At 70.8% G+C, this 57545-nt stretch carries 49 protein-coding genes and 4 pseudogenes (1 of these 53 running past the window's edge); 35 read left to right on the top strand and 18 right to left on the bottom strand.

What is annotated here, in order from left to right; genetic code table 11:
* From G3I54_RS00260 to G3I54_RS00195, 14 genes are all read left to right on the top strand, one after another.
* A protein-coding gene (locus G3I54_RS00260) for a branched-chain amino acid aminotransferase (RefSeq protein WP_164609845.1) crosses the window boundary here: on the top strand, positions 1-540 show its end. 564 nt of this gene lie to the left of the window's left edge; only the last 540 of its 1104 coding nucleotides appear in the window; the start codon falls outside the window, past its left edge; it ends in the stop codon at positions 538-540.
* Between the two features lie 188 nt (positions 541-728).
* Positions 729-1772 (top strand): agmatine deiminase family protein, encoded by a 1044-nt coding sequence (locus G3I54_RS00255; protein ID WP_164609843.1) that lies wholly within the window; start codon positions 729-731, stop codon positions 1770-1772.
* Positions 1769-2425, top strand: coding sequence for a TetR/AcrR family transcriptional regulator (locus G3I54_RS00250; RefSeq protein WP_164609841.1), 657 nt, complete (start codon positions 1769-1771; stop codon positions 2423-2425). Before G3I54_RS00255 ends, G3I54_RS00250 begins: the two co-directional genes overlap by 4 nt.
* Positions 2426-2702: 277 nt before the next feature.
* A complete protein-coding gene (gene cimA / locus G3I54_RS00245; protein WP_164609838.1) occupies positions 2703-4310 on the top strand; it encodes a citramalate synthase in 1608 nt (535 codons plus the stop codon).
* A 305-nt stretch (positions 4311-4615) separates the two neighbouring features.
* A complete protein-coding gene (locus G3I54_RS00240; RefSeq protein ID WP_164609836.1) occupies positions 4616-5590 on the top strand; it encodes a LacI family DNA-binding transcriptional regulator in 975 nt (324 codons plus the stop codon).
* A gap of 92 nt (positions 5591-5682) precedes the next feature.
* Positions 5683-7362, top strand: a complete 1680-nt coding sequence (locus tag G3I54_RS00235) for an ABC transporter substrate-binding protein (protein WP_164609834.1) — start codon at positions 5683-5685, stop codon at positions 7360-7362.
* A 28-nt stretch (positions 7363-7390) separates the two neighbouring features.
* A complete protein-coding gene (locus tag G3I54_RS00230; protein ID WP_164609832.1) occupies positions 7391-8482 on the top strand; it encodes an ABC transporter ATP-binding protein in 1092 nt (363 codons plus the stop codon).
* Entirely contained in the window at positions 8479-9459 is a 981-nt protein-coding gene (locus tag G3I54_RS00225) for an ABC transporter permease (protein ID WP_164609830.1), read from the top strand. The genes G3I54_RS00230 and G3I54_RS00225 overlap by 4 nt, the downstream gene beginning before the upstream one ends.
* 61 nt (positions 9460-9520) lie before the next feature.
* Entirely contained in the window at positions 9521-10537 is a 1017-nt protein-coding gene (locus G3I54_RS00220) for an ABC transporter permease (protein WP_164609828.1), read from the top strand.
* Entirely contained in the window at positions 10534-11589 is a 1056-nt protein-coding gene (locus G3I54_RS00215; RefSeq protein WP_239144160.1) for an ABC transporter ATP-binding protein, read from the top strand. Before G3I54_RS00220 ends, G3I54_RS00215 begins: the two co-directional genes overlap by 4 nt.
* 56 nt (positions 11590-11645) lie before the next feature.
* Positions 11646-13058, top strand: coding sequence for a GH1 family beta-glucosidase (locus G3I54_RS00210; RefSeq protein WP_164609826.1), 1413 nt, complete (start codon positions 11646-11648; stop codon positions 13056-13058).
* 138 nt (positions 13059-13196) lie between these two features.
* Complete coding sequence (locus G3I54_RS00205; RefSeq protein ID WP_164609824.1) at positions 13197-16298, top strand: glycoside hydrolase family 3 N-terminal domain-containing protein; 3102 nt, start codon at positions 13197-13199, stop codon at positions 16296-16298.
* Positions 16299-16356: 58 nt separating this feature from the next.
* Complete coding sequence (locus G3I54_RS00200; RefSeq protein ID WP_164609822.1) at positions 16357-17730, top strand: DUF4449 domain-containing protein; 1374 nt, start codon at positions 16357-16359, stop codon at positions 17728-17730.
* 321 nt (positions 17731-18051) lie between these two features.
* Positions 18052-19353: a hypothetical protein gene (locus G3I54_RS00195; protein ID WP_164609819.1), complete on the top strand. Its 1302-nt coding sequence runs from the start codon at positions 18052-18054 to the stop codon at positions 19351-19353.
* Here the strand turns inward: G3I54_RS00195 and G3I54_RS00190 are convergent.
* Positions 19350-20360 carry a YdcF family protein gene (locus G3I54_RS00190; RefSeq protein ID WP_164609817.1) on the bottom strand — a complete coding sequence of 337 codons (1011 nt, stop codon included), beginning with the start codon at positions 20358-20360 and terminating at the stop codon, positions 19350-19352. The two genes, G3I54_RS00195 and G3I54_RS00190, sit on opposite strands and share 4 nt — an antisense overlap.
* Positions 20361-20514: 154 nt before the next feature.
* On the opposite strand from G3I54_RS00190, the gene G3I54_RS00185 reads away from it, so the two are divergent.
* Positions 20515-20748, top strand: a complete 234-nt coding sequence (locus G3I54_RS00185; RefSeq protein WP_030078880.1) for a hypothetical protein — start codon at positions 20515-20517, stop codon at positions 20746-20748.
* Between the two features lie 88 nt (positions 20749-20836).
* On the opposite strand, the pseudogene G3I54_RS00180 reads toward G3I54_RS00185, so the two are convergent.
* Positions 20837-21609, bottom strand: a pseudogene (locus G3I54_RS00180) (ornithine cyclodeaminase family protein).
* Positions 21610-21689: 80 nt separating this feature from the next.
* On the bottom strand, positions 21690-22277 hold the full coding sequence (locus G3I54_RS00175) for a TetR/AcrR family transcriptional regulator (RefSeq protein WP_164609815.1): 588 nt from the start codon (positions 22275-22277) through the stop codon (positions 21690-21692).
* Positions 22278-22383: 106 nt separating this feature from the next.
* Between G3I54_RS00175 and G3I54_RS00170 the strand changes: the two genes are divergently transcribed.
* Together G3I54_RS00170 and G3I54_RS00165 are read left to right on the top strand one after the other, a co-directional pair.
* Complete coding sequence (locus tag G3I54_RS00170) at positions 22384-23268, top strand: NAD(P)-binding domain-containing protein (RefSeq protein ID WP_164609812.1); 885 nt, start codon at positions 22384-22386, stop codon at positions 23266-23268.
* A gap of 185 nt (positions 23269-23453) precedes the next feature.
* Positions 23454-23696, top strand: coding sequence for a hypothetical protein (locus G3I54_RS00165; RefSeq protein WP_030078876.1), 243 nt, complete (start codon positions 23454-23456; stop codon positions 23694-23696).
* Here G3I54_RS00165 and G3I54_RS00160 read toward each other — a convergent pair.
* Positions 23690-24309 (bottom strand): annotated as a pseudogene (locus tag G3I54_RS00160) (DUF5753 domain-containing protein). The gene G3I54_RS00165 and the pseudogene G3I54_RS00160 sit on opposite strands and share 7 nt — an antisense overlap.
* A gap of 212 nt (positions 24310-24521) precedes the next feature.
* On the opposite strand from G3I54_RS00160, the gene G3I54_RS00155 reads away from it, so the two are divergent.
* The gene (locus G3I54_RS00155; protein WP_164609810.1) at positions 24522-24935 is read left to right on the top strand and encodes an ATP-binding protein; all 414 of its coding nucleotides are present in this window, start codon (positions 24522-24524) and stop codon (positions 24933-24935) included.
* A 110-nt stretch (positions 24936-25045) separates the two neighbouring features.
* Positions 25046-26005 carry an NAD(P)/FAD-dependent oxidoreductase gene (locus G3I54_RS00150; protein WP_164609808.1) on the top strand — a complete coding sequence of 320 codons (960 nt, stop codon included), beginning with the start codon at positions 25046-25048 and terminating at the stop codon, positions 26003-26005.
* Between the two features lie 10 nt (positions 26006-26015).
* On the opposite strand, the gene G3I54_RS38800 is transcribed toward G3I54_RS00150, so the two are convergent.
* Entirely contained in the window at positions 26016-26186 is a 171-nt protein-coding gene (locus G3I54_RS38800; protein ID WP_203685357.1) for a hypothetical protein, read from the bottom strand.
* 326 nt (positions 26187-26512) lie between these two features.
* Between G3I54_RS38800 and G3I54_RS00145 the strand changes: the two genes are divergently transcribed.
* The 3 genes from G3I54_RS00145 (at position 26513) to G3I54_RS00135 (ending at position 29342) form a co-directional block, all read left to right on the top strand.
* Complete coding sequence (locus G3I54_RS00145) at positions 26513-26779, top strand: GlsB/YeaQ/YmgE family stress response membrane protein (RefSeq protein WP_164609806.1); 267 nt, start codon at positions 26513-26515, stop codon at positions 26777-26779.
* Between the two features lie 157 nt (positions 26780-26936).
* Entirely contained in the window at positions 26937-28460 is a 1524-nt protein-coding gene (locus tag G3I54_RS00140) for a catalase (protein ID WP_164609803.1), read from the top strand.
* 264 nt (positions 28461-28724) lie between these two features.
* Entirely contained in the window at positions 28725-29342 is a 618-nt protein-coding gene (locus G3I54_RS00135) for a GNAT family N-acetyltransferase (RefSeq protein ID WP_203685328.1), read from the top strand.
* 23 nt (positions 29343-29365) lie between these two features.
* Here G3I54_RS00135 and G3I54_RS00130 read toward each other — a convergent pair whose 3' ends face one another.
* Positions 29366-29710 (bottom strand): hypothetical protein, encoded by a 345-nt coding sequence (locus G3I54_RS00130; protein ID WP_164609799.1) that lies wholly within the window; start codon positions 29708-29710, stop codon positions 29366-29368.
* A gap of 211 nt (positions 29711-29921) precedes the next feature.
* Between G3I54_RS00130 and G3I54_RS00125 the strand changes: the two are divergent.
* Together G3I54_RS00125 and G3I54_RS00120 are read left to right on the top strand one after the other, a co-directional pair.
* A pseudogene (locus tag G3I54_RS00125) lies at positions 29922-30113 on the top strand (VOC family protein); the annotation flags it as partial.
* A gap of 343 nt (positions 30114-30456) precedes the next feature.
* On the top strand, positions 30457-31557 hold the full coding sequence (locus G3I54_RS00120; protein ID WP_164609797.1) for a hypothetical protein: 1101 nt from the start codon (positions 30457-30459) through the stop codon (positions 31555-31557).
* A 6-nt stretch (positions 31558-31563) separates the two neighbouring features.
* Here G3I54_RS00120 and G3I54_RS00115 read toward each other — a convergent pair whose 3' ends face one another.
* Positions 31564-32139: an MSMEG_1061 family FMN-dependent PPOX-type flavoprotein gene (locus G3I54_RS00115; protein ID WP_164609795.1), complete on the bottom strand. Its 576-nt coding sequence runs from the start codon at positions 32137-32139 to the stop codon at positions 31564-31566.
* Between the two features lie 214 nt (positions 32140-32353).
* On the opposite strand from G3I54_RS00115, the gene G3I54_RS00110 reads away from it, so the two are divergent.
* The 7 genes from G3I54_RS00110 (at position 32354) to G3I54_RS00080 (ending at position 39008) form a co-directional block, all read left to right on the top strand.
* Positions 32354-33421: an iron chelate uptake ABC transporter family permease subunit gene (locus G3I54_RS00110; RefSeq protein ID WP_164609793.1), complete on the top strand. Its 1068-nt coding sequence runs from the start codon at positions 32354-32356 to the stop codon at positions 33419-33421.
* Between the two features lie 38 nt (positions 33422-33459).
* Positions 33460-34539, top strand: coding sequence for an iron chelate uptake ABC transporter family permease subunit (locus G3I54_RS00105; RefSeq protein ID WP_164609983.1), 1080 nt, complete (start codon positions 33460-33462; stop codon positions 34537-34539).
* 19 nt (positions 34540-34558) lie between these two features.
* Entirely contained in the window at positions 34559-35410 is an 852-nt protein-coding gene (locus tag G3I54_RS00100; RefSeq protein ID WP_164609981.1) for an ABC transporter ATP-binding protein, read from the top strand.
* 70 nt (positions 35411-35480) lie between these two features.
* On the top strand, positions 35481-36512 hold the full coding sequence (locus tag G3I54_RS00095; RefSeq protein ID WP_203685327.1) for an iron-siderophore ABC transporter substrate-binding protein: 1032 nt from the start codon (positions 35481-35483) through the stop codon (positions 36510-36512).
* A 159-nt stretch (positions 36513-36671) separates the two neighbouring features.
* Positions 36672-37076, top strand: a complete 405-nt coding sequence (locus G3I54_RS00090; RefSeq protein ID WP_164609979.1) for a GntR family transcriptional regulator — start codon at positions 36672-36674, stop codon at positions 37074-37076.
* A gap of 7 nt (positions 37077-37083) precedes the next feature.
* Positions 37084-37977 (top strand): ABC transporter ATP-binding protein, encoded by an 894-nt coding sequence (locus tag G3I54_RS00085; protein WP_164609789.1) that lies wholly within the window; start codon positions 37084-37086, stop codon positions 37975-37977.
* Positions 37974-39008 (top strand): ABC transporter permease subunit, encoded by a 1035-nt coding sequence (locus tag G3I54_RS00080; RefSeq protein WP_164609787.1) that lies wholly within the window; start codon positions 37974-37976, stop codon positions 39006-39008. Before G3I54_RS00085 ends, G3I54_RS00080 begins: the two co-directional genes overlap by 4 nt.
* 228 nt (positions 39009-39236) lie before the next feature.
* On the opposite strand, the gene G3I54_RS00075 is transcribed toward G3I54_RS00080, so the two are convergent.
* Positions 39237-39857: a YceI family protein gene (locus tag G3I54_RS00075; protein WP_164609785.1), complete on the bottom strand. Its 621-nt coding sequence runs from the start codon at positions 39855-39857 to the stop codon at positions 39237-39239.
* A gap of 280 nt (positions 39858-40137) precedes the next feature.
* Here G3I54_RS00075 and G3I54_RS00070 point away from each other — a divergent pair, with 280 nt between their 5' ends.
* Positions 40138-40662 carry a hypothetical protein gene (locus G3I54_RS00070; RefSeq protein WP_164609783.1) on the top strand — a complete coding sequence of 175 codons (525 nt, stop codon included), beginning with the start codon at positions 40138-40140 and terminating at the stop codon, positions 40660-40662.
* A 50-nt stretch (positions 40663-40712) separates the two neighbouring features.
* Here G3I54_RS00070 and G3I54_RS00065 read toward each other — a convergent pair whose 3' ends face one another.
* The gene (locus tag G3I54_RS00065; RefSeq protein ID WP_164609781.1) at positions 40713-41390 is read right to left on the bottom strand and encodes a peptidoglycan-binding protein; all 678 of its coding nucleotides are present in this window, start codon (positions 41388-41390) and stop codon (positions 40713-40715) included.
* A gap of 149 nt (positions 41391-41539) precedes the next feature.
* Positions 41540-42751 carry a glycoside hydrolase family 64 protein gene (locus tag G3I54_RS00060; protein ID WP_203685332.1) on the bottom strand — a complete coding sequence of 404 codons (1212 nt, stop codon included), beginning with the start codon at positions 42749-42751 and terminating at the stop codon, positions 41540-41542.
* Between the two features lie 387 nt (positions 42752-43138).
* On the opposite strand from G3I54_RS00060, the gene G3I54_RS00055 reads away from it, so the two are divergent.
* The 3 genes from G3I54_RS00055 to G3I54_RS00045 all read left to right on the top strand — a co-directional run bounded on the left by G3I54_RS00055 (position 43139) and on the right by G3I54_RS00045 (position 49127).
* Entirely contained in the window at positions 43139-47005 is a 3867-nt protein-coding gene (locus G3I54_RS00055; RefSeq protein ID WP_164609776.1) for an endo-alpha-N-acetylgalactosaminidase family protein, read from the top strand.
* Between the two features lie 263 nt (positions 47006-47268).
* On the top strand, positions 47269-48852 hold the full coding sequence (locus tag G3I54_RS00050; RefSeq protein WP_164609774.1) for an acyl-CoA carboxylase subunit beta: 1584 nt from the start codon (positions 47269-47271) through the stop codon (positions 48850-48852).
* Between the two features lie 71 nt (positions 48853-48923).
* On the top strand, positions 48924-49127 hold the full coding sequence (locus G3I54_RS00045) for an acyl-CoA carboxylase subunit epsilon (protein WP_030076048.1): 204 nt from the start codon (positions 48924-48926) through the stop codon (positions 49125-49127).
* Between the two features lie 83 nt (positions 49128-49210).
* On the opposite strand, the gene G3I54_RS00040 is transcribed toward G3I54_RS00045, so the two are convergent.
* The 8 genes and pseudogenes from G3I54_RS00040 to G3I54_RS00005 all read right to left on the bottom strand — a co-directional run.
* A complete protein-coding gene (locus G3I54_RS00040) occupies positions 49211-49792 on the bottom strand; it encodes an ATP/GTP-binding protein (RefSeq protein ID WP_014048542.1) in 582 nt (193 codons plus the stop codon).
* A complete protein-coding gene (locus tag G3I54_RS00035) occupies positions 49773-50432 on the bottom strand; it encodes a DUF742 domain-containing protein (protein ID WP_164609772.1) in 660 nt (219 codons plus the stop codon). The genes G3I54_RS00040 and G3I54_RS00035 overlap by 20 nt, the downstream gene beginning before the upstream one ends.
* A gap of 90 nt (positions 50433-50522) precedes the next feature.
* On the bottom strand, positions 50523-50936 hold the full coding sequence (locus tag G3I54_RS00030) for a roadblock/LC7 domain-containing protein (protein ID WP_006127847.1): 414 nt from the start codon (positions 50934-50936) through the stop codon (positions 50523-50525).
* Positions 50937-50946: 10 nt separating this feature from the next.
* Positions 50947-54207 carry a nitrate- and nitrite sensing domain-containing protein gene (locus G3I54_RS00025; protein WP_164609770.1) on the bottom strand — a complete coding sequence of 1087 codons (3261 nt, stop codon included), beginning with the start codon at positions 54205-54207 and terminating at the stop codon, positions 50947-50949.
* Between the two features lie 362 nt (positions 54208-54569).
* The gene (locus G3I54_RS00020) at positions 54570-55151 is read right to left on the bottom strand and encodes an ATP/GTP-binding protein (RefSeq protein WP_003966011.1); all 582 of its coding nucleotides are present in this window, start codon (positions 55149-55151) and stop codon (positions 54570-54572) included.
* Positions 55132-55539, bottom strand: a complete 408-nt coding sequence (locus tag G3I54_RS00015) for a DUF742 domain-containing protein (RefSeq protein ID WP_003966010.1) — start codon at positions 55537-55539, stop codon at positions 55132-55134. The genes G3I54_RS00020 and G3I54_RS00015 overlap by 20 nt, the downstream gene beginning before the upstream one ends.
* 135 nt (positions 55540-55674) lie before the next feature.
* Positions 55675-56097: a roadblock/LC7 domain-containing protein gene (locus G3I54_RS00010; protein ID WP_003966009.1), complete on the bottom strand. Its 423-nt coding sequence runs from the start codon at positions 56095-56097 to the stop codon at positions 55675-55677.
* A pseudogene (locus G3I54_RS00005) lies at positions 56098-57545 on the bottom strand (histidine kinase); the annotation flags it as partial.

The raw sequence follows: 57545 nt of genomic DNA, 5'->3' as shown, positions 1-57545 counted from the left end.
AACCGCGTCCGCGCCGTCCCCGGCGGCATGGGCGACGCCAAGACCGGCGGCAACTACGCCGCCTCCCTCCTCGCCCAGGCCGAGGCCGCCGCGCACGGCTGCGCCCAGGTCGCCTACCTCGACGCCGTCGAGCACAAGTGGGTCGAGGAGCTCGGCGGCATGAACCTCTACTTCGTGTACGCCCAGGAGGACGGCTCGAAGAAGATCATCACCCCGGCCCTCACCGGCTCCCTCCTCGCCGGAGTCACCCGTGACTCCCTCCTCAAGGTCGCCCGCGACCTCGGTTACGGCTCCGAGGAGGGCCGGGTCTCCATCGACCAGTGGCGCGACGACACCGCCAAGGGCACCCTCGTCGAGGTCTTCGCCTGCGGCACCGCCGCCGTCATCACCCCCGTCGGCCTGGTGAAGTCCGAGGGCGGCGAGTGGACCCAGAGCGGCGGCGAGCCCGGCGAGGTCACCATGAAGCTGCGGGAGCGCCTTCTCGACATCCAGCGCGGTGTCGTCGAGGACACCCACGGCTGGATGCACCCGCTCGGCTAGGGCTCCCCGGGGTTTCCCGACCCCTCCGACCCCTCCGACCCTGGACAAGGCCGCACCCGGCTGCTCGCCGGTGCGGCCTTTTCCGTACGAGAAGATTTGAGCGCCACTCGAAGTGATCCCGGAAATCTTTCGTACAGTGATGAGGCATGGTTAGAGTGGCACTCTAACCACCTCGACCTGGAGCCCCCATGCCATCCACCCCCGCCCCCTTCCGCATGCCCCCCGAGTGGGCCCCGCACGAGCGCACCTGGATGGCCTGGCCGGGGCCCAACCCCACCTTCGCCTCCGACGCCGAGCTGGCCGAGGCCCGCCGCGCCTGGGCGGACGTCGCCCGTGCCGTACGCCGCTTCGAGCCGGTCACCGTGGTCGTCGGGCCCGGTCAGGAGGAGGGGGCCGCCGCGCTGCTCGGGCCCGACGTGGAGCTGGCCGTGCGGCCGCTCGACGACGCCTGGATGCGGGACATCGGCCCCACCTTCGTCACCGACGGCCGCACGCTGGCCGCCGTCGACTGGACGTTCAACGGCTGGGGCGCCCAGGGCTGGGCCCGCTGGGAGCACGACCAGCACATCGCCCGGGCCGTCGCCGAGCTGACCGGCACCCCCGCCCACAGCTCCCCGCTCGTCAACGAGGGCGGCGCGATCCACGTCGACGGCGAAGGCACCGTCCTGCTCACCGAGACCGTCCAGCTCGGCGAGGAGCGCAACCCCGGCTGGAGCAAGGAGCGGGTCGAGGCGGAGATCCACGCCCGCCTCGGCACCGAGAAGGCCATCTGGCTGCCGCGCGGGCTGACCGGCGACTACGGGACGTACGGCACGCTCGGCCATGTCGACATCGTCGCCGCCTTCGCCCGCCCGGGCACCGTCCTCGCCCACGTCCAGCCCGACCCGGCCCACCCCGACCACGAGGTCACCCGGGAGCTGCTGGCCGTCCTGCGGGCCGCCACCGACGCCCGGGGCCGCGCCCTGGAGGTCGTCGAGGTGCCCGCGCCCACCGTGCTGCGCGACGAGGACGGCGAGTGGGTCGACTACTCCTACATCAACCACTACCTCTGCAACGACGGCGTGGTCCTCTGCGCCTTCGACGACCCGCGCGACGAGGAGGCCGCCGCGATCTTCCGGGGCCTGTTCCCGGACCGTACGGTGACACTCGTCGACGCCCGTACGATCTTCGCCGGCGGTGGAGGCATCCACTGCATCACCCAGCAGCAGCCGAAGGTACGAGCGAACCCATGACCCCCGCGCCCCGCCGCACCCACCACGCCGCCCCGCCCCGCGAGGACGTCCTCGCCGCCGCCATGGCCACCATCGCCGAGCGCGGGCTCGACGGGCTGACCATGGCCGGGCTCGGGCGCGAGGTGGGGATGAGCAGCGGGCACCTGCTCTACTACTTCCGCACCAAGGACGAGCTGCTGCTCCGGACCCTGGAGTGGAGCGAGGACCGCCTCGGGGCCGAGCGGCGTGCCCTCCTCGCCGGGCCCGGGTCCGGATCCGCCCGGGAGCGGCTGGACGCGTACATCGACCTCTACCTGCCCGCCGGGCACCGCGACCCGCACTGGACGCTCTGGCTGGAGGTCTGGGGCCGCTCGCAGAACGCCGACGACGACGACGCCCGCGCCCGGCAGGCCGCGATCGAGGGCGCCTGGCACCGCGACCTGGTGGCGCTGCTCGCCGAGGGGATGTCGCGCGGCGAGTTCCGGCCGGTGGACGCCGAGCGGTACGCCGCCCGGCTGCGGGCGCTGCTCGACGGGTTCAGCATCCATGTGACGGTCGGGATCCCGGGAACGGGCCGCGAACAGGTGCTGGCGCAGACGGCGGAGTTCCTTGACGAGACGCTGACGCCGGAGGGCCGAAAGGGCGATGCGACCAGCGTCACGACCGCATCCTGAGACACCGCCGTCACGAAGCGTTCGCTGTGCGAGACTTCTGCCGTGTCCTCGTTCGTCATGATTATTGGCAGCAGGCGCGCCGGTCCGCAGTGACCGTCCCGTACCACCCCGTACGGCACGGCCATCGTGCCCCAGACCCGCGCGCAGACCTCTCGCACCCGCGAGGGGTTTTTTCGTTTTCCGGCCCGTACCCGGGCCGGAACGGTGCGCGCGGGATGATGGGGGCAAGTGGAACCCGATCGTCCGGATCCACTCATCCGACAGGAGTCACACCAGCATGACCACCAAGGCCAACGCCACCGACGACAGTTTCCATGTCTTCGACACCACACTGCGCGACGGTGCTCAGCGTGAGGGCATCAACCTGACGGTCGCCGACAAGCTGACCATCGCCCGTCATCTGGACACCTTCGGTGTGGGGTACATCGAGGGCGGCTGGCCGGGGGCCAACCCGCGGGACACGGAGTTCTTCGCGCGCGCCCAGCAGGAGATCACGTTCGAGAACGCCCAGCTCGTGGCGTTCGGCGCGACCCGCAGAGCCGGTGGCAGCGCGGCCGAGGACCCCCAGGTCAAGGCGCTCCTGAACTCCGGCGCCCCGGTGATCACCCTGGTGGCCAAGGCGCACGACCGCCATGTCGAGCTCGCCCTGCGCACCACCCTGGACGAGAACCTGGAGATGGTCCGCGACACCGTCGCCCACCTGCGCGAACAGGGCCGCCGCGTCTTCGTGGACTGCGAGCACTTCTTCGACGGCTACCGCGCCAACGCCGAGTACGCGAAATCCGTGGTCCGTACCGCGTACGAGGCGGGCGCCGAGGTCGTCATCCTCTGCGACACCAACGGCGGCATGCTCCCCGCCCAGGTCCAGGCCGTCGTCTCCACCGTCCTCGCCGACACCGGCGCCCGGCTCGGCATCCACGCCCAGGACGACACCGGCTGCGCCGTCGCCAACACCCTGGCCGCCGTGGACGCCGGCGCCACCCACGTCCAGTGCACGGCCAACGGCTACGGCGAGCGGGTCGGCAACGCCAACCTCTTCCCCGTCGTCGCCGCCCTGGAACTCAAGTACGGCATGAAGGTGCTGCCCGAGGGCGCGCTCGCCGAGATGACCCGGATCTCGCACGCCATCGCCGAGGTCGTCAACCTCACCCCCTCCACCCACCAGCCGTACGTGGGCGTCTCCGCCTTCGCCCACAAGGCCGGGCTCCACGCCTCCGCGATCAAGGTCGACCCCGACCTCTACCAGCACATCGACCCGGAGCTGGTCGGTAACACCATGCGGATGCTGGTCTCCGACATGGCCGGCCGCGCCTCCATCGAGCTGAAGGGCAAGGAGCTGGGCGTCGACCTCGGCGACGACCGCGCCCTGGTCGGCCGGGTCGTGGAGCGGGTCAAGGAACGCGAACTGAAGGGCTACACCTACGAGGCAGCCGACGCCTCCTTCGAACTGCTGCTGCGCGGCGAGGTCGAGGGCCGGGCCCGGCGCTACTTCCGTACGGAGTCCTGGCGGGCGATCGTCGAGGACCGCCCCGACGGCACCCACGCCAACGAGGCCACCGTGAAGCTCTGGGCCAAGGGCGAGCGGATCGTCGCGACCGCCGAGGGCAACGGCCCGGTCAACGCGCTGGACCGGGCGCTGCGCGTCGCCCTGGAGCGGATCTACCCGCAGCTCGCCAAGCTGGAACTGGTCGACTACAAGGTCCGCATCCTGGAGGGCCGCACCGGCACCGAGTCCACCACCCGCGTCCTCATCACCACCGGCGACGGCACCGGCGACTGGGCGACCGTGGGGGTCGCCGAGAACGTCATCGCCGCCTCCTGGCAGGCACTGGAGGACGCGTACACCTACGGACTGCTGCGCGCGGGCGTCGAGCCCACGGAGTAGCTCGCCGGCGCATCCGCGAGAGCCGCCGCCCGACACCGGGCGGCGGCTCTCGCGCGTTCAAGAGATGAATGCACAACGCGTCCTGCCTGGTGGGCCGATGGGTCCGGACCAATCTCGACGTGAAGTATTGACGGCCCCGTATCGGCGCGGTTAACTCCAGCCGCAACGCCGGTACCGGTTCCGGAACCGGTACCGAACGCGTCGGCCGAGGTGACACCACGCTGCCCGCCGCGCCGCCCCACCCTGCTCGCACCCCGCTCCCACCTGCTTGTTCCTCGCCCTTGCCTGGTCCAACGGAGGCCCAGATGCGTGTCACCATCGCCGATGTCGCCCGCGAGGCCGGCGTCAGCAAGACGACCGTGTCACGGGTCATCAACACCAAGGGCGAGGTGGACCGTTCCACGGCCGCCCGTGTTCGTGAAGTGATCGCACAGCTCGGTTACGTACCCAGTTCCGGAGCCGTCGGTCTCGCCCGTGGCTCCAGCCGTACGGTCGGCATGCTCGTGCCCTCGCTGACCTGGCCGTGGATGGGCGAACTGCTCCAGGGCGTCGTCGACACCGTCGAGGCCGCCGACTACGGGCTGCTGCTCTTCACCTGCAACCGCGGGGCCGAATCCGTCCAGCGCTTCACCAGCCAGGTGTCCGCGCGCGCCTTCGACGGGCTCGTCGTCGTGGAGCCCGAGAACACCCTCGGCCACCTCACCGAACTGCACCGCGACGGCCTGCCGATCGTGCTCATCGACGATCGCGGCCACCACCCCGAATTCCCCTCCGTCGTGACCACCAACCACGAGGGAGGCGCGTCCGCGGCCCGCCACCTGCACGCCGCCGGACGCTCCCGGCCCCTGATCCTCACCGGCCCCCAGCACTTCGGCTGCGTACGGGACCGGACCGCCGGATTCCGTTCGGTCCTGCCCACCGAGCTGGTCGTCGAAGGAGACTTCACCGAACGCGGCGGACGGCTCGCCGTCGAGGAACTCCTCGCGCGCGGCGTCGCGTTCGACTCCGTCTTCGCGCACAACGACATCAGCGCGGCCGGCGTGCTCCGCACCCTGCGGGCCGCCGGACGCCGGGTCCCGGACGACATCGCCGTCGTCGGCTTCGACGACATCCCGATGGCCGAACACACCGAACCGCCCCTGACCACCGTGCGCCAGCCCACCCGTCGGATGGGCGAGACGGCGGCCCGGATGCTGCTCTCCCACCTCGGCGGCACGCCCGTACCGGACGGACCGGCCGTGCTGCCCACCGAACTGGTCGTGCGCCACTCGGCGCCCTGACGGACCCGGCCGCACGGCCGCGCCCCGCTCGCTTCGCACCCCTTCCGCCCGCCGGGCTCTCCCGACCCCGGCAGCCCCTTCCTGGAGTCGCCATGTCCGTACGCCGTCGCACCACCCTCAGAGCGGTCGCCGCAGCCACCGTCGTGGTGGCGCTCGCCGCCGGTTGCTCGAACGCCAACTCGGGCGCCAACAAGGGGGGCGGCGCCGCGAGCGGCGTGCTGACCCTGGGCAAGCCGGACGGACCGCAGACCAACAACAGCAACCCGTTCCTCAACACCTCGGCGGGCGCGGTCCTCGGCTACCGCTACATGATCTACGAGCCGCTGGCCATGACGAACATGATCAAGCCCACCGAGAAGGCCGACCCCTGGCTCGCCACCGAATGGGCCTGGGAGGACAACTTCACCAAGGTCACCTTCTCCCTGGACGACCGGGCGAAGTGGGCCGACGGCAAGCCCCTGACCGCCGCCGACGTGGAGTTCACCTTCAACCTCCTCAAGAAGCACCCGGCGCTCAACGGGAACGGCATCCCCTTCGACGGGATCGCCGTGGAGGGCAAGAAGGTCGTGCTGACCTTCAAGGAGTCCCAGTTCGTCAACCAGAACAAGATCATCCAGACCTTCATCGTGCCCAAGCACATCTGGGAGAAGGTCGACAACCCGGAGACCTGGCCCAACCGCACCCCGATCGGCTCCGGACCGTACAAGCTCAAGACGTTCACCCCGCAGACCACCACCCTGACCGCCACGCCGAGTTACTGGAACGGCACCACCAAGGTCAAGGAGCTGCGCTACACCGCGTACAACGACAACAGCGCCGCCACCACCGCGCTGGCCACCGGCAAGGTCGAGTGGTCCTTCGTCTTCATGCCGAACCACAAGCAGCTGTTCATCGACAAGGACCCCAAGAACCACCAGCTCTGGTTCCCCTCCGGCCTCGGCATCCACGGCCTCTGGTTCAACACCGCCCGCAAGCCCTTCGACAACCCGGCGCTGCGCAAGGCGATGGCGATGGTCGTCGACCGCAAGGCCATCCACATCCAGGCCCAGGCCACGCTCTACCCGGAGATCACCAACCCGACCGGCATCCCGCTGCCCGCCGGTGAGCCCTTCCTCGCGCCCGAATACCAGGACGCCACCACCAAGCCCGACGTCGCCGGAGCCAAGAAGCTGCTCAGCGAGGCCGGGTTCACCCTCAGCGGCGGTGTGCTCAAGGACCCGTCCGGCAAGCCGGTGAAGCTGACCTTCACCGACCCGGCCGGCTGGAACGACTACATCACCGGGCTCGCGATCATCAAGGACAACATCAAGGAACTCGGCATCGAGGCGAAGGTCAAGACGCAGACCGCCGAGGCCTGGGGCGCGGACGTCGCCAACGGCAACTTCGACGCCACCCTGCACTGGACCAACAGCGGCGCGACCCCCTACGACATGTACCAGAACATCATGGACGGGGCGATCCTCCAGCCCATCGGCAAGAGCTCCCAGACGGGCAACTTCGGGCGCTTCAAGAGCCCCGAGGCCACCGCCGCGCTCAAGGAGTACGCCAACGCCACCGGGGACGCGGCCCGCACCAAGGCCCTCAACACCATCCAGAAGATCTTCGTCGAGGAGGCCCCGGTCATCCCGACGGCCGCCGCGCCCATCGGAGCCGAGTACTCCACGAAGAACTGGATCGGCTGGCCCACCGAGGCCAACCCGTACGCCCCGCCGCAGCACACCCAGCCCACCGCCCTGGAGATCGTGCTCAACCTCAAGCCCGCCTCCAAGTAGGCACGGGGAAAGACGGGAAGAACCGGCCATGACAACCAGCGATCAGCCCGAGCACGCGCGGACCGGCACCGATGTGGTGCTCGAAGCGCGCGGAGTCACCAAACACTTTCCCCTGCGGCGCACCGCCCGCGACCTGTTCGCCCGCGAGCGCCGCAGCGTCCACGCCGTCGACGACGTCTCGCTCCGGCTGAGACGCGGCACCGTCACGGCCCTGGTGGGGGAGTCCGGCTCGGGCAAGTCCACCGTCGCCCGGCTGCTCGCCCAGCTCCATCCGCTCACCTCGGGCGAGATACGGCTGGGCGGCGAGCCGGTGGTCGCCGGTCGTGGCCGGTCCTTCCGCCGTTACGTACGCCGGGTCCAGCTGATCTTCCAGGACCCCTTCGCCTCGCTGAACCCGGTGCACACCGTGCGCTACCACCTCACCCGCGCCCTGAAGATCCACGGCCGGGCGGGCAGCGGCGACGCCGAGCTGGAGGAGAACCTGGCCGCCCTGCTGAACCGGGTCCAGCTGACCCCGCCCCAGCAGTTCCTGGACAAGTTCCCGCACGAGCTCTCCGGCGGGCAGCGCCAGCGCGTCGCCATCGCCCGGGCCCTCGGCGCGGACCCGCAGGTCCTCCTCGCCGACGAACCCGTCTCCATGCTCGACGTGTCGATCCGGCTCGGCGTCCTCAACCTGCTCCGCGACCTCAAGGAACGCCTCCATCTGGCGATCCTCTACATCACCCACGACATCGCCTCCGCCCGCTACTTCGCCGACACCACCCTCGTGATGTACGCGGGCCGGATCGTCGAGGGCGGCGACAGCGAGCGCGTCACCCAGCACCCCGCCCACCCCTACACCCAGCTCCTCATCGCCTCCGCACCCGACCCGGACCGCATCGTCGCCGAGGAGGAACAGGAGGAGACCGGCACCGGTGAGCCGCCCTCGCTGATCACCCCGCCCACCGGCTGCCGCTTCCACCCCCGCTGCCCCAAGGCGATGGAGCGCTGCCGCACCGAACTGCCACCACGCTTCGACCTGCCCGACGGGCAGTGGGCGGCCTGCTGGCTGTACGAGGGCACGGGCCCGCGGACGTACGCGGGCGTCGACGGCACGGCCGCGAAGGAGGCCACCCGGTGAAGTACCTCCTCCAGCGCCTCGCCTTCTACACCGTCACCGCGTGGGCCGCGATCACCATCAACTTCCTCATCCCCCGGCTTATGCCCGGCGACCCGGTCCAGGCCCTGCTCAGCCGCTACCAGGGGCAGCTCGACACCAAGGCCATCGACTCCCTCAAAGCCCTGTTCGGCCTCGACGAACAGCAGTCGATGTGGCAGCAGTACACCGACTACTGGGCCCACCTCCTCGACGGCGACCTCGGCCTCTCCTTCACCTTCTTCCCCACCCCGGTCAGCGAGGTCATCGGCCAGTCGCTGCCCTGGACGCTGGCCCTGGTCGGCACGACCACCCTGATCAGCTTCGTGCTCGGCACCGGCATCGGCGTCTACAGCGGCTGGAAGCGCGGCTCCTGGCTGGACGGGCTGCTGCCGGTCACCACCTTCATCTCCTCCATCCCGTACTTCTGGCTCGGCCTCGTCGCCATCGCCCTGTTCGCCGAGAAGTGGTCGCTGTTCCCGAACTCCGGCGGCTACGACAACGCGCTCGTCCCGGCCTTCGACTGGCCGTTCATCTCCAGCGCCCTCTACCACGCGGTCCTGCCCGGCGTGACGATCGTCCTCAGCGCGGTGGCCGGCTGGATCCTCGGCATGCGCAACATGATGGTCACCGTCTCCTCCGAGGACTACGTGATGGTCGCGCAGGCCAAGGGCCTGTCCGAGCGGCGCGTGATGTTCGGCTACGCGGCCCGCAACGCGGTCCTCCCCAACATCTCCGGCTTCGCCCTCTCCCTCGGCTTCATCGTCGGCGGCACCCTGCTCGTCGAGATGGTCTTCACCTACCCGGGCATCGGCTTCCAGCTGCTCCAGGCCGTCGGCGGCAAGGACTACCCCCTGATGCAGGGCGTCTTCCTGATCATCACGCTCTCCGTCCTCGCCGCGAACCTGCTCGCCGACCTCGTCTACGCCGCCCTCGACCCCCGCACCCGGAAGGAGGCGTAGCCCCGTGTCCAGCACCCGCGTCCGCGCCGCCCGCCCCCGTATCCGGAAGGCCTGAGGTCCCATGTCCATCACCGCCACCGACGTCGCCGTCCTCGACGGCGCACCCGCACCCGCGGCCCCCACCCGCCGGGCCCGGCTTCGGTTCCTGCGCGGCGGGAAGACCCGCACCGGCCTGATCCTGCTGGCGTTCTTCGTCCTGCTGGCCGTCGCCGGCCCGTGGCTCGCCCCGTACGACCCCGACGCCATGAGCGACCAGCTGCTCCAACCGCCCTCCGGCGACCACTGGTTCGGCACCACACACACCGGGCAGGACGTCTTCTCGCAGATCCTCGTCGGCACCCGGGGCGTCCTCGTCGTCGGACTGCTCGCCGCCGTCATCGCGACCGTCCTGTCCGTCCTGATCGGGGTCAGCGCCGGATTCCTCGGCGGGGCCGTCGACGAGATCCTCTCCGCGCTCTCCAACATCTTCCTGGTGCTGCCCGGGCTCCCACTGATCATCATCGTCGCGAGCTTCGTGCCCGACACCGGCGACATCGTCATCGCCGTCGCCATCGCCCTGACCTCCTGGGCCTGGGGATCGCGGATCCTGCGCGCCCAGACCCTGTCGCTGCGCCGCCGCGACTACGTGGAAGCCGCCCGCGCCACCGGCGAGTCGACCCCGCGGATCATCCTCTTCGAGATCCTGCCGAACCTCACCGCCGTCATCGCCTCCGGATTCGTCGGCACGGTCATCTTCGCGGTCCTCACCGAGATCACCCTCGCCTTCATCGGCGTCGCCGACATCTCCCACTGGAACTGGGGCACCGTGCTCTTCTGGGCCCAGTCCAACCAGGCCCTCGCCCAGGGCGCCTGGTGGTGGTTCGTCCCGGCCGGCCTCTGCATCGCCCTGCTGGGCACCGCGCTCGCCCTCATCAACTTCGGCATCGACGAGTTCGTCAACCCCCGCCTGCGCACCGCCACCGGATCCTCCCGGAAGGTCAAGATGCGCGTCGGCTTCACCCCCGTCGCCCGGAAGTCCACCGGCGACGGACACCGCGCGCAGAGCAGCCAGAACACCAGCAAGGAGCCGCGCACATGAGCGCCGAGCCGGTCCTGACCATCAGCGGACTCAACGTCGACTACGGCACCGACGCGAGCGCCGTCCACGCCCTGCGCGACATCGACCTCACCCTCCACCGCGGCGAAGTCCTCGGCCTCGCGGGCGAGTCGGGCTCCGGCAAGTCCACCCTCGCCTACGCGGTGACCCGGCTGCTGTCCCCGCCCGGCGTCATCACCGGGGGAGAGGTCCACTACCACCGGCCCGGCGGCGACCGGGTCGACATCCTCTCCCTCGAACCGCACCAGCTGCGTGCCTTCCGCTGGCAGGAGCTGTCCATCGTCTTCCAGGGGGCGATGAACTCCCTCAACCCGGTGCACACCGTCCACAGCCAGCTCACCGACGTCCTCGCCGCCCACCGCCCGGAGCTGAAGAAGCGCCAACGGACTGCGCGGGCCCAGGAGTTGCTGGGGCTCGTCGGTATCAGCGCCGACCGGCTCGCCGCCTACCCGCACCAGCTCTCCGGCGGGATGCGGCAGCGCGTGATGATCGCCATGGCGCTCGCCCTGGAACCCGAGATCGTCATCATGGACGAGCCGACCACCGCGCTCGACGTCGTCATGCAGCGGCAGATCCTGCGACGGCTCGTCCAGTTGAGGGAACAGCTGAACTTCTCGGTCGTGTTCATCACCCACGACATCTCGCTCCTGATCGAATTCTCGGACCGGATCGCGATCATGTACGGAGGCCGCATCGTGGAGGAGGCGGGTGCGGCGGAGATCTACCGCGACCCCCGCCACCCGTACAGCGGCGGGCTCCTGCACTCCTTCCCCGCGCTCCACGGCCCCCGCCGCGAACTGACCGGCATCCCCGGCTCCCCGCCCCACCTCTCCGCGATGCCCACCGGCTGCGCCTTCCACCCGCGCTGCGGCAAGGCCTTCGAACCGTGCGCCGCCGAGGTCCCGCTGCTGACCCCGCCCATCGACGGCCCCGGCCGCGCCGTCGCCTGCCACCTGCACGCACCCGGCCACGCAGCGCCCGGGCCCGGACAGCCGGGCGTCCCGGGCCGGGTGACGCCGGGGCCCGCCCGCTGACCATCCGCCCCGCCCACGCCCCGATCCCACGTACGCCTCTACGCCTACGGAGACCGATGAACCTCGCCCCCACCCCGCAGCGACTCCTCCGTCCCGCCCCGGTACGAGGACTCCCGGCCGACTTCCGCTGGGGCGTCGCCACCTCCTCGTACCAGATCGAGGGGGCCGCCGCCGAGGACGGCCGCACCCCGTCCATCTGGGACACCTTCTGCCGGGTGCCCGGGGCCGTCGAGGGCGGCGAGCACGGCGACGTGGCCTGCGACCACTACCACCGGATGCCTCAGGACGTGGAGCTGATCGCGGGCCTCGGCGTCGACACGTACCGCTTCTCGCTCGCCTGGCCGCGCATCCAGCCGGGCGGCCGGGGCCCGGCGAACGAGAAGGGGCTGGACTTCTACAAGCGGCTGGTCGACGAGCTCCAGGGGCGCGGCGTCACCCCGTGGATCACGCTCTACCACTGGGACCTGCCGCAGGAGCTGGAGGACGCGGGCGGCTGGCCCGCGCGGGACACCGCCCTGCGCTTCGCGGAGTACGCCGCCCTCGCCTACGAGGCCCTCGGCGACCGGGTCGAGCACTGGACCACCCTGAACGAGCCCTGGTGCTCGGCGATGCTCGGTTACGCCCACGGGGTGCACGCCCCCGGCCGGCGGAACCTCGGCGACGCCATGGCCGCCGTCCACCACCTGCTCCTGGGCCACGGTCTCGCCGCCGGTGCGCTGCGGGACGCGGCCGGGGGCGACCCGCTGGAGCTGGGCATCACCCTGAACCTCGGCACCGCCACCCCCGAGACCGCCGGCGAGGCCGACCGCGAGGCGTGCCGCCGCGCCGACGGCATGGGCACCCGGCTCTATCTCGACCCGCTCGTCCACGGCCGCTACCCCGAGGACGTCGTCGCCGACCTGGCCGCCCAGCACATCGAACTCCCGGTCAGGGAAGGCGATCTGGCCGCCATCGCCGCCCCGCTCGACGTCCTCGGCGTCAACTTCTACCGGGGCATGCAGTTCTCCGGCGTCACCGAGGACGGATCGCCCACCGACGCCGACGGTCTGCCCGTCACCCGCGTGGTGGAGCGTGATCTGCCCCGTACCGCGATGGACTGGGAGATCACCCCGACCGAACTCACGGACCTGCTCGTGCGGTTGCAGCGCGACTACGCCCTCCCGACCGTCGTCACCGAGAACGGCGCGGCCTTCGACGACACCGTCGCCGCCGACGGCTCCGTCCCCGACGCCGACCGCACGGCCTACCTCGCCGACCACATCGACGCCGTCGTCGCCGCCCGCGGCCAAGGGGCCGACGTCCGGGGCTACTTCGCCTGGTCGCTGATGGACAACTTCGAGTGGGCCTACGGCTACGACAAGCGGTTCGGCATCGTCCGCGTCGACTACGACACCCAGGTCCGCACGCTCAAGGACAGCGCCAAGTGGTACCGCGACACGATCCGCCTCACCCGCGACGACACCGCGTGACGCACCACCTGATGCGCCACGTGACGCACCACGAAATGCGCCATGTGACGCCAAGGCGTGACGGCACCGCGTGACGCGCCGACGCCCCCTGCCCCGCCCGTACATCCGCACCCGACCCCGAGACGAGAGCGCTCTCAGATGACTCGCACCCCGCACCTCCGCCCCCGTAGGGGCAGAAGCAGACCCGCGACGGCCGCCCTCGCCGCCGCCGCCGTGCTGGCCACCCTGCTCGCAGGCTCGGCCACCGGCCCCGCCGCGGCCGCCGACGAACCGGCCCCCGTGCTCGTCGACCGCTTCGAGGGCGAGGTGCCGCTCGGCAACAACCCGCCCGCCGACGCGATCTTCACCTGGGGCGGCGACGCGGACGACCATCCACAGCTGAAGCTGGCCGAGCGTGCCGACGCCCCCGAGGGCGAAAAGGTCCTCGAAGGCTCCTACGACATCAGCGCGTACGGCGGGTTCAGCCATGAGTTCGCCGTGGACACCCCGCCGCAGAACTGGACCGCCCACCAGGGCATCCGCTTCTGGTGGTACGGCCAGAACACCGCGCCGCTGCCGCCCGGCTCCGGCAAGAAGATCAACTTCGAGATCAAGGACGGCGGCGCGAACGGCGGCGCGTCCGAGCTGTGGACCACCTCCTTCACCGACGACTGGGAGGGCTGGCACCTGGTCGAGATCCCGTTCGCGGACTTCGTCTACCGGGCCGACTACCAGCCCGTCGGCGGCATCGACCAGGTCCTCGGCCTGAACGAGATGTGGGGCTACGCCCTCACTCTGCCCGGCGGCGGGCCGGGTGAATTCGCCCTGGACGCAGTCGATTTGTACGGCAAGGCGGACCCGGCGCTCACCGCGAGCGTGGTCACCGACACGGCCGTCCGCCCGGTGAAGAACGGCGAAACGGCCCAGCTGGCGCTCTCGGTCGCCACCACCGGCTCCGTCCCCATCGAGGAGCCCGTCACCGTCACGTACGCCACGAAGGGCGGCACAGCGACGGCCGGGAAGGACTACACCCCGGTCACCGGCAGCCACACCTTCCCCGCCGGCACCGCCTCCGGCACCACCCACCGGGTCACCGTCCGCACGGCGAAGGCGTCGAAGCCCGCCGAGGCGAGGACGATCCCGCTGGAGCTGACCGTCACCGGCGCGAAGGCCCCGCGGGAGAACCCGCAGGTCGTCATCGACGCCCATGGACTCCCGTACCAGAACGCCAAGTTGCCGGTGAAGCAGCGGGTGGCGGATCTGCTGTCCCGCCTCTCGCCCGCCGAGAAGGCCGGGCAGATGACCCAGGCCGAGCGCAACGCGCTCCGCACCCCGGGTGACATCGCCGCCTACGACCTCGGCTCGCTGCTCTCCGGCGGCGGCTCGGTCCCCACCCCCAACACCGCGGCCGCCTGGGCCAAGATGGTCGACGCCTACCAGCTGCGCGCCCAGGCCACCCGCTTCCAGATCCCGCTGATCTACGGCGTGGACGCGGTGCACGGCCACAACAACGTCGTCGGCGCGACGATCATGCCGCACAACATCGGCATCGGCGCGGGCCGCGACCCGAAGAGCGCCGAGAGGACGGGCGCGATCACCGCGAAGGAAGTCCGCTCCACCGGCGTTCCGTGGGACTTCGCCCCCTGCGTCTGCGTCACCCGCGACGAACGCTGGGGCCGCTCCTACGAGGCCTTCGGCGAGGACCCGGCCCTGGTCGAGGCCATGGAGACGGTCATCCAGGGCATGCAGGGCAGCCCCTCGGGCAAGGACCTGCACCGCAACGACAAGGTCCTCGGCAGCGCCAAGCACTTCGTCGGCGACGGCGGCACCGAGTACGGCTCCGCCACCACCGGCTCGTACACGATCGACCAGGGCGTCACCAAGGTCACCCGCGAGGAGCTGGAGGCCGTACACCTGTCGCCGTTCGCGGAGTCGGTGAAGCGGGGCGTCGGCACGGTCATGCCCTCGTACTCCTCGCTCGACGTCCTGGGCGACGACCAGGGCCCGGTGAAGATGCACGCCAACGCCGAGATGATCAACGGCGTCCTCAAGGACCGGATGGGCTTCGAGGGCTTCGTCATCAGCGACTGGCAGGCCATCGACCAGATTCCCGGCGACTACGCGAGCGACGTCCGTACGTCGGTCAACGCCGGACTCGACATGATCATGGTCCCGACCGCGTACCAGGAGTTCACGAAGACGCTGAAGGACGAGGTGACGGCGGGCCGGATCAGCGAGGCCCGGATCGACGACGCGGTCGCCCGCATCCTCACCCAGAAGTTCCGCCTGGGCCTCTTCGAGAAGCCGTACGCGGACACCACCCACCTCGACGAGGTCGGCTCGGCCGAGCACCGGGCGGTGGCCCGTGAGGCGGCTGCCAAGTCGCAGGTGCTGCTGAAGAACGACGGGGCCGTGCTGCCCCTCAAGCCGAACCAGAAGGTCTACGTCGCCGGGTCCAACGCCGACGACATCGGCAACCAGGCCGGCGGCTGGACCATCAGCTGGCAGGGCTCCTCCGGGAGGACCACCACCGGCACGACGATCCTGGAGGGCATGAAGAAGGCGGCGAAGAGCCCGGAGTCCGTGACGTTCTCGCGGGACGCCTCCGCCGCCACGGACGGCTACGACGTCGGTGTGGTGGTCGTCGGTGAGACCCCGTACGCCGAAGGCATCGGCGACGTCGGCAACGGCCACGACCTGGAGCTGACGGCCGCCGACAAGGCCGCGGTCGACAAGGTCTGCGCCGCCATGAAGTGCGCCGTCCTGATCGTCTCGGGCCGCCCGCAGCTCATCGGCGACCGGCTCGGCAAGATCAACGCGCTGGTGGCCTCCTGGCTGCCGGGCTCCGAGGGCGACGGCGTCGCCGACGTCCTCTACGGCAGGCGCGCCTTCACCGGGCAGCTCCCGGTGACCTGGCCGAAGTCGGAGGCCCAGCTTCCGATCAACGTCGGGGACGCGACGTACGACCCGCAGTTCCCGTACGGCTGGGGCCTGACCACACTGAAGAAGCCCTCGGCCGGCGGCGAGCTCACCCTCGCGGCCCTCGCCGTCGCCGCCCAGGTCGCGGAGAAGGCGAAGCTGGGGAAGACCCCGGCGGGCAAGGCGATCGTGGACCAGGCCCGGCTGCTGGTCCAGCAGAGGATCAACGGGAAGTTCACGCAGGCGGTCTCGAAGCCGTTCGCGGAGGCGGACCACCTGCTGCTCAAAGGTGACCTGACCGGAGCGGTGGCCAAGCTGCGCACGGCCTACCGAGCCGCCTAGGCACCTCGCTCTCCGGACGGGCGACGGCGTTCGTCGCCCGTCTGGAGTAGCGTTAAGTATGAGGAAAAGGCTCTTCCCCGCGCTGCTGGCGGGCCTGCTGCTCATCTTCGCAGCGGCGGCTCTCGCCCTGACCTCTCCCGCGTCGGCCGCGCCCGCCGCGACCATCCAGGACGCCGCCCAGGCCCTGCGCGACGACCCGGTGTACGTGGACCCGGGCGCCCGCGATCAGCTCTCCGTCGCTGACGAGAAGGCCCTGGAGAACAAGATCACGAACGCCGACAAGCCGGTCTTCGTCGCCGTCCTCCCCGACACCTCCGCCTTCCCTGAGGAAGGCCTCCTCAAGACCCTGCGCAGCGACACCGGTATCACCGGCGTCTACGCGATCCGCCTGGGCGACGGCTTCGACGCGGGCGCGGACCCGCAGGTCATGCCCACCCGGGCGGTCGAGAACCTCACCGCGTCCGTGGAGAACCCGGCCACCGCCACCGACGCGCCCTCCCAGCTCAACGCCTTCGTCGACCGTGCCGTGGAGCAGGCCCGGGGCACCGCCCCCGCCTCCTGGTCCGGCGGAGGCGCGGCGGACGAGCCCGGAGCACCGGTCGGCGGCCTGATCACGCTCGGCGCGCTGGTCGCGGCGGGCGGCGCGGGCGCGTACGCGATCTCCCGCCGCAACAAGCGCCGCAAGGAGGAAGAGGAGCGCATCGCGCTCGACAAGCTCCGGGTCGTCGTCGACGAGGACATCACCGCGTACGGCGAAACCCTGGAACGCCTGGACTTCCACCCCGCCGAGAAGGGCGCGGACGACACCATGCGCGCCGACTACGAACGGGCCCTGGACTCCTACGAGAGCGCCAAGTCGAGAATGGACAAGGCCACGCACCCCTCGGACGTCCGCGGAGTCACCCAGTCCCTGGAGGACGGCCGCTACTCCCTCGCGGTCCTGGAGGCCCGCCGCACCGGCGCGGAGATACCGGCCCGCCTCCCGCCGTGCTTCTTCGACCCGCGCCACGGCCCCGCGGTCACGGAGGTCCTGTGGACCCCGTCCGGCGGCGCGGCCCGCGAGGTCCCGGTCTGCGGCGCGGACGAGGCCCGGCTCGGCCGGGGCGAGGACCCGATGAGCCGTACGGTCGACGTGGGCGACGGCAACCGCCGCCCGTACTGGGAAGCGGGCCCGGCCTACGGCCCCTGGGCCGGCGGCTATTTCGGCGGCGGCCTGCTCCCCGGCCTCCTGGTCGGCACCATGCTCGGCTCGATGCTCGCCACCCCGGCGTACGCCTCCGAGTACGGCGGCGGTGACTTCGGCGGCGGCGCGGGCGGCGACTGGGGCGGCGGCGACTTCTCCGGCTCCGACTTCGACTCCTCCGGCTTCGGCGGCGGCTTCGGCGACGGCGGCGGCTTCGGGGGCGGCGGCTTCGACGGCGGCGGCTTCTGAGGACCCCGAGCCCTGAGGGCCCCGAGCCCTGAGGGCCCCGAGCGAGGGCCCCGAGCCCGGCCCGCACGGAGAGGCGTACGGCAGGCGTACGGCGAGGGGCGCGGAGAGACGTACGGAGAGGGAGCGCGGAGCGACGGCGGCCCAGGCCGCGCGCCCAGCAGAGAGCTGCGGCTCTGCCCGACGGCGGCCCCGGCCGCGCGCCCGCCGGAGGCCGCGGCTCTGCCCGCCCGTCCGGGAGAGGCAGCGGGCGTTGCCCCGGTCCGTCCGGATCCTGCCCTTCGGCCCCTGGGCGGCGTCCGCCCGCCCGCCTAGCGTGACTCCATGCACACCCACGAGACCCCGGCCCAGGACCACGACCGGCAGCGGCCCGCGCCCGTGGCCCGGACCGCCGACCGGCACGACGGCCGGGACCCGCGTACCCCCGGGGGCCTCCAGAGCACGCTGGGCAACGCGGCCGTGACGCGCCTGATCACGGTGTCCCGGATGGTGACCGAGGACGAGTTCAGGCAGATCTCCAAGGGCTCCGGAATGCGGAGCCGCTCGGAGATCGCCAAGGTCGACCAGGCTCTACGGGCCTTCTACGCCCTGCCCGACGCCCGGCCGGGGGCGCGACTGCTCGCCCTCAAGGACATCGTCACGGCGTGCGAGGCCTACGTCGCCCACAAGCCCGGGGGAGGGGAGCGCGTCGACGGAGTGAAGCAGCTCAAGGGCGAGGCGGAGGAGGCGCAGTCGGGGCTCGACGCCGAAGCGGTCTTCCGGGGGCTGCTGACCGAGGTCGACCGGATGGTGGCCGCGAAGGAGGACCCGGAGATGGACCTCCGCCTTCCCGCCGACGAGGCTCGCAAGGCGTCCCAGAAGATGCCGGGGCCGGTGTTCACCGCCGTGATGGACGGTTTCGTCGCGCAGCTCGGCGCACTCCGCGAGGACGCGGCGCTGCCCGAGGAGACCCGTGCGGTCATCGGCGAGCTGATGGCCGTGGTGGATCTGGTGACCGTGAAGCAGTACCCGCAGGGCGGCATGCCCGGGATGAAGCTCACCACCGGGCCCGACGAGGCCCCCGCGTTCACGTTCAACGTCGACACCCAGGCCCGGGGCGGTTCGTCCTTCATGCTCGGGCACGTCGCCCACGAGCTGACCCATGTCGCGGCCCATCAGGCGTTCGGGAGCAGCCCGGTGATGGAGCTGGTCCAGTCCGGGGCGACCGACGCCCAGGTCGCGGCGCTGGCCACGGAGCGCAGGAACACCCTCGCCGATCTGCGGCAAGCCCTCGGCGGGGACACCGAGTTCAGCCCGTTCCAGCAGCGGATGCTGGAGGAGAAGCTGGGGTATGGAGGCCAGGGCGGCAAGCTGAAGAAGTACGCGGACGCCTTCGCGTCGAAGGGGAAGATCACCCCCGAGCAGCATGCGCGTCTGAGCGCCTGGGACGAGGCGGCCGGCACCGCGTCCGGCACGCTGATCGAGTACGACACCGTGATCAACCAGATGCTGGTCTATCTCCACCAGTGGGAGATCCGCCGGGACCACCCGTTCTACGTACGGCTGCTCGCGGCGGCCCGGGCCGCGTTCGACCGCCGGAGCCAGGCCCGGGAAGCCGTCGCCCAGACGGCGGGAAACACCGCCTAGCCGATCAGCGACCACCAGACGGCCACTCCGGCGAGGACGATCAGCACGCACATCACCGCGTTGCTCCGCCGGTAGTCCGCGAGGATCGCGGCGAACTCGCGGAGCGTCGCGTTCGGCCAGAAGTACGCGGCGGTGGGCGAGCCCACCACCTGCCCCCGGATCCGCAGCCGCCGGGCGGTGAGGGCGGCGCGGAAGGCGTGGTAGTTGTTCGTGACGACCACGCAGCGGTAGTCGGGCTTCGCCTTCTCCATGATCGCCCTGCTGAACCGCAGGTTCTCCTCGGTCGTCGTCGACCGGTCCTCCCGCTCGATGAGATGCGCCGGAAAGCCCTGGGCCACCAGATGGTCGGCCATGGCGTGGGACTCCGGCAGATCCTCGTCGGGCCCCTGTCCGCCCGAGGTGATGAGCACGGGCGACCCGCCGCGCCGGGAGAGCCGCGCGTGGACCGCCTGCCCGCGCTTCAGCCGGCTCGCGAGCAGCGGCGGAACGGTGGAGCCGCCGACCAGCCCCGAGCCCAGCACCACCACGAAGTCGGCCTTGCGGCGCACCCGCAGCCGCCCGTAGAGGAAGGCGTAACAGACGAAGCACAGAAACAGGAACGAGAAGTAGAGCGCCAGCCCACCGGCCGCCGTCGCCGCCCCGATCAGCACCGGAGTCCGCAGGACGGCGGCGGTGACGAGCAGCGCGACGACGGCGAGGATCGCCGTGGCGGCCAGCAGCGACAGCAGGTTGGACGGGCTCCTGCCCTCCTTGCGCAGCATGCGTACGCCGTTGAGGAAGAGGAAGCACGTCAGCAGAAGGACGGCCACCGCGCCCAGGGCCAGCAGCGACCACACCACGACCGGGGCCGACGCGGAGTCGGAGTCGATCAGCCGGTACACCAGCCCCGCCAGCCCGCAGAGCACGGCGAGGCCGAGCAGCACGGCGTTGCTGAACTTCCGGCGCTCGCGCAGCGCGCTCACACAGAAGGCGAGGAAAAGGAGCGCCGCCGGGGCGTAGACCACCATGGGCACAGAGTAGGCAGCGGACCGGCGTCGGCCTACGGCGAGGTGGCGGGAGATGGGGGAGAGGTGGGGGAGGGGTCGGTTCCGTCCGAGGCTTGCCGAAGCCGCCGGAGAATCGATGCGTGCCCTTTGCCGGGTGCGGGCCGTTGAACCCGGCATGAAGAAGCGAAGCGTACTTGCCGTTGTCACTCTCGCCGCCGGAGCGGTCATCGCCGCGATCAGCCCGCCCCCGGGAGGCGGCGACGCGGCGCACGCCGCCGAACCGCCGGTCAGCCTCGGCGCGCTGGACGACGTCGGCGACCTGGGCAAGCTGGTCGACGGCGCGGCGGGGGCGACCACCTCCACCGCAGGCACGGTCACCAGCACGGTGGAGGACGCCCGGTTCAGCTGAGCCGACGCGCACAGGACCGGCCCACCGGGAACATCCGGTGGGCCGGTTCTGCGTGCGAACTCCGTGTGCGAACCGTCCGCCGCCGTGGTCAGGCCAGGAAGTCGACGCTCTGGCAGAAGCCCGCGTCGGCGGCGGCCCGGTAGACGGGCCAGGCCAGGGCCAGATCTTGCCAGGGCAGCCCGACGGGCGCGTAGACGGTGATCTGGTCGCTCGTTTCGCGGCCGGCCCGCTCACCGCCGAGCACCTGCCCGAGAGACGCGTGCGCGGCGTCTGCGCTCAGCCCGCTGTTGCCGAGCGCTCCCATGGAGACGGCGAGTTCACGATCGTCGACCACGGTGCGGGCGCGTCGCAGCGCGTCGGCGGCGAGTTCGACCTTGCCGGGCTCGTCCGCGTCGAGCGTGGTGACGTGCGTGCCCGGGCGCAGATCGGCGGCAGCCGGCCGAGGGCTGCGTGACCAGGTCGCGAGGACGACGATGTCCGCGCGCGCCGCGGCGCTCTGTGGCTCGCCGACCGTCTCGACCTCGATGCCCAGGAGCTTTTCCTGTTCCGCGGCGAACGCGGCCGCCCGCGCGGGGTCGGTGTCGCACACGGTCAGCCGGGACACCGTGCGCAGGCGGACGAGGCCTCGCAGCGCGGGAACGGCATCGGGAAGCTTCGCGTTGACCTTCACCGTGTAGGCCGGGATTCCGCCGATCACCCCGGGCAGAAGCGCTGTCGCCGTACCCGGACCGGCAGGTCCGTACGGATCCGCAACGGCCGGACGCCCGGAGCGGGCGCGGTGAAGCCCGCACGAAGCCCGGCCAGCACGGTGTCGGGGTCGAGCAGTTCGGTGATCCGGGAACGGGTCAGCGGCGACGTCACCGGGCCACCCTCGTTCGTGGGCTGTGGCCGGGGCAACCACGTACAGACAGCCCGGCGACCGGCGTCGTCCGGGTCGGACTTCAGCGACTCGGCGCGTCGATCCCGTACGACCTGATGAGGCGGGCCAGTTGGCGGCCCGCCGCCAGGAGAGGTTCCTCGCTCCGGTTGACCTGGGCGGTGACCTCGGCGCCCTCCACGGCGCTGATGACGGTGGTCGCCAGCTCGCGGGCGTCCTGCGCCGGGAATCCGCAGGCCAGCAACTTGTCGCGAACGAGCTGCTCCCAGCCGTTCAGCGCGTCGGCGCACGTCTGCTGGAGCTCCGACTCGCCGCCGAGCGTCTCCAGGGCCGCCGCCGTGACCGGGCAGCCGTCGACCCAGCCCGATTCCTTGAGCCCGGCGGCCAACTGGCGGGTGCAGGAGAGCACCGCGTCCGCCGGGTCGGGCTCGCTGTCCAGGGCTTCCGCGATGAGCGCCGCGAACTCCTGCGCGCTGTACCGGATCGCGGCGACGGCGACCGCTTCCTTGCCGCCCGGGAAGAAGTGGTAGATCGAGCCGAGCGTGGCCTGCGACTCCTTGGCGATCTGCTTGATGCCGGTGCCGACATAGCCCTGCCGCTGGAGAAGACGCGCGGTCGCCACGACGATCCGGTCCCGGGTGCTGGTCTGCATGCCGTCACTGTAGCGGGCACTGAGTAGAGCGTTCGTTCTAGAGCTGTGTTAGCTTCTCGGCAGGCTCTGGATAGAGCGTTCGTTCTAGCATTGTTGGGGGTACGTGATGAGCAGCGCACAGCATGCGGTCACCGTCATAGGACTGGGCCCCATGGGCCGGGCGATGGCCGCCGTCCTACTCGACCGTGGATACGCGGTCACCGTGTGGAACCGCACCGCGTCCCGCGCGGACGACCTGGTGGCCCGGGGCGCGGTCCTCGCACCGAGCCCCGCCGACGCCGTCGCGGCGAACGAGGCGGTCGTCATCAGCCTCACGGATTACGCGGCGTTCCACGCCGTACTGGAGCCCGCCGCGCAGGCACTGGACGGCCGGGTCCTGCTCAACCTCACCTCCGCCACGCCCGAGGAGGCGCGCGCCGGGGCCCGCTGGGCGGCCGGGCGAGGAGCTGAACTGCTCACCGGCGGTGTCAGCGCGTCGCCCACGGGCATCGGACAGCCCGAGTCGTACGCCTTCTACAGCGGCCCGCGCGAGGCGTTCGACCGGCACCGGCCGGTGCTGGAAGCGCTGACGGGCCGGGTCGAGCACCAGGGCGAGGACCCGGGGCTCGCCGCGCTTCACTACCAGATCGGCATGGTCATGTTCTGGACCTCGATGCTGGGTTGCTGGCAGGCGGTCGCCCTCGCCCGCGCCAACGGTCTGACGGCCGCCGACATCCTGCCGAGCGCCGCCGAAACGGCCGACTCGCTCGCCGAGACCTTCGCCTTCTACGCCGAACGCATCGATGCCGGAGTGCACCTCGGCGACGTCGACCGCCTGGCCATGGGGCTGGCGAGCGCCGAGCACGTGCTGGAGGCCAACGCCGACGCGGGCGTCGACACGGCTCTCCCGGCCGCCGTCGTCGACCTGTTCCGGCGGGGTGTGGAGGCGGGGCACGGCACGGACAGCTTCTCGGCCCTGGTGGAGCTGATGGCGAAGCCCGGGAGCAGCTGAAATATGCGGCAAGACACAGGTTTACGGCCATGGGGCATATGCAACGCCTTATTGGTCCAGACCTATTGTGCGGGCGTGCCCGGCTCGCTAGCTTTCTCCTGGCGGCGCGCGCTGTTCGGATCGGCTCGACTCATTCATTCACTGACGCACAGTCATGTGCGTTGACTGAAAACGGAGTTACCGACATGCACAGACGTATTGCCGCTCTCGCGGTGACCGTGGCGACCGCCGGAGCGATGCTCCTCGGCACCGCCTCGACAGCCTCCGCCACGGGCCCCGGCTTCTGGCTCCGCAGCCACCACGCCAGCCTGGCGGAGTGCCAGGCGGTGGGGAACGCCGGCGCCGACAACGCCCTCTGGAGCCGTGTCTTCATCTGCAACCCGTTCGCGGGCAATCCGAGCGTGTACGAGTTGTGGGTGCGCTACTGAGGTAGCGGGCGGACAGCGAACCGCCCCGGCCGCGGCGGCGGCCGGGGCGGTGCCGCGTGCTCAGAGGGCGGCGCTGCCGCCGTGGATGAAGGTGCTCCAGGCGGTGCGTCCAGCAGCGCGTCCAGTAGCCGGGTGCTCTCCTGGACGGTGAGCGCCTGCAAACGCGGCATCCCGTACCTCTGCGTAAGTGTGCTGACGTCAGCCGGCTCGTCGAAAACGCTCGCGTGCAGATGGCCGCTGACATAGGCGAACTGGCCGTGGCCGGAGGTCTCCAGCAAGAGAAGTGGGCCCCCGAGCCCGGCGTGCCCAGGGGCGGTGCGGGGCATGATCTGAAGGGTGACGAACGGCAGATCCATGCAGCGCCTTAGGTGGAGAAGCTGGTCCCGCATCACCTCGGGGACACCCAACTGCGTGTGCAGATGTTCTCCTCCAGAATGAAGTGGAGGACGGGCCGGGGCTTGCGTTCCAGGATCTTCTGGCGGCCGAGGCGCTCCGCCACCCGCATCTCGATGACGTCCTCGTCGACCGGTGGGTAGTTGCAGCCGAAGACGAAGCGAGCGCACGCCTCGGTCCGGAGCGGCCCCGGAATGAGCTGGGTCTCGTACGAGAGCACGCTCACCGCGTCCTGCTCGTACCGGACGAAGTCCTTTGGGCTCCGACCAGCTGCCACGAAGTGACTCGCCTGACGCTGCTCTGCTTTCCCGGGTGCATGGGATGGCTTCCTCCCCGTACCTCTCCGCTGTCGATCCACCGGAACTCGTACAGATGCGTTTGTACGTGCTTCTGCTCTGCTGCAGCCTAGTAACTCCGTGTGAGCGTGGAAGCATGAACGAGACAACCCAACTCCCCTTCTACCGCGCCGCCTTCTACTGCCGTGAGCGCAGGTCGATCCCCGTCGTACGGAAGTTCACCCGTAAGGCGCTGGTCGAGTGGGAGTGCGAAGCGCGTGCGGACGATGTGCTGCTCTGCGTGACCGAGCTGGCGACCAACGCCCTCCGTCACGGTGTGCCGCCGGGGCGTGGATTCAAGGTCCACATCTACCTGGAGCGAGTCGAGAACATGATCCGCGTCGAGCTGCACGACAGCGGCGACGGAGAGGTGCGGCCGGCGGACGGGGTGCCGGGGGCCGACGAGGAGGGCGGGCGCGGGCTGCTGCTGGTCGCGGCGGTGGCGGACAAGTGGGGGGTTGGGGAGCGGAACCCCGGCAAGGTCGTGTGGTGCGAGTTCAGTATCGAGTGAGTTGCTGTTTCGGCAAGGATGTTTGTCGTTTCGGCCGCACGGGCGCACTCTCGTCATCGAGCGGAGGCGGGCTGAGGTGGTCCGCGGCCGCGTGACGAAGGAGGAGCGGCATGAAGCGGCAGCGGTACGACGTGGTGATCGTGGGCGGAGGGGCGGCCGGCCTCAGCGGGGCGCTGACCCTGGCGCGGGCCCGGCGCTCGGTTCTGGTGATCGACGCGGGCGAGCCCCGTAACGCTCCCGCGTCCCATGTGCACAACTACCTGGGCCGCGAGTCGACCCCGCCCGGCGAGCTGCTGGCGATCGGACGCGGCGAGGCCGCCGGGTACGGGGCGGAGATCGTCGAGGGCCGGGTGGCCTCGGCCGAGAAGCTGCCCGAGCAGGGCTTCCGGGTGGTGACGGAGGACGGCCGGAGCGTTGAGGCGCGGCGGCTGCTGGTGACGACGGGGCTCGTCGACGAGCTGCCGCCCGTGCCGGGGCTGGCGGAGCGCTGGGGGCGCGAGGTGCTGCACTGTCCGTACTGCCACGGGCACGAGGTGGCGGACCGCCCGATCGGCGTGCTGGCCACCGGCCCCCTCGCCGTACATCAGGCGCTGATGTGGCGGCAGTGGAGCGAGGACGTGACCCTCTTCCGCCACACGGGGCCCGAGCCGTCGGAGGAGGAGTGCGAGCAGCTGGCGGCCCGCGGCGTCGCGGTCGTGGACGGCGAGGTGGCGGGCCTGGAGGTCGCGGACGACCGGTTCACCGGCGTACGGCTGGCGTCCGGCCGGGTGGTCCCGCGCGAGGCGCTGGTGGTGCAGGCCCGGTTCACCGCCCGCTCGGCGGTCCTGGAGTCGCTGGGCCTGAAGCCCGTGGCGCAGGAGATGGGCGGGGTGGTGATCGGTGCGTACGTCCCGACCGACCCGACCGGCGCGACGGAGGTCCCCGGGGTCTGGGCGGCGGGCAACGTCACCCGCCTCACCGAACAGGTGATCGGTGCCGCTGCGGCGGGCCTCATGGCCGCGGGCGCGGTCAACGGCGACCTGATCACCGAGGACACCCGGCTGGCGGTGGCGGCCCGGCGGCGCGGCTGATCGGGCGCCGTCAGGAGAACAGGGCGGAGAGGAGGTCCCCCGTCCACCCGAAGACCTTGTGCACCAGCAGCGCCATCAACGCGAAGATCCCGAGGATCACCACGGTGACCCAGGAGCAACCGCCCCCGCCTCCCGCATCGGGCTCGTCCCGCCCGCCCAGCTCCGCATCGAACAGATCCACGACTGCTCCCGTCCCACCCCGTCGCCGAAGCCCGGCGACCGGAACCCCCCGGTTCCGTGGGGTGAAGAATCGCACGGTCGGGGCCGGTCGGCGGAGGCGGTGCCGTACTCAGTGGGGTGGGCGAAAGTACTCAGCCGGCGCGCGGCCGCCCGTGGCCCGTGTTCCTCGCCCCGCGGCCCCGTCCGGCGTAACGCAGGCGGGCGAATGACGGGCCGCGGGGTGACGGCCGGGGCCCGGCGGATGTGTGAGGTCCGGTTACGGGGATACGCGGAGGGTCCCCGGTGCCACGAGGGCGCCGGGCGTCGGCAACGTAAAGGGAGATTTCCGTGGGCATCATCGCCTGGATCCTCATCGGCCTGTTCGCGGGGCTCATCGCCAAGGCGCTGACGCCCGGCAAGGACCCCGGGGGCTGCCTCGTCACGATCGTGATCGGCATCGTGGGCGGGCTGCTCGGCGGCTGGCTGGGCAAGGTGATCTTCGGCGTCGACTCGATCGACGGATTCTTCAGCCTGTCCACGTGGATCGCCGCCGTCGTCGGTTCGGTGATCGTCCTGCTCGCCTACCGGCTGGTCGCGGGGCAGCGCTCCCGCTGACCCGGTCTCGCCCCGCCCGCATCCGGGCGGTTCGCGGCGACTTCTCGACGGGTCGATTCGTCCACGTTTGCCTACATTGGCAGAGGGTCAGTAGGGCAGCCGTAGTAGGAGCCATCGCCGACGCGTCTGCGGAAGACAAACAAGAGGAAACGACGACATGACCGACACCTCGCGCAAGCCGACCACCTCCGACTCCGGCGCCCCGGTGGAGAGCGACGAGCATTCGCTCACCGTCGGCCCGGGCGGGCCGATCCTGCTCCAGGACTCCTACCTGATCGAGCAGATGGCCCAGTTCAACCGCGAACGCATCCCCGAACGCCAGCCGCACGCCAAGGGCAGCGGCGCGTTCGGGAAGTTCGAGGTGACCGCGGACGTGTCCGCGTACACGAAGGCCGCCCTCTTCCAGCCGGGCGTCACCACCGACCTGGTCGTCCGGTTCTCCACCGTCGCGGGGGAGCGGGGCAGCCCGGACACCTGGCGGGACCCGCGCGGCTTCGCGGTGAAGTTCTACACCAGCGAAGGCAACTACGACATGGTGGGCAACAACACCCCCGTGTTCTTCGTGAAGGACCCGATGAAGTTCCAGCACTTCATCCGGTCCCAGAAACGCCGGGCGGACAACAACCTCCGCGACCACGACATGCAGTGGGACTTCTGGACGCTCTCGCCGGAGTCGGCCCACCAGGTCACCTGGCTGATGGGCGACCGGGGCATCCCGCGCAGCTGGCGTCACATGAACGGCTACACCTCGCACACGTACATGTGGATCAACGCGCAGGGGCAGCGGTTCTGGGTGAAGTACCACTTCAAGACCGACCAGGGCGTCGAGACGTTCACGCAGGACGAGGCCGACCAGATGGCCTCCGCGGACACGGATTACCACACGCGAGATCTCTTCGAGCACATCCGCGACGGCGAATTCCCGAGCTGGACGCTGAAGGTCCAGGTCATGCCGTACGAGGACGCCAAGGACTACCGGTTCAACCCCTTCGACCTGACCAAGGTGTGGCCGCACGGCGACTACCCGCTGATCGAGGTCGGCCGGATGACGCTGGACCGCAACCCCACGGACAACCACGCCGAGATCGAGCAGGCGGCCTTCCAGCCGAACAACCTGGTGCCCGGCATCGGCCCGAGCCCGGACCGGATGCTGCTGGCGCGCCTGTTCAGCTACGCGGACGCGCACCGCCACCGCATCGGCGGCAACTACCAGCAGCTGCCGGTCAACGCCCCCGTCGCGCCGGTGCACACGTACTCCAAGGACGGGGCGATGGCGTACCGCAAGACCAGCGACCCGGTCTACGCCCCGAACTCCAAGGGCGGCCCGGAGGCCGACACGGCACGCTACGGCACCCCGCCGAGCTGGTACGCCGACGGGGACATCACCCGGGCGGCCTACGTCGACCACGCCGAGGACGACGACTGGGGCCAGGCGGGCACCATGGTCCGCGAGGTCCTGGACGACGCGGCGCGGGACCGGCTGGTGGACAACATCGTCGGCCACCTGCTCAACGGGGTGACCGAACCGGTCCTCCAGCGGGCGTTCCAGTACTGGTCGAACGTCGACGCCACGCTCGGCAAGCGCGTCGAGCAGGGCGTACGCGCGAAGGCGGGCGAGAAGGACCCGAAGGCGGCGGAGCAGGCCAACCCGGCGCGCTCGTCGATGCAGCGCAAGGCCTGAGGACCGGGGGCCCGCCGCGGCCCCTTCCGGGCGTACGACAGCCCCTCATCCCGTCGGCCGACGGGATGAGGGGCTGTGCGTTTCCCCCGAGGGCCGGGCTTGGTCGCCCGCGTACCCGGGGCCGGAGAAGGCCGTGCCGGTCGCCGATCCGTTCGGCGAGGCCGGTGCCCGGAGACCGCGCCCGGAGACCGCGCCCGGAGACCGCGCCCGGAGTGCGGAGGCCGATGCACCCCCCCTCCCCGCTCAAGATCATCAACGTGCAGAATGACCTGTATGTCGATAACGAACACTCCGCGGGCGGCCACGCTCGACGACGCCCCGGAGATCAGCCGCACCCTGGCCCGCACCTTCGCCGATGACCCGATGATGGAGTGGTTCTTCCCCGGCGGGCCCGCGCGCGAGGCCGACCTGGTCCGCTACTTCACCACGATCTTCACCCGGCAGTACGGCCCTCACGGAGTGTGCGAGCGCACCGCGTCGGCGGCCGCGTTCTGGGTGTCGCCGGAGGGTCAGGAGAAGGCCGTTCCCGACGCGGAGACGGTCGCGGAGCTGGAGGAGATCCTCGGCGACCGCGCGCCGCTGTTCCGGGACGCGGTCGCGGCGGCCGCCGAGCAGGGCCCCAAGGAGCCGCACTGGTACCTGGCGGTGGTCGGCGCGGACCCGGCCGCCCGGGGCCAGGGGCACGGGGCGGCGCTGCTGCGTTCCGGGCTCGCCAAGGCCGACGCGGCGGGCCTGTCGGTCTACCTGGAGTCCTCCAAGCCGGACAACCTGCCGTTCTACGAGCACTTCGGCTTCACGGTGCTCGGCGAGGCGCGACTGCCGGGAGGCGGGCCGCTGTTGTGGGTCATGCGACGCGAGCCCCGGGCCGTCGACGCTTCGTAGCGGTCTCAGAAGGTTCGGAAGAATCAGAAGGAAACGTTTCTTTCTGGATCTGCCGTCGGGAGAGCACCGTGGGACGGGGAGCGCGGAGAAGAATGGTTTCTCCGCGCTTCGTGTCCGCCGGTCCGTCCGTCCGGTGAGCGGCGGGCGTCGGTCCAGATGGCCTCCAGGCCGAGGGGACGCCGCGTTTCGTGCGCGGGCCAGGGCTGCCAGAGGTCGGTCGTCTCCTGCGGGTGGCCGTACGCCGGTGTCCCCGACAAGGCCCCCGACAGGGCGTCGCGCTCGATGCCGTCGAGTCGCCGTTCGAAGTCCGCCTGGAGACGGTTCATCGTGGCGAGGAAGTCCCTGAGCAGGATGTGTTCTTCATTCATGGGGTGCTGCGTTCCTCCGCGAGACTTCTGCTGTCACATCCCGACAACGACACGGCCGGGTCGAGGGAACGTGGCGTTCGAGTGAGCGCACAGAGGCGCGCCAGGGCGCACGGGCGCGGGGCGCGAGCCGCCGATGCGGCCGCGGCCCTAGGTCGAGCGTCCGATGCGCGCATGATCGCGTGCTTCGTAAGCTCCGTGGGCAAGCGGTCGTCCACGGCCGACGCCTGAGGACCTGCCGGTGGTCTACCTCGGCGAAGAGGTGCCGGACGCTCTCGTGGAGCGGCTCGAACAGCACGGCGGCACACGGGTGCCCGCGCACAATCCGTACTGGGACACCTGGGGCGTCACGCTCCGGGACCCGGACGGCTATCTGCTGGTGCTGTCCACCCGGACATGGTCGTGATCCGCCTGCTGGGGGCGATACGCGCGCGCCTCACCTCGGAGTGAACTTCCCTCAGAAGTATCGTCCTGCTGTTACGCACAACAGCAGGATCAAGCACTCGCAGTGGAATCGCTTGCCGTGTTCCTGACTATGCTCTGTCCCTTGCGCGTGCCAAGACGGAGGTTGGGACATGCGGAGGCAGCACACCCCGGAGGAACGGTCGAAGCCCCGCGTCGCCAACTCGGCTACGCAGGATGAGAGTTCATCGAGGGCCGGCCCGCCCGTGCGGCCGGGAGGCCCGCTCCCGCCCGGTTCGCTGCTCAGTCTTCAGCGAGGGCTCGGCAACCGGGCGACGGCCGGGATCGTGTCGAGCGCGGCCGGCCCGGCGCTTGCCGTGCCCACGGTCCAGCGGGCGCGGCAGGTGGGTGAGTTCTCGCACCGCCATGAAGGCGGCGAGGACCGCGCGAACCGGACCGTTCTCGACCTGATGACAGCCCTGCGCATGCATACGGAGCAGCTCTACGAGCGGATCCGTACGAGCATGTCGAAGCTCGCCGCCTTGGAGGGTCAGGGAGGTGAAGCAGCGAATCGAAAGATCGACCTGACGCAGTACAACCTGTGGTCCGGGCCTGAGAAGTGGGCCGACCATCCGACTCTCGGGTCGAGGTACGGGGCGAAGGAGCGAACCGGCGAATATCTGGCGCATCAGGCTCCGGGGTTCACCATGGACCAGACGCCTGAGCATTTCAAAGCGCTCGGTCAACTCCAGGAAGCGGGATACGCGTCACCCCACAACCTTCCCAAGGACCCTGAGTACCAGAAGGACTTCATCAGGTGGCTGAAGGAGAACGAGGAGAAGGGGGTGGCGTTCGACGCGAAGAGAGAACAGGACAAGTTCCTGGAACTCAAGGCCAAGGGCGCAGGGCGGGAGCGGGCGCGGACCGAGCCGTCCGGCGACGGTGAACTCGTCGGTTGGCACAGTGCCCAGTTCGCTTCGGCCTGGGAGCCGACCTCGGACCTGGTCGCCGAGAACGCCGCGCTGGCGATGATCCCGGTGAGAAGCCATGGGCTCGACGACCCTCTCGCCGACGGCGGCGGCACGACCCACCCCGCTCCCGCGGGAACGGTTCAGGTACGCCAGGAGATCCCCATGATCATCCGCGTCGTCGGTCAAGTGGCCGACGACCTGAACGCGAACGTACGGAGGCGGCAGGAGATCGCCCGGCTGGCAGCCGACGAGGAGACGGGCAGGGAGCTGGCGCTCCTCGCCGCGAGGGCGGAGGAGGGCGTCGCGGAGTTTCGCGCGGGTGCTCAGAGGCTCGACATCAACCTGGAACGCGAGGAGCGGGCCCGGAGCGCGGAGTTGATGCGCACAGGCCGCCAGGCGTACCTCTCGGCCGCAGGCCGGTTCGACGCCCTCTTGGGTGAAGCCGGGTGTCCGGCGGCGGAGCCTTGGCGCGACTGACCGAGATCAGGTGTCTCCGTCGTTCCCCGCCCACGTCTCCGGCGCCCACACCCCCGACCGCTTCAGCGAGGCCGGGCAGTGGCGGAAGATCTCGTCGATCTCGACGACCAGGGCGAGCTTCGGGCGCCGGCCCTTCAGTGTCATCGCGTCGAAGAACGGGGCGTCCGTGAGGATGGTGGCCCGGCCGTTGATGCGCAGGACGTCCATCGCGCCGGGTATCAGGTAGAGCAGGCCCACGTGCGGGTTGGCCAGGATGTTGTGGAAGCTGTCCGCGCGGCGGTTTCCCGGGCGGTCGGGCAGGGCGATGGTGCCCGGGTCCAGGACGTGGGTGAAGCCGGGGGCGTCGCCGCGCGGGGTGGCGTCGCAGTTGCCGGCCGCGTCCGACGTGGCCAGGGTGCAGAGCGGGGAGCGGGCCAGCAGGGCCAGGTCGTCGTCGGTGAGCCGGTCGTGGACCTTGTCGATGACGATCGGGTGCGGGGTGCCCAGCAGCTCGCGCAGTTCGTCCGCCGAGCCCAGGGGCACGGCCCCGGCCAGCGGACCGGTGGCGAGGGCTGTGGTGTCGGCGGGGTCGGCGTACGACAAGGAAGGGGCTCCGAAGCTCGTGGGGTGCGGCAGCGCGCGGTCGAACAGGCGCTGTTAGGGTGACCTTACTTTGGCCCCCCTTGTGTTTCCCGTCCGGGGTGGACCGGTCGACGAGGGCGTCGCCCGTGCCCCAGGGGTGCCCCCTGTCGCCGACGAACAACCGTGAGGAACGACAAGTGCACCACCGCATTCCGGCCGCCCCGGTGGCCGGGTCGTGAGCGGCTCGGCCCTCCTGGAGAAGGAGAAGCCGCCGGGCGGCGACAAGGAGACGCGGCGCAGGCGCAGCCGGCCCGTGCTCGCGCTCGGGCTGCTGGCGGCCCTCGCCGTGCTCTTCCTCACCGTGGTCGCCAGCCTCGCCGTCGGATCCGGCGACGTGCCCTTCCGCGATGTCGTCGACGGGGTCCTCGACCCGGACGTCTCCGTCAAGGGGCAGCTCATCGTCCAGGAGGTCCGCATCCCGCGCACCGTCGCCGGGCTGCTCGCCGGCGCGGCGCTCGGCCTCGCGGGCACGGTGATGCAGGGCGTCGCCCGTAACCCGCTCGCCGACCCCCAGCTCCTCGGCATCAACGCGGGCGCGTCCGTCGCCGTCGTGTGCTCGATCACCCTGCTCGGGTTCACGGTCGCCACCCAGTTCATCTGGTTCGGCTTCCTCGGCGCGCTGCTCGCCGCCCTCCTCGTGTACGGGGTCGGCTCGCTCGGGCGGGAAGGCGCGACGCCCGTGAAGCTCGCGCTGGCGGGCGCCGCGACCGCCGCCGTCCTCACCTCGGTGACCAGCGCGATCCTGCTCCAGGACCGGGGCAGCTACGACCAGTTCCGGTTCTGGCAGCTCGGCGCGCTGACCGCGCGGAGCTCCGAGGTGCTCTGGCAGGTCTCGCCGTTCATCGCGGTCGGCACCGTCCTCGCGCTGGCCCTCGGACCGCAGCTCAACGCCCTCTCCCTCGGCGACGACCTGGCCCGCGGCCTCGGCCAGCGCGTCGGGGCCATCCGGATGGTGTCCGCCCTCGCCGTGGTGATCCTGTGCGGCGCGGCCACCGTCGTCGCCGGGCCCATCGGCTTCGTCGGGCTCGCCGTACCGCACGCCGCCCGTCTCATCACCGGACCCGACTACCGCTGGGTGCTCCCGTACAGCATGGTGCTCGCCCCGATCATGCTGCTCGTCGCCGACATCGTCGGCCGGGTCATCGCCCGCCCCGGCGAGGTGCAGGTCGGCGTGATCACCGCCGCCATCGGCTGCATCCCGTTCATCTGGCTGGTCCGGCGCAGGAAGCTGGTGGAGCTGTGACCGCGCCCCGCCCCGGCAGCCCGGCGACCGGCGCCCCGGTGACCGGGTCCCGCCTGAAGGAGACCGCGTCCGCATCCGACGCCCGGCTCGCCGACGCCGTACGCCGCGTTTCCGCCGTACGCGGCCGGAGCCTGCGACGCTCCGTCCTCGTCGGCACCGGCCTGCTGGCCGCCGTGATCGTCATGTTCGGCGTCTCGCTCAGCTACGGCGACCTGGTGACGCCCATCGACAAGGTGGTGGCCACCCTGTTCGGCGGCGGCGACGGCGGATCGCGGTTCGTCGTGCTGGAGCTGCGGCTGCCCCGGGCCCTCCTCGCGATCCTCGTCGGCACCGCCTTCGGGCTCTCCGGAGCCGTCTTCCAGACCGTGCTGCGCAACCCGCTCGCCAGCCCCGACCTCATCGGCATCAGCGCCGGGGCCAGCGCGGTCGCCGTCACCGCCGCCCTGCTCTTCCAGGTCAGCGGACTCGCCCTCTCCGCGAGCGCCCTCACCGGTTCGCTGGTCGCCGGAGCCGCCATCTATCTGCTCGCCTGGCGGCAGGGCATCGCCGGGCAGCGCCTGGTCCTCGTCGGCATCGGCGTCGGCATGGGGCTCTCCAGCCTCGTCTGGTACGTGATGGCCCGCTCCGAGGTCACCGACGCGCAGGAGGCGTTCCGCTGGCTGGCGGGCAGCCTCAACGGCCGCTCCTGGAGCCAGGTGTGGCCGCTGCTCATCGCCCTCGGCCTCCTCGTACCGCTGACCGTCCTCGCCGCCCACGCGCTGCGCCCCCTCCAGCTCGGGGACGACGCGGCCGCCGGGCTCGGCGCGAAGGTCGAGGGCGGCCGGCTCGCGCTGCTGGGCTGCGCGACCGCGCTCGCCGGGGTCGCGACCGCCGCCGCCGGACCCGTCGGGTTCGTGGCGTTCGTCGCCGCGCCGATCGCCCGCCGACTGGTCCCGGGCCGGGGCGCCGCCCTGCCGCAGGCGGCTCTGACCGGGGCGCTGCTGGTCCTGGTCGCCGACTTCGCGGCGCAGCACCTGTTCCCGGTGCAACTGCCGGTGGGCGTGGTCACCAGCATCATCGGCGCCCCGTATCTGCTCCTGCTCCTGGCCCGCGCCAACCGCGTGGGCAGCGGGGGCTGACATGGAGAAGCCCCAGGACATGGCGACGTATCAGAAAGACGACGAAAGGCGTGGCCCTGTCGTGGCCGATCACACTCTGGAAGCCCGGGACGTCCGGCTCGGCTACGGCGAACGCGAGATCGTCCCCGGTCTGAGCGTGACCGTGCCGCCCGGGAAGATCACCGTCATCGTCGGCCCCAACGCCTGCGGGAAGTCGACCCTGCTGCGGGCGATGGCCCGGCTGCTGGCCCCCTCCGCCGGGGCGGTGCTCCTGGACGGCCGGTCGATCCAGGAGACGCCGACCAAGGAGGTCGCCTCCGTGCTCGGGATCCTGCCGCAGAGCCCCACCGCTCCGGAGGGCATCACCGTCTCCGACCTGGTCGGGCGCGGCCGCTACCCGCACCAGGGCTGGTTCCGCCGGTGGAGCTCCGAGGACGACGAGGCGGTCGCGCAGGCGCTGCTCTCCACCGACGTCCTCGAACTCGCCGACCGTTCCGTGGACGAACTGTCGGGCGGCCAGCGCCAGCGGGTGTGGATCGCGATGGCGCTGGCCCAGCGCACGGACATCCTGCTGCTCGACGAGCCGACGACCTTCCTCGACGCCAGCCACCAGCTGGACGTCCTGGACCTGCTCACCGACCTCAACCGCGACCAGGGCGTCACCATGGTGGCCGTGTTGCACGACCTGAACCTGGCCTGCCGGTACGCCGACCACATGATCGCGATGAAGGCGGGACGGATCGTCGCGGAGGGCCGGCCGGTCGACATCGTGACGCAGGAGCTGGTCGGCGAGGTCTTCGGGATGCGCTGCTCGGTGATCGAGGACCCGGCGTCGGCCACCCCGATGGTCGTGCCGCTGGGCCGCCACCACGTCAAGGACCCGGCTGCCTGAGCGACGTACGGAAACCGTGTGGGTCAACCCGATGGCACCGTTGTCATAAGGCGAGGCTAACCTAATGGGTATGAACGCTTCCGCTCCCCGCGCCCGGCGCGCACGCCGCACCCCCGTCCTCGCGGCCGCTGCCGTCGCCGCCCTGCTCGTCGGCCTCTCGGCCTGCGGCTCGTCGGACGACTCCGACAGCTCCGCGTCCTCCTCCGCCTCCGGCGGCGCGTCCGAAGGGGCGTTCCCGGCCAAGGTCGAGACGAAGTTCGGCGAGGTCTCCGTCGACAAGCAGCCCAAGCGCATCGTCGCGCTCGGCTGGGGCGACGCCGAGACCGTGCTCGCGCTCGGCGGCCAGCCGGTCGGGGCCAGCGACTGGCTGCCGTTCGGCGGCGAGGGCGTCGGCCCGTGGGCCAAGGGCATGTATGACAAGAAGCCCGAGCTGATCGGCACGCTGGAGCCGGAGTTCGAGAAGATCGCCTCCCTCCAGCCCGACCTGATCCTGGACACCAAGTCCAGCGGCGACCAGACCCGCTACGACACCCTGAAGAAGATCGCCCCGACCGTGGGCGTGCCCAAGGGCGGCGACCAGTACAAGATCTCGTGGGAGCAGCAGACCACGATGATCGCCGCCGCCATGGGCGTGCCGGACAAGGGCAAGGAACTGATCGCGGAGACCGGGAAGAAGTTCGAGGCCGCCGCGAAGGCCCACCCCGAGTTCAAGGACAAGACCATCACGGTCGGCTCGCGCACGTCCGAGGGCTTCGGCGTCTACGTCGGCGGCACCGGACGCGTCGACTTCGTCGAGCGGCTCGGCTTCAAGAACAACCCGAAGGCCGAGGCCCAGGCCGGCGAGGGCTTCTCCGTGTCCGTCTCCAAGGAGAACCTGGACCTGCTCGACGCCGATCTCACCGTCATGACCCCGATCGGCATCCCGGCCACGGACATCAGCAACGACCCGCTGTACAAGGCCGTCCCGTCGGTGAAGGCGGGCAACGACATCGTCTTCGACGACACGGACATCTCGCAGGCGTTCGCCACGGACTCGATCCTGTCCGTCTCGTACGCGCTGGAGAAGGTCGTTCCGCTCTTCGCGGAGAAGGTCGCGAAGTAACGCGGACCCCACACCACGCTCCCGGCGAACGCCGGGACGCGGAGCAGTACAAGGAAGGGCGGCACACAGTGCCGCCCTTCTCGCATGCCCGGGCCCATTGACACCACACTCACCGCCATAGTCCTATAGTGCTAGGACCCTAGATGAATAGAGGAAATGGTGATCGAGTTCCACCTCGACGCCCGGTCCGGCGTCGCGCCGTACCTGCAACTCGTCCACCAGGTGCGCCGGGCCATGCGCCTGGGCCTGCTGTTCGAGGGCGACCGGCTGCCCACGGTCAAGGAGGTCGCGGCCAAGGTGGCGATCAACCCCAACACCGTGCTCAAGGCCTATCGCGAGCTGGAGTACGAGGGGCTGGTCGCCAAGAAGCCCGGTGTCGGGACGTTCGTGTCCAGCACCCTCAGCGATGCCTCGCTGCCCGAGCACGAGCCCCTGCGGCGGGAGCTGGTCCGCTGGCTCGATCGGGCCCGAAGCGCCGGGCTCGACGACGAGAGCATCGAGGCGCTGTTCCTGGCCGCCTTCCGTACGCACTCCGGGGCCTCATCCACCGAAGAGGAGCAATGACCGCGTCATGACCGCCATTCTCGAAGCGAGAGGCCTGGGCAAGCGGTACGGCCGCCGCCAGGCCCTCACCGACTGCACGCTCAGCGTGCCGCCCGGCCGGGTCGTCGGACTCGTCGGTCCCAACGGGGCCGGAAAGTCGACCCTGTTACAACTGGCCTGCGGGCTGCTCACCCCGACCTCCGGCACCATCGAAGTCCTCGGCGGACGACCCGCGTCCGGTACGGCACAGCTGGCCAGGGTCGGGTTCGTCGCCCAGGACACCCCGACGTACGCCGCTCTCACCGTCGCCGACCATCTGCGGTTGGGAGCCCGCCTCAACCCGGCCTGGGACGCGCACCTGGCGCAGGAACGGATACGCGACCTCGGACTGGACCCCGCCCAGCGTGTCGGCCGGCTCTCCGGCGGTCAGCGCGCCCAGGTCGCCCTGACCCTGGCCGTGGCCAAACGCCCCGATCTCCTGATCCTGGACGAGCCCGTGGCCGCCCTCGACCCGCTGGCGCGGCGGGAGTTCCTCCAGGGGCTGATGGAGTACGTCGCCGAGCACGGCACCACGGTCATCCTCTCCTCGCACCTGGTCTCCGACCTGGAACGGGTCTGCGACCACCTCATCTCGCTGGTCGCCTCCCGGGTCCAGGTCGCCGGGGACGTCGACGACCTGCTCGGCAGCCACTTCCGCCTCACCACCGCGCGCCGGGACGCTGCGGACCTGCCCGAGGGGATGCGCGTCCTCCAGGCCACCCACACCGAACGGCAGAGCACCTTCATCGTGCGGGCGGACACCCCCGGCCACGACCCGCAAGGGGTCCTGGAACCCCTCGGCCTGGAGGATCTGGTCCTCACCTACATGGCCGGGGACACGGCAGGACCGGCGCGCCGACCCGTACAGGAGGCACAGCGATGATCTGGCTCACCTGGCGTCAGTACCGCGTCCAGACCCTGGTGGCGCTCGTCGCCCTGGCCGTGATCTCGGCGGTCCTCGTCGTCACCGGCCTGCAGATACGCAGCGCCTACGACAGTGGCGTCGCCGGCTGCGGAAGCGACTGCGGCGCGGCGAAGAACGCCTTCGTCGTCCAGTACAACACCCTGTCCTACTTCGTCACCGGCCTGCTGATCGTCGTGCCCGGCGTCATCGGGATCTTCTGGGGGGCGCCCCTGATCGCCCGGGAACTGGAGACCGGTACCCACCGGCTGATCTGGAACCAGAGCATCAGCCGCACCCGCTGGCTCGCGGTCAGACTCGCGGTCGTCGGCCTGGCGGCCGTCGCCGTCACGGGGCTGCTCAGCCTCCTGGTCACCTGGTGGGCCGCTCCGATCGACCGGGTCAACGAGGACCGCTTCACCCCGCTGCTGTTCGACGGCCGGGGCATCGTGCCGCTCGGCTACGCGGCCTTCGCCTTCACGCTCGGAACCTGCGCCGGCCTCCTGATCCGCCGGACGGTCCCGGCGATGGCGGCCACCCTGGTGCTCTTCGTCGCGGTCCAGGTGCTGGTGCCCTACACGCTCCGGCCGCACCTGCTGACGCCGGACCGTACGGACGTGGCGCTCAGCTCCGTCGGCATGGCATCGGCCGGCGAGGACGGCGAACCGCTCGCGCCCACGGCCGGCTGGAGCGCGACGCAGGTCCTGCTGTCGGGTGACGGCGACGACGCCCGGGTGAAGGTGGGGCTGGTGAAGCCGGGGGCCTGGGTCGTTTCCGGTATGGGCCCGGTCCTCGACCGGTCCGGCAAGGAGGTCGGCGGCAGCGAGGGATGCGCCCGTCGCGAGATCGAGCCGATGCGCTGTTTCGCCGAGTCGGACCTCCATGTGGAGGTGGCCTACCAGCCGGCCGACCGCTACTGGACGTTCCAGTGGATCGAGACCGCCGTCTTCCTGGCGCTGGCCGGGATCCTGGCCGGCTTCAGCGCCCTGTGGCTGCGGCGCCGGCTGGTCTGACGGGTCACGGATCCGCCCCGGCCGTACGCGGCCGCCGTACGACCGGTCGCACGGCGGCGGGTTACGGACGGAGACGGGCGGCCGAAGCCAACGCAACTGGCTTCGGCCGCCCGCTCCCGACTCTACGTGCCCCTGCCCCGCGCCCACCCCGGACGCCGAGCGCCCGCCGTCCGCCCCGAACGGGGTGGAGGCGGGCGCGCTCGGTTTCCGGCGGGGCCGAAGGGCGGGTCAGGCTCCCGGGGCGGCGGCCTTGATCGCGGAGATGTCGAAGGTCAGCTTCACCTTGTCGCTGACCATCACACCGCCGGTCTCCAGCGCCGCGTTCCAGGTCAGGCCCCAGTCCGAGCGCAGGATGTCGGTGCTGCCCTCGAAGCCGACGCGCTCGTTGCCGTAGACGTCGGTGGCGGAGCCGTTGAACTCCAGGTCGATGGAGAGGGGGCGCGTGACGTCCTTGATGGTCAGGTCGCCGGTGATCCGGTACGTGTCGCCGCCCCGCTGCTCGGCCTTGGTCGAGCGGAACGTCATGAGCGGGAACTTCTCGGCGTCGAAGAAGTCGCCGCTGACCAGGTGGCCGTCGCGGTCAGCGATGCCGGTGTCGACGCTGGCGATCTTCACGTCGATGGAGGCGGAGGAGTTCGCCGGGTCCGTGCCGTCCAGCACCAGGGTGCCCTCGTGCTCGGCGAAGGAGCCGCGCACGTTGGTGACCATGGCGTGGCGCACCGTGAAGCCGATGCTGCTGTGGGCCGGGTCCAGGGTGTACGTGCCGGTCAGGGCGGCCAGCGCCGGGTCCACCGCGGGGGCCTCGGTGACGGTGGTGGCGGCGGTCGACTTGCGGGTGAACAGAGCCATGGCTCCTCCTCGGGGATGCGCTGCGGGGACGGATCGAGCGGTGCGGAAGGGGTTGTTTAACCTTCAACGAGATTGACTGTAGCGCGATCTAGTTCAATGTTCAACATCTGTGCTCCGGGTTCCCTCGATCGGGGGTGCGGGGCGGTGGGGGCGCCCCGAGTGTCCGGGTGCCCCGCCCTCTGGCGGACGCGCGTAGAACTCGGGCACTATCTCCCTGCCCGGCGTAAGCGGCCTCGCGCCCGTACGCCCCCTGATTTGTCATGAGCAGGAGGAATCCCCCATGGTGACCCGTCCACGACTCCGCTCCGCCCTCACCGCCCTGGCCCTCGTCCTCGGCGCACTCTTCGTGCCCGGGATCGGCGCCCTCGGCAGCGGCGCCACCGAGGCGCACGCCGTGACCAAGCTGACCCACGCGCAGGCGACCTCCCGGTTCAGCTCGTCCGGGATCACCTGGTCGTCCTCGGGCGGCTGCTCCAACCGGAACGTGCCCACCTGCACGTCCTTCGACCAGCTCAACCTGCCCAGCGCCCAGGGCGCGCAGACCCTCAAGAGCGCCACCGGCTGCGCGCTCAGGATCACCGGAGGCACCGAGACCGGGCACGCCGGCGGCACGTACTCCCACTGGAACGGCTACAAGCTCGACTTCGCCAAGAGCACCTGCCTGAACAACTACGTCACCGGCACCTTCACCTACATCGGCACCCGGGGCGACGGCGCACGCCAGTACCAGTCCGGCTCCGGCAACATCTACGCGGACGAGGGCAACCACTGGGACGTCACGTACTACAACTGCGGCGGCTGCTGACCACGGCGGAAGCCCAGGGGCCGCCCCGCACCGGGGGCGGCCCCACCGCTTCAGTCGATCGGTTCGGCGTCCGGGCCCTCCCGCTCCAGCAGCTCCCGGGCGAAGTCCTCCCACTGCGCGTACCGGTCCGGGTACGCGGACCGCTGGACCGCCTGGCACACGTCGCCCGGCTCCATCGACTCCCAGCCGTCGATCTGGAGCAGCCCGGGGTTGGCACTGGGCGAGGGCAGCCCGTAGAAGGACTTGGCCGCGGTCGGTACGTGGGTGATCTGCGCCGGCGTGCCCCAGCCCATGCTGGGGCGCTGCTGGAAGACGCCGAGCGAGTCGTGGTCGACCGCCGTCGTGTAGTTGACGAACTTCGACTCCTGCATCGCCGTCATCAGGGCGATGATCTGGGCCTCCTCGGAGAGATCCGCCCCTTTGCCGACGCCGATGACCGTCCGGGCGTGGGCCAGCTGCTCCGGGCCGAGGTCGGACGGGGCGGCGAAGAACGCCCGCAGCTCGCTGTCCGGAGCGGTCTTGAGCAGATGGGCGGTGACCGTGTCGATCCGGCCGGTCGGGGGCAGTCCGTAGCTCTTCTGGAAGGCGGGCACGCCGTGCGCGCCGGGGGCCTGCGGGGCGGGTGAGGGCGGCGGGGCGGGGTCCGCGTGCGCCGGAGCCGCCGCGGTGAGCAGGAATCCGGCGGCGACCGCCGCGAGCATGCGGCGGGGGAGTCGGTTCATTCGCATACGGAACCGTCCCGGGGCGCCGGGGCGAAGTCAAGAACGCCGCGCACCGTGTCAATTGATGAGGTATCGGATGCCACCGGGCACCGGACCCCGGACATGGGTGTGCCCCCGCCGGACGGGCGGGGGCACACGGTCCGGGCGGGTGGGCGTCAGGAGCCCACGCTCACCGTGAAGCGGCGCGGGTTCCCGTCGTGCGCCGCGCCCGAGACGTCCGGCTCACCGTCCGGGCGGACGTCGTCGTACGGGAACGCGTAACCGATCGGGCTGTTCGCGTGGACCACCCGGGACCAGTGGTTGGTGACCGGGGTCTTGTAGTAGTCCGCCGTCGACGTGCCGTTCGGCTGGCTCGGGTGGCTCAGCATGATCGAGCGGTTGAAGCCCGCCGCCAGCCGCGCCAGGATCGCCTTCTTGTCGTCGGAGTCGCCCGGGTCGTTGGTGAACGGGCCGTGGTTGCAGGTGAAGATGTCCTTCGTCTCCGGCTTGGTGAAGGTGTGGCCGCCTTCGAAGGTGAGGACGTCACCGCTCACCCGGCCGGCCAGCGTGCCCCGGCCGCCCTGGAGGTCGATGCGCAGGTCCTCGGAGCGGTACTTCTCCCAGACCTCGTCGATCTGGGCGGTGAACAGGTCCCGGAACGGCATCTCGGCGGGCCGGTCGAAGTACGGGGCCATGATGTTCTGCGGCGAGACGACCCGCAGGACGCTGCCGTCCTCGCCCCGGGTGATCAGCTTGTCCCACGGCTGCCCGTCGGCGGCGGCCTGGGCGGTGAGGTCCTCCGCGATCCGCTCCACCGCGCCCTCCGGGTGCGGGGCCACGACGTGGGTGCCGTCCCCCTCCAGCGTGATGCCGATCGGGAGCGCGGTGATCAGGTCCACGTAGCTGATGTTGGAGTACAGCTGCTCGGTGTTGAAGGTGAACTCGGCGAACGCCCAGGTCCGCCCGTAGTTCGGGTCCGTCGGCGTCGCGAAGGCGGGCTCCACCAGGGACGGGCCCGGGTTGAGGAAGAAGTCCAGCTTGTCGTCGCGGACGAAGTAGACCCGTGCCCCGTACATCTGCGGCAGGGTCAGCACCACCGGGGCCGCGCCCGCGCCGTTGAGCGGGATCGCGCAGTCGACGGGCAGCGGGGTCTGCGGGGCGCCGGGGGAGTCGGGGCGGTAGACCTCGCCGTTCGGCCGGAGCAGCACCCAGCGGTCGGTGCCCAGCTCGTGGCCGGTGACGTACGCGTGCACCGTGCCCGGCAACGACTTGTTCTCCAGGGCGATTTCGCAGGTGGCGGGCGCTGCCGAGGCGCGCGGGCTGAGGGCGGTGCCCCAGGCGGGGTACGTGAGCGCCGCGGCCGAGGCGGCGGCGCCGGTCAGGAACATTCGGCGTGAAATCACGAGGGGACTCCCGAGATGGTGGGGGGCCGCAGGCGGGGGTGGGGGGTGGCGCGGGGAGGGTCAGGAACCGTGGGGGTGCCTGCGGTGCGCACCACTCTCGCGAGGCCCGGCACGAGCGTCAAGACTTGTGACTGAGAGCGCTCTCAAAAATTCCGAGTCTTCACAACTCGACGCCCCGAAGCGGTACTTGCCGGAACCGAGCGGGTGCGAAACGTGACCGCGGGAAGACGCCGACCGCCAAGAGGTGAACGAGGCGACGATCCACCGCGCACCGGCCTGACTTGGACTAACGCACCGGGGTTGTTGGACGGAGTCGGCCCCCGGGGCCGAAGTTCGTTGACGGTGTCCGGACACGGCGACTACTCAGGGGCCATGTCGCCAAGATTCCCTCGCCCCGGCCTGGTCGCCGCGGCCTCCGCAGCCGTCCTGGCGCTCGTGGGGGCCGCCCTCCCCGCCGCAGCCGCCGATCCGTCCCCCTCCCCGGCGAAGGCGGCGAAGCCCGGTGGATCCGCCGTCATCGGGTCCGACCGGCTCGCCGTCGCCGTCGCCGACGACTTCCCGCGCGTCCTGTCGTACACCGACCGGGCGAGCGGCGAGCAGCTGCTCGGCTCCACCCGGCCGGTCACCGCCGTCACCCTCAACGGGACCGCCCACCCCGTGAAGCTCAAGGGCGCGCCGAAGATCACCGGCAGCGCCGCCCGCTACACCCTCGCCTTCGAGGACCTCCCGGGCGTCGAGATCGACGCCTCGCTCACCGTCTCCGGCCGGGCCACCACGTTCAAGGTCACCGCCGTCCGCGACACCGAGGCCTTCCGGGTGGGCACCATCGACATCCCGGGCCACGACCTGATCTCCGTCGGGTCCACCGAGGCCGGGGCCGCCACCGCGTTCACCACGCTCGACCCGGACTCCACCCGCACCGCCGACGTCTTCGGAAAGGTCACCGGGGAGACGAAGCCCGACGCCGCGCCCGTCGGGGCCAGTTACGCGATCCTCAACAACGGCTCGCTCGCGGCGGCGATCGAGTCCAACTCCTCGTACGACAAGCCCTCCGGGCCCACCGGCGGCGACGACGCCCGCTTCTGGCGCCAGGCGCGCACCGAGGACGGCGGTGTCCGGGTCGGCGTCTGGTCCGGCCAGTGGACCTACCGGGGCGAGGGCGCGCCGAAGCCCGAGAGCGGCGAGAACCTGCCGTGGGCCAAGGTCGTCGTCACCCCGGACGCCAACGGCGACAAGGCCGTCGACTGGCAGGACGGGGCCGTCGCCTTCCGCTCCATCGGCGTCACCGCGCCCGGCAGCGAGGCCACCGCGAAGCGGGTCGTCACCCACATCCCGTTCAACTTCGCCAGCCAGGCCACCCACCCCTTCCTGCGCACCCTGGACGACGTCAAGCGGATCTCGAAGGCCACCGACGGCCTCGGCCAGCTCGCCGTCCTCAAGGGGTACGGCTCCGAGGGCCACGACTCCGCCCACCCGGACTACGGCGGCAACTACAACAAGCGGGCCGGCGGACTGAAGGACCTCAACACCCTGCTCAAGGACGGCAAGAAGTGGGGCGCCGACTTCGGCGTCCACGTCAACGCCACCGAGTCCTACCCGGAGGCCAACGCCTTCTCCGAGCAGCTCGTCGACAAGACCAAGCCCGGCTGGAACTGGCTCAACCAGAGCTACTACATCGACCAGCGCCGCGACATCAACAGCGGCGACCTGGAAAAGCGCTTCCAGCAGCTGCGCGACGAGACCGACAAGAACCTCGACTTCCTCTACATCGACGTCTACTACAGCCACGGCTGGATCGCCGACAAGACGATCCAGGCCGTGCAGAAGCAGGGCTGGACCGTCGGCACCGAGTGGGCCGACAAGTTCGAACGCGCCTCGCTCTGGTCGCACTGGGCCAACGACCTCAACTACGGCGGGGCCACCAACAAGGGCCTGAACTCACAGATCATCCGGTTCATCCGCAACGGCGAGAAGGACATCTGGAACAACCACCCGGTCCTCGGCCAGAGCGCCCTGGAGGACTTCGAGGGCTGGACCGGCGAGACCGACTGGAACGCCTTCACCGCCAACATCTGGCAGAAGAACCTGCCCGCCAAGTACCTCCAGCAGCAGAAGATCACCCGCTGGGACGGCAACGACATCACCTTCACCGGTGGCGTGCGCGGCACGGTCGAGGACGGTGAGCGGACCTTCTACGACCAGGGCCGCAAGGTGCTCAGCGGCACCGACTACCTGCTGCCGTGGGACGGCGGAAGGAAGCTCTACCACTACAGCGAGACCGGCGGCACCAGCAGCTGGGAGGTGCCCGGCAAAGGCGCGTACACCCTCTACGAGCTGAGCGACAACGGCCGGAAGAAGGTCGCCACCGTCCGCCCCTCGGGCGGGAAGGTCACGCTGACCGCGAAGGCCGGACAGGCCTACGTCCTCTACCCCGACCGGGCCCCGAAGGAGACCGCCGCCGACTGGGGGCAGGGCAGCAAGCTCAAGGACCCCGGCTTCAACGACCGTGACCTCGCGGGCTGGACGAAGACCGGCACCGCCGTCCGCGACACCGACGAGCAGGGCCGCAACAGCGCCGAGCTGTCCGGCTCCGGCAGGGCCTCGCTCTCCCAGACCGTCACCGGCCTCACACCCGGCAAGCGCTACACCGCCTCCGCCCTCGTCGAGGTCGAGCCCGGCGAGAGCCGTCGTACGGTGCTGAGCGCGGGCGGGAAGTCGGTGGCCGTCGAGCGCTCCACGGCCGAGGACTTCGTCGCCGCGTCCGACTGGCACGGCACCTCCTTCCAGCGCGCCAAGGTCAACTTCACCGCCCCCGCCGACGGTCGCACCACCCTCCGGATCGAGGCGGCGGCGGGCAGCACGGCGAAGGTCCGCGCCGACGACGTACGGATCGTCGAGAACGCCCCGGCGACCCGCCCCGGCACGGTGGCGTACGAGGACTTCGAGGCCGTCGACCAGGGCTGGGGCCCCTTCCTCAAGGGCGACGCGGGCGGCTCCACCGACCCCCGCACCAGCGTTTCGCAGCTGAACGCCCCGTACACGCAGTCCGGCTGGAACGGAAAGCTGATCGACGACGTGCTCGGCGGGAAGGAGTCGCTGAAGTCGCACGAGGAGAACACCGGCCTCGTCTACCGCACCGCGCCCTGGACCGTCCCGATGAAGGACGGCCACCGCTACCGGGTCGACTTCGACTACCAGTCCAGCCACACCGGCGCCTACAGCTGGGTCGAGGGCTACGACCGGGTCGCCGACGGCAAGGCCTCCTCGACCGAGACCCGGGCCACCCCGATCGGGCAGCAGCGCACCACCGGGCACTTCAGCCGGACCCTCACCGCGGGCTGCGGCGACACCTGGACCGGGCTGCGCAAGCTCGCCGGAGCACCCGAGGGCGCGGACTTCGTGCTCGACGGCTTCACCGTGACCGACCTCGGACCGGCCCCCGCCGGGCAGGAGGCCGTCTGCGGCACGCTCGACGTGGCCGCCGACGCCGAGACCCTGGAGCCCGGGGCCCCGAACACGGTGAAGGCGACCTTCGGCAACGACGAGGCGAGCGCCGCCACCGGTGTGAAGCTCGCGCTGACCGTGCCCGAGGGCTGGCAGGCCGAGCCCGTGGGCACGGTCGCCTTCGACTCCGTGGCCCCGGGCGCGAAGGTCACCGGCAGCTGGCGGGTCACCCCGCCGGTCGACGCCCCCTACGACACCTACGCGCTGGACGCGGAGGCCACGTACGCCGTCGCAGGAGCCGGTCGTACGCTCGGCGCGGGAACCTCGATCCGTACGCTCCCGCCGCCGCCCACCGAGGACGGCTGGGCCAGTGATCTCGACTGGACCGCCTCGGAGAACGGCTGGGGTCCGGTCGAGCGCGATCGGTCCAACGGGGAGGCCGGGGCCGGCGACGGCGGCCCGCTGAAGATCGGCGGCGTCGACTACGCCAAGGGCCTGGGCACGCACGCCCCGGCGAAGATCCGCTACTACCTGGGCGGGAAGTGCACCTCCTTCACCGCCGAGGTGGGGGTGGACGATGTCCAGACCACGCGGGGAAGCGTGCGGTTCTCGGTCACCGCGGACGGCACGGAGAAGGTGGTGTCGCCCGTACTGGGGGCGGCCGACCCCGCCTGGAAGCTCACCGCCGACGTCACCGGCGCGAAGTACGTCGAGCTGATCGTCCAGGACGGCGGTGACGGCAACGGCAACGACCACGCCGACTGGGGCAATGCCCGCTTCCACTGCGGAAGTTGAACCTCCGCCGAACGGCGGCGGAGGCGTGGTGGAGCCCAGCTGAACAGTGCTGGGCCATACTGAGGGGGCCTTCGGGCCCCCTCAGGGGCATGTGGCCCACGGCACACCCTCCACTTGTGGAGTCTCCACAACCGTAGGCGGCGTTTCGCTGGTGGATCGCCTGCACGATGCCATGGTTCTGTTCACTCCCACCACGAAACCGGGCAGGAGACTGTACGGAGTCGACGGCACGATTTCTGGGTCGGGGTTCGTAGGGTCGATACATGACCGTTGTGGACGAAACCCAGGGTGAGCCGAGCGACACGCGTGGCCGGGTGGCCGAACTGCTGGCCCTGCGCGAGCAGGCCCGGCGCGGCCCGAGCGAGCGGGCGACCGAGGCGCAGCACGCCAAGGGCAAGCTGACCGCGCGCGAGCGCATCGAGCTGCTGCTGGACCCGGGCTCGTTCAAGGAGGTCGAACAGCTCCGCCGCCACCGCGCGACCGGGTTCGGCCTGGAGGCCAAGAAGCCTTACACCGACGGTGTCATCACCGGCTGGGGCACGGTCGAGGGCCGGACGGTCTTCGTCTACGCGCACGATTTCCGGATCTTCGGCGGGGCGCTGGGCGAGGCGCACGCCACGAAGATCCACAAGATCATGGACATGGCCATCTCGGCGGGTGCTCCGCTGGTGTCGCTGAACGACGGCGCGGGGGCCCGTATCCAGGAGGGCGTCTCGGCGCTCGCCGGTTACGGCGGGATCTTCCAGCGCAACACGCGTGCTTCGGGTGTGATCCCGCAGATCAGTGTGATGCTCGGTCCGTGCGCGGGCGGCGCGGCCTACAGCCCGGCGCTGACGGACTTCGTGTTCATGGTCCGTGAGACCTCGCAGATGTTCATCACCGGACCGGACGTCGTCAAGGCGGTCACCGGCGAGGAGATCACGCAGAACGGTCTGGGCGGCGCGGATGTGCACGCCGAGACGTCAGGCGTCGCGCACTTCGCGTACGACGACGAGGAGACCTGCATCGCCGAGGTCCGCTACCTCATCGGGATGCTGCCCTCCAACAACCGCGAGAACCCGCCGACCGTCGAGAGCGACGACCCGGCCGACCGGCGCGGCGATGTCCTGCTGGACCTGGTACCGGCCGACGGCAACCGCCCGTACGACATGCACAAGGTGATCGAGGAGCTCGTCGACGACGGCGACTACCTGGAGATCCACGAGCGCTGGGCCCGCAACATCATCTGCGCGATGGCCCGCCTCGACGGCCAGGTCGTCGGCATCGTCGCCAACCAGCCGCAGGCCCTGGCCGGTGTGCTGGACATCGAGGCCTCCGAGAAGGCCGCCCGCTTCGTCCAGATGTGCGACGCCTTCAACATCCCGATCATCACCCTTCTGGACGTCCCCGGCTTCCTGCCGGGCGTCGACCAGGAGCACGGTGGGATCATCCGCCACGGTGCGAAGCTGCTCTACGCCTACTGCAACGCCACGGTGCCGCGGATCTCGCTGATCCTGCGGAAGGCCTACGGAGGCGCGTACATCGTCATGGACAGCCAGTCCATCGGAGCCGACCTCACCTACGCCTGGCCCACCAACGAGATCGCGGTCATGGGCGCCGAGGGCGCGGCCAACGTCATCTTCCGCCGGCAGATCGCCGACGCCGAGGACCCCGAGGCCATGCGCACCCGCATGGTCAAGGAGTACAAGGCCGAGCTGATGCACCCGTACTACGCGGCCGAGCGCGGCCTCGTCGACGACGTCATCGACCCCGCCGAGACCCGCGAAGTACTCATCGCCTCGCTCGCCATGCTCCGCAACAAGCACGCCGACCTGCCGTCCCGCAAGCACGGCAACCCCCCGCAGTAGTCCTCCTCCGCAGCGGCGCGATCCGCCGCACGGTCCACGACATCCTGCCGAGAAGACGGAGACACCCCACCATGAGCCTGACGTCCGCCGAGTCCGTCCTGCGCGTCGAGAAGGGTCACGCCGACCCCGAGGAGCTGGCGGCCATCACCGCCGTCCTGATGGCCCGCGCCGCCGCCCAGCCCGCCGCCCCCGCCCACCGGGGCCGTGACACCGCCGGCTGGCGCCGTCTGGAGCGCACGCCGGGCTTCCGCGCCCCGCACAGCTGGCAGGGCTGACCACCCGCCCGCTCCACGTCATACGGAAGGGCCCCGCACTCCTGAGGAGTGCGGGGCCCTTCCGCGTGCCGTACCCGGAGGCCTCAGCGCAGGCGTGCCATCAGTGCGTGCTCGACCAGTGTGATGAGCGCGCTCTTGGCGTCCGCGCGGTGGCGGGCGTCCGTCGTCAGGATCGGGGTGTCCGGACCGATCTGGAGCGCCTCACGCACCTCGTCGGGCGTGTAGGGCTGGTGTCCGTCGAAGCCGTTGAGGGCGATGACGAACGGGAGGCCGCTGTTCTCGAAGTAGTCGACGGCCGGGAAGCAGTCGGCGAGACGGCGGGTGTCGACGAGGACGACGGCGCCGATCGCGCCGCGGACCAGGTCGTCCCACATGAACCAGAAACGGTCCTGGCCCGGCGTACCGAAGAGGTACAGGATCAGGTCCTGGTCCAGGGTGATACGTCCGAAGTCCATGGCCACCGTCGTGGTGGTCTTGTCCCCGGTGTGGGTCAAATCGTCGATGCCCGCCGAGGCGGACGTCATCACGGCTTCGGTGCGCAGCGGGTTGATCTCCGAAACGGCACCGACAAACGTGGTCTTACCCACGCCGAAGCCCCCTGCCACCACGATCTTCGCCGAGGTAGTGGAGCGGGCCGCTCCGCCGCTAGAGCTTGCGAAGTCCACTGAGCACCCTTTCGAGCAGTGTCACATCTGGCTGGCCGCCGGCGGCCTCGTCGCCGCCGGGCTGATGGATAGCGACGAGTCCGGCCTCGGCCAGGTCGGCGACGAGGATCCGGGCAACGCCGAGGGGGATCGAGAGAAGGGCCGAGATCTCGGCGACCGACTTGATCTCGATGCAGAGCCGGCAGATCCGCTGGTGCTCGGGCAACTGCCCTTGCAGCCGCGACGGATCGGCCGTGGTGCTGACCAGCGCCTCGATGGCGAGCTGGTAACGCGGTCGGGTCCGGCCGCCGGTCATGGCGTACGGACGGACCAACGGGTTGTGGGCGGCGGGCTTGGCGGGCTCGGGAGCCCGCCGCTGCTGCTGCACCGGCTGAATACGCGACCGCTGGGGCGCGTCGTACCGCTGGGGCTGCTGCGGTTGCTGCGGCCACCCCGATCCCGGCTGCTGCGGAGGCCACTCGGACCCCTGCGCGCCGTGAGCACCCTGCGGCGGCTGTTGCTGCTGCGGCTGCTGATATGGCTGATACTGCCCGGGGCCCTGCCCGCCAGGAGCGGCAGGGAAGCCGAAACGGTTGTCACCGTGCTCACCCGGAACCCTCTGGTCACCGTTGTATGGGTGCCCGCCTGTGGGTGCTGCCACGTTTCCTCCTCCGACTGCCGGTCGCCGATCCCAGTGGGGCCGCGCCACCGCACTTTATGGCGCGGTGGCGAGAAACGCACTGTCTGTCTACTAGTTAAGAAGACTTCCCTGAAGTTCGGCGCGGAGGTCCGGAGTCAGGACACTGCCCGCGCGGTCCACCAGAAGGGCCATTTCATACCCAACCAGACCGATATCGGCGTCCGGGTGGGCCAGCACGGCGAGCGAAGATCCGTCGGAAATGGACATGATGAAGAGGAATCCGCGCTCCATCTCCACAACGGTCTGATTCACGGCGCCGCCCTCGAAGATCCGCGAGGCGCCCGCGGTCAGCGACGTCAGACCGGAGGCGACGGCCGCCAGCTGGTCGGCGCGGTCGCGCGGGAAACCTTCGGACATCGCCAGCAGGAGTCCGTCGGCGGAGACCACCACCGTGTGCGACACCCCGGGGGTGTTGTCCACGAAATTGGTGATCAACCAGTTGAGATTCTGCGCCGCCTGGCTCATCGGGCTCACACTAACGCTCCTGGTTGTAGGTGGTACTGGTGTCCGACCCCGCGCTGCGTCCCCGCTGGATCCCCCGCCGCAGGTTGCTCAACCTGCCGCGGACGTCCTCGGGGGCGCGGGAGACCTGTGGGCCGCCCTGCTGGGTCTGCTCCGCCGTGCCCTCGACCAGGTTGGCCTTGGGTACGCGCCGGGGGAGACCGGAGGGGGTGATTCCGCCCGCCTTCGGCTCACGGAGCTTCTCGGCCCGCTCCCAGCGCTCGTCGTTCGTCGAGCGCCAGTCGTCGGTGCCGTCCCCGTCCGTCTGCGGGTCCTGCCGCTGTTCCCGCTGCGGCCGGCGCTGCGGAGTCGGAGCGGGCTGGTCGTCGGCGCGGCCGCCGGGGCCGGGCTGCCAGTGCTGCTGACCGCCGCGGCGCGGCAGACCGGCTTCGGTCAGCTCGTGGCCGACGTTCGGGGTGGGTCCCGGACGCTCGAAGCCTACGCGCTCCGAAGGCTCCGCGGGCGTGCTCGGAACAGATTCCGATTCGGCGGGAGCAATCGGCTCATAAGTGTTCTGGAAACCGCTCTGAACAGGCCAATCGTCCTGGTGGGACTGGTCGGCGGCCGGAGCCGTGTATGGGTCGGCGTACTGGCCCTGCCGGTCGTCCGGAACGGCATATGCCGATTCCGCGTAGCCGTCCCCGGGGTGCTGCCGGCCGTGCTGGGGCTGCTGCTCCTGCTGCGGATAGCCGTCCTCGGCGCCGTACTGCTGCTGCTGCTCGTAGGACCCCTGGTACTGGTCCTGCTGCGGCTGCTGCCCGTACTGGTCCTGCCCGTAGTGCTGCTCGTCGGCGTACCCCTGCTGGGGCTGCTGCTGCCCGCCGTACGGGTCGCCCGCGTACGGCTCCGGTGCGTAGCCCTGCCGCTCCTGGGAGTTGTCCCCGAACGGGCCGCCCGTGCCCGTCTGGGCCTCCAGGGCCGCCCTGCGCTCCTCGCGCATCAGCGAGCGGTTGACCGGGTCCAGCTGGCCCGGGTCCGCCGGGATCTCGTAGCGCGAGTCGTCGAAGCCGAGCTCCGCCGCCGTACGCATCGGGGCCTGCTGCGGCGCCGGCTCGAAGGCCTGCTGCTGCTCGGGGATGATCGAGGAGACGGTGAAGTCGTCCTGGCCGCCGCCCGGTTCGCCACCGCCACCGTGGGTGATGGCGTCCGGCAGCATGACCAGCGAGGTGGTCCCGGCCTGCTCGCCCGAGGGGCGCAGCTGGACCCGGATCCCGTGCCGGTCGGCCAGCCGGCCGACCACGAACAGGCCCATGCGCTGGGACACCGCGGCGTCCACGGTCGGCGGGTTGGCCAGCTTGTGGTTGATGTCGGCGAAGTCCTCGGCGGTGAGACCGATGCCCTTGTCGTGGATCTCGACCATGACCCGGCCGTCGGGCAGCCGGGTCGCGGTGACCTTGACCTTGGTCTGCGGCGAGGAGAACGTGGTGGCGTTCTCCAGCAGCTCGGCCAGCAGGTGCACGAGGTCGGTGACGGCCCGGCCGTGGATCTCGGCCTCGGGGACGCCGGACAGCTCGATGCGCTCGTACGACTCCACCTCGGAGGAGGCGGCGCGCAGGACGTCGACCAGGGGCACGGGCTGGTCCCAGCGGCGGCCGGGCTCCTCGCCCGCGAGGACGAGGAGGTTCTCGCCGTTGCGGCGCATACGGGTCGCCAGGTGGTCCAGCTTGAAGAGGCTCTCCAGCTGGTCCGGGTCGGCCTCGTTGTTCTCCAGGTCGGTGATGAGGGTCAGCTGGCCCTCGATGAGCGACTGGTTGCGGCGCGAGAGGTTGGTGAAGATCGCGTTGACGTTGCCCCGCAGCATGGCCTGCTCGGCGGCGAGCCGGACGGCCTCGCGGTGCACCTGGTCGAAGGCGCGGGCGACCTCGCCGATCTCGTCCTGCGTGGTGATCGGGATCGGCTGCACCCGGGTGTCGACCCGGCCCGGGTCGGTACGCGAGAGCTGGTCGACGAGGGAGGGCAGCCGCTGCTCGGCGATGGAGAAGGCGGCGGTACGCAGCTGGCGCATCGAGCGGCTCATCTGGCGGGCCATGAGCCCGGCCAGGATGAACGCGGCCAGCAGCGCGATGACGACGATGAGGCCGTTGACGATGGCGTCGGTCTTGGCGTCGGAGGAGATCTTCGCGGCCTCGTCCACCGCCTTGGTGACGAGCTCGTCCTCGACGGTGGCGTACCCCTCGAACTTCGCGGTGGCCGCCGCCATCCAGGTCTCGGGCGTGATGCCCTTGGCCGCCAGGTCCTTCGGGTCCTGGCCCTTGCCGATCTCCTGGGCCATGCCGTCGAAGACCGAACCGTCGATGCTCGGCGGGGCCACGAAGGGCTTGCCCGCGGCCTCGGCCTGCTCCTTGGCGGCCTTGAGCTGCTTGGCGCCCTCGGCGGCCTTGCCCGTCATGACCTGCTTGAGCCGGTCGACGTCGGCCTGGGTACCACCGGAGTTGAACTCGCCGAGGGCGATCTGCTCCAGGTAGTTGTACGAGCCGAAGGCCTTGACCTGGTCGTTGTACGTGCCCGGCTTCTGGCTCGGGCGCACCAGGAGGTGCATGCCGATCGAGCGCTGAAGCGATTCTGCAGCCTTGGACAGCTCGATCGCGTAGACGGTACGGCCGTAACTGGTGATGTTGCCGGTGCCGAGGCCGAGCTCGTTGGAGAACTCCATCAGCGAGTGCTGGACCTGGACGTAGCCCTCTTCGGTCTTCACCGGGTCCAGGGCCTGGGAGTAGGCGGCCTTGCGCAGCTCGGGAAGCTTGGGCTCCTCGCCCTTGAACAGCTTCAGCCGGCGCTCCAGGCCCGGTTTCGACGGCATGTCCTTGACCGCGGCGTCGAACTTCCGCGCCGCCTCGTCCGTGGTGGCCCGGGTCTGCTCGACCACATCGGCGTCACGGTCGCCCGAGAGCAGCGGCTCCGCGGTGAGGTCGCGCTCGTTCAGCAACGCCTGCCCGTAGTCCGACGCGGCGCGCACGACGACCGCGATCTTCTCGGCCTCCTGCGCCTCGCCCCAGGTGTCGATGGAGCCCTTCACCTGGAACCCGCCCATGACCAGGCCGACCAGCACCGGGATCAGGAGGATCGCGTTCAGCCGGGTGGCCACGCGCCAGTTGCGCGGGGACATCCGGCTGGTGCTGCCGCCCTCGGCGGGCTCCGTACCGGGCACATCCGCAGGGGACACCGCAGCGCGCGACGGCGGGGTGAAGTTGCCCCGCTCGGGCTGCGCCGCGGAGCCCTCGTTGCTTCGCCTCACTCGACCAACAACCTCTCGGCGTCGGCACCTACGCTGTGCCGGATTATTCGTTCAGGGCCCGTACTACTGGGGAGTTCGTCGAATTGCAGCACGGGTACCGGCCCCGTTCCAAACACTCGGAATCGACGATTCCGAGTGGCCCAGGCCTCAGATAAAACGGGCATAAAGAGCGAGCCCCGTCAAAAGGCGGGGCTCATGTGAGCGCAGTGGCACCGAATGGATGCATCGGGTGGCGGAGCGGAGTCAATTCTCTGTCGAAACGTTATGAACACGGGGGCGGATCGTGTCAAACGACACAGGCCGCCCCCGCGTGACTACTGCAACTTCCGTATGCCGATATCGACTTACGCCTGGTGGAAGAACTACTTCAGGCGTGCCATCAGTGCGTGCTCGACCAGCGTGATCAGGCCGCTCTTGGCGTCCGCGCGGTGGCGGGCGTCCGTCGTGATGATGGGAGCGTCCGGACCGATCTGGAGCGCCTCACGCACCTCGTCGGGCGTGTAGGGCTGGTGTCCGTCGAAGCCGTTGAGGGCGATGACGAAGGGCAGCCCGCTGTTCTCGAAGTAGTCGACGGCCGGGAAGCAGTCGGCGAGACGGCGGGTGTCGACGAGGACGACGGCGCCGATCGCGCCGCGGACCAGGTCGTCCCACATGAACCAGAAACGGTCCTGACCGGGCGTACCGAAGAGGTACAGGATCAGGTCCTGGTCGAGCGTGATGCGGCCGAAGTCCATGGCGACGGTCGTCGTCGTCTTGTCCCCGGTGTGGGTCAGATCGTCGATGCCCGCGGACGCGGACGTCATGACGGCCTCGGTGCGCAGCGGGTTGATCTCCGACACGGCCCCGACGAACGTGGTCTTGCCCACGCCGAAGCCGCCCGCCACCACGATCTTCGCCGAGGTGGTGGCGCGGCCCGTACCGCCGCTAGAGCTTGCGAAGTCCACTGAGCACCCTTTCGAGCAGTGTCACATCCGGCGCGCCGCCGGCCTCTCCGTTGCCCGGCTGGTGGATGGCCACCATGCCGGCTTCCGCCAGGTCCGCCACCAGGATCCGGGCGACGCCGAGCGGCATCGACAGCAGTGCCGACACCTCCGCCACCGACTTGACCTCACGGCAGAGGTGGCAGATCCGCTGGTGCTCGGGGAGCAGCGTCCCCAGATGCGCGGGGTCTGCCGTCGTGCTGACCAGAGCCTCTATCGCGAGCTGGTAGCGCGGCCGGGTCCGGCCGCCGGTCATGGCGTAAGGACGAACCAGCGGCTGGTCGCCTTCCCCGTCGTACGACGCGTGGTGCAGTGCGCCGTACGGATCGGGTGAGGCGGGTGGCGGGGTCATGAATCCTCCGGGCGTGACAGCAGGTTCTCGGCTTGCCGTCTGCAAGGGGCCGGTGAGGGGACTAAAGCGGCCTGTCGGGTGAGGGTTGTGGGCATTACCTGGGGGGATCGTGTCGTGAATCCGCTGGATGGCCGCCTAGTGGAGCAGACTGCCTTGGAGCTCGGCGCGGAGGTCGGGCGTGAGGACGGTGCCCGCACGGTCGACCAGGAGGGCCATTTCGTACCCGACCAGACCGATGTCGGCGTCCGGGTGGGCGAGAACGGCGAGGGACGAACCGTCGGAGATGGACATGAGGAAGAGAAATCCTCGCTCCATCTCCACAACCGTCTGACTGACGGCGCCGCCCTCGAAGATCCGGGACGCGCCCGCGGTCAGCGAGGTCAGCCCGGACGCGACCGCGGCGAGCTGGTCGGCGCGGTCGCGCGGGAATCCTTCGGACATCGCCAGCAGCAGGCCATCCGCGGAGACCACCACCGTGTGGGACACCCCTGGGGTGTTGTCCACGAAGTTGGTGATCAGCCAGTTCAGATTCTGCGCGGCCTGACTCATGGGGCTCAACTAACGCTCCTGCTGGTGAGTGGGGCCGAGATGGATACTGCCGGTCTGCGAGCCGTTGTTGGCCTGCCGACCCTGCTGGATGCCCCGGCGGAGATTGGTCAGACGACCGCGCACGTCATCGGGCGCGCGCGAAACCTGAGGTCCGGACTGGTGATTCTGCTGCTGTGCGGTCCCCGGAACCAAATTGGCGCGGGGAACACGGCGAGGCAGCCCGGAAGTGGTGACACCGCCGGCCGCGGGCTTCTTGACCCGCTCGGCCTGGCGTACGAGTTCGTCGTTGGGCGAGGCTCGCCAGGAACTGGTGACCGAGGGGTCGGCCGCACCACGCTGAGGCATGGGCGGTACGGGCACACCGGTGGGCTCCGGAGCGGCCGGCGCCTGCGGTTCGGCGGGCGGCTGCTGGCCACCCTGGCCCGGACCGTGGAACCAGTTCGTCTCCAGGGTGTCGTACAGCGGCGTACGGCCGTCCCCGGGACCGGCCGGCGGCAGAGCCTCCGGCTGCTGGGGCTGGGGCGGCAGCACCGGACGCGGGGCACCGAAGTCGTTGCCCTCCGGGCCGCGCTGACGCGGCGCGGGCAGCTGCTGCTGACCCTGGTCGTAACCGCCCTGGCCCTGCTGGTTGCCGCCCAGGCCCTGCTGGTTCTGGTGCGGCTGCTGCGGGACGCCGAAGTCGGGCCGCGCGAACTGCGCGGTGCTCGCCGGGTCCTGGCCCTGCGGAGCCTGCTGCGGGTACGACCGGTCCTGGGGAGCCGAGAAGTCGGGCCGGGCGAACTCGGAGGTCGCGCCGGGGCCCTGCCGGTCGTCCGCCGGCCGCTGGTTCAGCGGGGCGTTGAACGCCGGGTCCTGGCCGGGGCCCGCCGGCCGGGCGAACTGCCCGGTCGTGTCGTGCTCCTCATGACCGCGCGGGGTGTCGGCGCCCCAGCTGGTGGCCGCCGGACGCTGCGGCTGCGGGTTGCCCCCGGGCAGCTCGGCACGCGGTCCACCGGGCGGCGGCAGCTGACGGCCGGGGCCGCCGGACTGCTGGAAACCGCCCTGGGCGGGGCCGTTCGGTCCCGGGCGCCCCTGCGGCTGCTGCGCTTCGGGGCCCTGCTGGTTCGACGGGTTCTGCTGGCCCTGCTGGTTCTGCCAGCCGGACGGGCTCTGCTGGTTCTGCTGTGCGAACTGGCCCGGGCGGCCGTTCTGCCCGGGAGAGGGCGGAGCGCCGTGCCCGAACAGGTTGGGCTGCGCCGCGTCGCCGCGGCCCGGGGCCTCGCCCTGGGGGCCGCCCTGGGCGCCGCGGGCGCCGAGCCTGGCGCTGTTGCCGAAGGCGCCGGAGAGACCGCCGCCCTGGCGCTGGGGTGCCGGGCCCTGGCCCGGGAAGTCCTGGCCCGGACCACCGTTGTTCGGCTGACCGCCGCCCTGCGGGCCCTGCGGACGGCCCGCTGCGCTGTCCCGGGCCGGCAGTGCCG

It is taken from the genome of Streptomyces sp. SID14515, from assembly GCF_010548505.1.
In the GTDB taxonomy this organism is placed as follows: Bacteria; Actinomycetota; Actinomycetes; order Streptomycetales; family Streptomycetaceae; genus Streptomyces; species Streptomyces caviscabies.
This window is presented reverse-complemented; position numbering and strand designations above follow the sequence as displayed.

Excerpts from the sequence above, each read along its gene's own strand:
- G3I54_RS00255 (WP_164609843.1), top strand. The coding sequence starts at position 729 with ATGCCATCCACCCCCGCCCCCTTCCGCATGCCCCCCGAGTGGGCCCCG.
- G3I54_RS00220 (WP_164609828.1), top strand. The coding sequence starts at position 9,521 with ATGTCCATCACCGCCACCGACGTCGCCGTCCTCGACGGCGCACCCGCA.
- G3I54_RS00230 (WP_164609832.1), top strand. The coding sequence starts at position 7,391 with ATGACAACCAGCGATCAGCCCGAGCACGCGCGGACCGGCACCGATGTG.
- G3I54_RS00170 (WP_164609812.1), top strand. The coding sequence starts at position 22,384 with ATGAGCAGCGCACAGCATGCGGTCACCGTCATAGGACTGGGCCCCATG.
- G3I54_RS00085 (WP_164609789.1), top strand. The coding sequence starts at position 37,084 with ATGACCGCCATTCTCGAAGCGAGAGGCCTGGGCAAGCGGTACGGCCGC.
- G3I54_RS00235 (WP_164609834.1), top strand. The coding sequence starts at position 5,683 with ATGTCCGTACGCCGTCGCACCACCCTCAGAGCGGTCGCCGCAGCCACC.
- G3I54_RS00215 (WP_239144160.1), top strand. The coding sequence starts at position 10,534 with ATGAGCGCCGAGCCGGTCCTGACCATCAGCGGACTCAACGTCGACTAC.
- cimA (WP_164609838.1), top strand. The coding sequence starts at position 2,703 with ATGACCACCAAGGCCAACGCCACCGACGACAGTTTCCATGTCTTCGAC.
- G3I54_RS00060 (WP_203685332.1), bottom strand. The coding sequence starts at position 42,751 with ATGTTCCTGACCGGCGCCGCCGCCTCGGCCGCGGCGCTCACGTACCCC.
- G3I54_RS00055 (WP_164609776.1), top strand. The coding sequence starts at position 43,139 with ATGTCGCCAAGATTCCCTCGCCCCGGCCTGGTCGCCGCGGCCTCCGCA.
- G3I54_RS00210 (WP_164609826.1), top strand. The coding sequence starts at position 11,646 with ATGAACCTCGCCCCCACCCCGCAGCGACTCCTCCGTCCCGCCCCGGTA.
- G3I54_RS00175 (WP_164609815.1), bottom strand. The coding sequence starts at position 22,277 with ATGCAGACCAGCACCCGGGACCGGATCGTCGTGGCGACCGCGCGTCTT.
- G3I54_RS00205 (WP_164609824.1), top strand. The coding sequence starts at position 13,197 with ATGACTCGCACCCCGCACCTCCGCCCCCGTAGGGGCAGAAGCAGACCC.
- G3I54_RS00065 (WP_164609781.1), bottom strand. The coding sequence starts at position 41,390 with ATGCGAATGAACCGACTCCCCCGCCGCATGCTCGCGGCGGTCGCCGCC.
- G3I54_RS00250 (WP_164609841.1), top strand. The coding sequence starts at position 1,769 with ATGACCCCCGCGCCCCGCCGCACCCACCACGCCGCCCCGCCCCGCGAG.
- G3I54_RS00200 (WP_164609822.1), top strand. The coding sequence starts at position 16,357 with ATGAGGAAAAGGCTCTTCCCCGCGCTGCTGGCGGGCCTGCTGCTCATC.
- G3I54_RS00190 (WP_164609817.1), bottom strand. The coding sequence starts at position 20,360 with ATGGTGGTCTACGCCCCGGCGGCGCTCCTTTTCCTCGCCTTCTGTGTG.
- G3I54_RS00070 (WP_164609783.1), top strand. The coding sequence starts at position 40,138 with ATGGTGACCCGTCCACGACTCCGCTCCGCCCTCACCGCCCTGGCCCTC.
- G3I54_RS00015 (WP_003966010.1), bottom strand. The coding sequence starts at position 55,539 with ATGACCCCGCCACCCGCCTCACCCGATCCGTACGGCGCACTGCACCAC.
- G3I54_RS00095 (WP_203685327.1), top strand. The coding sequence starts at position 35,481 with ATGAACGCTTCCGCTCCCCGCGCCCGGCGCGCACGCCGCACCCCCGTC.
- G3I54_RS00075 (WP_164609785.1), bottom strand. The coding sequence starts at position 39,857 with ATGGCTCTGTTCACCCGCAAGTCGACCGCCGCCACCACCGTCACCGAG.
- G3I54_RS00045 (WP_030076048.1), top strand. The coding sequence starts at position 48,924 with ATGAGCCTGACGTCCGCCGAGTCCGTCCTGCGCGTCGAGAAGGGTCAC.
- G3I54_RS00150 (WP_164609808.1), top strand. The coding sequence starts at position 25,046 with ATGAAGCGGCAGCGGTACGACGTGGTGATCGTGGGCGGAGGGGCGGCC.
- G3I54_RS00080 (WP_164609787.1), top strand. The coding sequence starts at position 37,974 with ATGATCTGGCTCACCTGGCGTCAGTACCGCGTCCAGACCCTGGTGGCG.
- G3I54_RS00165 (WP_030078876.1), top strand. The coding sequence starts at position 23,454 with ATGCACAGACGTATTGCCGCTCTCGCGGTGACCGTGGCGACCGCCGGA.
- G3I54_RS00030 (WP_006127847.1), bottom strand. The coding sequence starts at position 50,936 with ATGAGCCAGGCGGCGCAGAATCTCAACTGGTTGATCACCAATTTCGTG.
- G3I54_RS00185 (WP_030078880.1), top strand. The coding sequence starts at position 20,515 with ATGAAGAAGCGAAGCGTACTTGCCGTTGTCACTCTCGCCGCCGGAGCG.
- G3I54_RS00130 (WP_164609799.1), bottom strand. The coding sequence starts at position 29,710 with ATGAATGAAGAACACATCCTGCTCAGGGACTTCCTCGCCACGATGAAC.
- G3I54_RS00195 (WP_164609819.1), top strand. The coding sequence starts at position 18,052 with ATGCACACCCACGAGACCCCGGCCCAGGACCACGACCGGCAGCGGCCC.
- G3I54_RS00135 (WP_203685328.1), top strand. The coding sequence starts at position 28,725 with ATGACCTGTATGTCGATAACGAACACTCCGCGGGCGGCCACGCTCGAC.
- G3I54_RS00240 (WP_164609836.1), top strand. The coding sequence starts at position 4,616 with ATGCGTGTCACCATCGCCGATGTCGCCCGCGAGGCCGGCGTCAGCAAG.
- G3I54_RS00100 (WP_164609981.1), top strand. The coding sequence starts at position 34,559 with ATGGCGACGTATCAGAAAGACGACGAAAGGCGTGGCCCTGTCGTGGCC.
- G3I54_RS00155 (WP_164609810.1), top strand. The coding sequence starts at position 24,522 with ATGAACGAGACAACCCAACTCCCCTTCTACCGCGCCGCCTTCTACTGC.
- G3I54_RS00050 (WP_164609774.1), top strand. The coding sequence starts at position 47,269 with ATGACCGTTGTGGACGAAACCCAGGGTGAGCCGAGCGACACGCGTGGC.
- G3I54_RS00140 (WP_164609803.1), top strand. The coding sequence starts at position 26,937 with ATGACCGACACCTCGCGCAAGCCGACCACCTCCGACTCCGGCGCCCCG.